This is a genomic window from Micromonospora sagamiensis, assembly GCF_014680085.1.
GTDB classification, from domain to species: domain Bacteria; phylum Actinomycetota; class Actinomycetes; order Mycobacteriales; family Micromonosporaceae; genus Micromonospora; species Micromonospora inyonensis.
This window is the reverse complement of record NZ_AP023438.1, coordinates 4,299,347-4,357,017: the sequence shown is the minus strand read 5'-3', so window position 1 is coordinate 4,357,017 and position 57,671 is coordinate 4,299,347. Positions and strand designations below refer to the sequence as shown.

Below are 57,671 nucleotides of genomic sequence, written 5' to 3'. Positions count from 1 at the left end.
TAGTGCATGTTGTGCAGGTGGCGGGTGGAGGAGGGGTTCGGGTGGGAGGCGTGGGCCGGGCCGGCGGGTGTCAGCAGCGCGGCGAAGAGGACGGCGGCCCACATCGCGGGCACCCAGGCCGGCAGCCGTTCCCCGGTGGTTCGATCGGACACGGGAGATCTCCTTTCCCTGATCGAGTGCCGCGAAGATTCCCAACCGTCGATCTATCTTTGGTATATGCGCCCCGGTACGCTGCGATGACATGGCTGGTCGACTGACCTTCGGGCTGCTCGGACCGGTGCAGATCCGGTCGGACGGCCAGCCGGTTCCGGCCGGGCCGCCCCGACAGCGGGCGGTGCTCGCCGCCCTGCTCCTGCACGTCAACCGGATCACCCCGGTCGACGACATCGTCGACCTGCTCTGGGGCGACGAGCCGCCGCGCACCGCCCGCAAGAACGTCCAGCTCCACGTGTGGCGGCTGCGGCAGCTGGTGGGTGACCGGTTGGCGTCCGACCCGCCCGGCTACCGCATCACCGTCGACCCGGACGACCTCGACGTGTCCCGGTTCGACATCCTGCTGGAGTCCGCCCGCGCGGCGGTCCGCGCCGGTCCGACCGGACGGGCCGCCACGCTCTACCGGTCCGCGCTCGACCTGTGGCGGGGCGCTCCCCTGGCCGACGTGGCCGGGCTGGGCGGCTTCGGTGGCAGCGTCGCCTGGCTGGACCGGCGGCGGCTGTCGGCGTACGAGGAGTACGTCGACGTCGAACTCGACCTGGGGCGGCACGACGAGATGCTGGCGGTGCTGGACCAACTCGTCGCCCGGTACCCGCTGCACGAACGCTTCGCCGAACAGCAGGTCATGACGCTGCACCACCTCGGTCGGCGCAGCGAGGCCGTCGACGCGTACCGGCGTTACCGGCGGGCGCTGGCCGACGAACTCACGATGGAACCCGGTCCGGTGCTGCGCCGGCTCGCCGAGCTGGCCCGCCAGCCGACACCGCCCGCCGCCGTCCCGGCCCGGCCCCCCGCGACTGCCGTCCGGGAACTACCCCACACCGCCCCGGTGCTCGTCGGACGCGACCGGCCCCTCGCCGCGCTGACCGCCGCGCTGACCACCGGGCCGCGCCACCGGATGCCGTTGTACGTGGTCACCGGCCCGGCCGGGGTCGGCAAGTCGGCGCTGGCCGTGCAGGCGGCGCACCGGGTGGCCACCGCCTTCCCGGACGGGCAGCTCTACGTCGACCTGCGGGGCGCGACGGCCGGCGTGTGCCCGCTGCCGCCGCACAGCGCGCTGGGCCGGTTCCTCCGGGTGCTCGGGGTGGCCGAAACGGCGATCCCCACCGACGTGGCCGAGGCGTCGGCCGCACTGCGTTCCCTGCTGGCCGGGCGGCGGGTGCTGCTGGTGCTCGACAACGCGCACGACGCCGGCCAGGTACGGCCGTTGATCCCGGCCGGTGACGGCTGCGCGGTCCTGGTGACCTCCCGGCGGAAGCTCACCGACGTGGACGGGGCCACCCACCTGGAACTCGACATCCTCGCCGAGGCCGACGCCGTCGACCTGCTCCGCCGGCTCGCCGGTGACGCGCGGGTGGACGCCGAGGCCGACACCGCGGCCCGGCTGGTCCGCCGCCTCGGCGGGTTGCCCCTGGCCGTCCGGATCGCCGGGGCCCGGCTGGCCGCCCGACCGGCCTGGAGCCTCGCGACGCTCGACGACCGCCTGCGCGACGAGCACCGCCGGCTGCACGAGCTGCGCCAGGGCGACATCGCGGTACGCACCAGCTTCCTGGTCAGCTACCAGCACCTGACGCATCCGCTGGCGCCCCGGCTGTTCCGGCTCGTCGGTGCCGTCGACAGCGTGGACGTCACCGGCGAGGTGGCCGCCGCGCTGCTCGACGTCGACCTGCCCCCGGCGCTCGACGCGCTCGACGAACTTGTCGACGCGCGCCTGCTCGACGAGACCACCGCCGGACGGTACGCCATGCACGACCTGATCCGGCTCTTCGCCCGCGAACGGGCCGCCGAGGAGCCGGAGCCGGTACCGACGGCGGCGGTGCACCGGATGCTCGCCCACCACCTGGAGCGGACCCGCCAGGCGTTGGGCCTGCTGCGTCCGGGCACCCGGGTGCCGACGGTCGCCGGCCCGTCCGCCTTCGACGACGCCCCGGCGGCCCTGGCCTGGTTGTCCGCCGAGCGACCGAACCTGGTGGCGGGGGTCGTCCAGGCCGCCCGGGCGGAGGCCACCGCGCGGGCCGGCGTCGACCTGGCCGACAGTCTCTTCCTCTTCTTCGAGATGCGTGGCCACGTGGACGACTGGATCACCGTGGACCGGGCCGGGGTGGCCGCCGCCGAGCGGCTCGGCGACCCGGTGGCGCAGGCCAGGCTGCTGCACGACCTGGCGGTGGCCCACTTCCACCGCAACCGCACAGACGAGGCGACGCACCTGCTCCGGCGCAGCCTGGACCTCAGCGACGCGGCCGGCGACGACGAGGGGCAGGCCCGCGCGCTCAACCAGCTCGGCGTCCTGCACGGCATGGCCGGCGCGTACGACGAGTCGGCCGCCTGCTTCAAGCGGAGCCTGCGGCTGCGTCGACGACTCGGCGACCTGCGCTCCTGCGCCGCGACGACCGGCAACATCGGCATGGCGTACCGGCTCGCCGGACGCTACGAGGAGTCGATCCGGTTCTGCCGTACGGCGGTCCGCCTGGCCCGCCGCAGCAACGCCCCGGAGATCGAGGCCAACGCGTTGGGCAACCTGGGTGAGGTGCAGTGCCTGCTCGGTCGCCACCACTCCGCGCTGCGCTACCTGCGACGCGGCCTGGCCGTCGCCGGGGTGCCGGTCAACGAACGCAACCGGGGCAGCATGATGGGCACCCTGGCCGACGCCTACCTCGGCGCCGGCCAGGTCGACTCGGCGATCCGCTACGCCGAGCTGGCCGTGGCGGCGATGCGCCAGGCCGAGTTCCGGCACGGGGAGGCGGTGGCACTGCGCCGGCTCGGCCTGATGCTCTGCCGACATGGTGACGTCGACCGTGGGGTACGGCAGTTGCGGCTGGCGCTGGCCGTCTTCACCGACGTGGGCAGCCCCGAGGCCGACGAGGTCCGCGCCGAACTCCGCTCCCGCTTCGGCCTCCGCAACGACGACGTCCCCACCCCGTCCCCCGGCGAACGAGTCAATCGTGGACCGACTCCGTCCTGACAGGACGGTTACTGTCCAAGATCTCGACAGGCCCACGGTCGGGCCCCGACCCTGACCACCGATCCGGGTTCCGAAAGTTTCAGATCAGTTGGCTCGGCTCTCCACTCCTTCGGTAACGACGGAAGGGCCGCTGCCCCCGACCAGGTTCCCGGACAGGACTGCCGACCAGGTCGAACGCTCCCTGCGAGAACCCCGAGGCCGCGAGCAAATTTCCGTAACATTTCCGGAAGTTGTTGACTGGCCACGGATCCAGCCAATAGCGTCGCCATCGACAGCGCTGAATCACTGTCGACGCCACCACCCGCGACCCACCCTCCGGTCCTGCGGGACGACCGGCACACCCCACCACCTGTTGGTAAGCCGAGTGTCCGGCTGCCCGTACCTGGTCACCGAGCCGGCCGGGTCGCACCGCGCCGCTGGCCTCCCGCCAGCTGTCACGAGGAGGGAAGACGTACATGAACCACAGTTCGATCACACCGAGGAGGCGCGGGCGTCTCCGGCTGCTCCTCGGCGCCCTGTGCGCCGCCGTGCTCGCCGTCACCGGCACGGTGGTGGCCGCCCCCCACGCGTTCGCCGAGGCCGACCGGTACCTCAGCTCGAACACCACCGGCACGCACAACGGCTACTACTTCTCGTTCTGGAAGGACAGTGGCAGCGCCAGCATGACGCTGCGCGAGAACGGCCGGTACACCAGCAGCTGGGACAGGAGCACCAACAACTGGGTCGGCGGCAAGGGCTGGGCCACCGGCACCCGCCGGACGGTCAGCTACTCGGGCACCTACAACCCGGGCAACAACAACACCTACCTCGCCCTGTACGGATGGACGCGGAACCCGCTCATCGAGTACTACGTCGTGGAGAACTTCGGCAGCTACAACCCGAGCAGCGGCGCCCAGCGGCTGGGCACGGTCACCACCGACGGCGGCACCTACGACATCCTCCGCAGCCAGCGGGTCAACGCGCCCTGCATCGACGGCAACAACTGCACGTTCTACCAGTACTGGAGCGTGCGCCAGCAGAAGCGGAGCAGCGGCACCATCACCACCGCCAACCACTTCGACGCCTGGGCCCGCGCCGGCCTGAATCTCGGCACCCACAGCTACCAGATCATGGCGACCGAGGGCTACCAGAGCAGCGGCAGCTCCGACATCACCGTCTGGGAGGGCGGCGGCACCCCCACCACCGGCCCGACCAGTCCGGGCGGCAACTGCACCGCGGTGCTGTCCGCCGGCGAGCGGTGGGGCGACCGGTTCAACCTGAACGTCGCGGTCAGCGGCACCAACAACTGGGTGGTCACCCTCAACCTGAACGGCGGCCAGTGGATCCAGAACAGTTGGAACGCCTCGGTCAGCGGCACCAGCGGAACCATCACCGCCACACCGAACGGCAACGGCAACAACTTCGGAATCACGATCATGGCGAACGGCAACTGGACCTGGCCGACGGTCAGCTGCCGAACAGCCTGACCCGACCAGCTCCGTAACGGTGGCGCGGCGGCTCCGGCCGCCGCGCCACCTTCGCCCTGCGCACGTCGCACGTCACGCGCGGCGGTTCGTCACGGACCGCTGCTCCTCGCGCCCGCCCGGGGGCCGCCGGCACGGAAACTCGTCCGGTACGCCTGGGGCGAGACGCCCAACTCCCGGCGGAAGCTGTGCCGCAGGTTGCCGGCCGAGCCCATCCCGGTGCGGACGGCGATCTGCGCGACCGGCTCGTCCCCGGACTCCAGCAGCCGCTGCGCCGCCAGGATCCGCTCCCGCAGCAGCCACTGGTGCGGGCTCATCCCGGTGAGCCGGTGGAACCGCCGGGACAGGGTGCGGGGGCTCATGTGCACCCGGGCGCCCAACGAGCCCAACGACCACCGCTGGTCCAGGTGCTGCCGCAGCCAGTCGAGCAGGTCCGGCAGCGGATCATCCGGTTCCGGGCCGAGCGGCGCGTCGACGAACTGCGCCTGGCCGCCGCTGCGATAGCCGGCCAGCACCAGCCGGCGGGCGAGCGCGGCGGCGGCGTCCGCACCGAAGTCCCCGCGTACGACGTGCAGCGCGAGGTCCATCCCGGCCGACATGCCGGCGGCGGTGAGGACGCGACGGTCGTCGACGAACAGGGCGCGCGGCTCCACGGTCGCGGCCGGGAAGAGCGAGGCGAGCAGCGGTGCCATCGCCCAGTGCGTGGTGACCCGACGGCCGTCGAGCAGGCCGGCGTGCCCGAGCACGAACGCGCCGGTGCAGATCGACATGATCCGGGCCCCACGCCGGTACGCGCCCCGCAGGGTGGCCAGCAGCTCCCGCGGCGGGACCTCGTGTTCCCTCGTCCACCCCGGCACCACCACCAGGTCGGCCCGCTCCGCCTCGTCGAGCCCGCACCCGGCCTGGACGATGACCCCGCCGTCCAGCTCGACCGGCCCCGGCGTCAGCCCGCACGCGCGCGTCCGGTACCAGGAGCCGAACCGGTGGGAGTAGTCCACGCCGAAGACCTCGTTGACGGTCACGTAGTCGAAGCTGCCCCCGCCGGGGTACGCCAGCATGGCGACATCGAGCGGCATCGGGGCCTCCCACACCTCACACCTCGGCCACCCGCCTGCCGGCGGGCGCGGACTCCCGGCACCCCATCCTAAGAAGCCGTGCGGGTGGGTCCGGCGGTGAAAGCCGGCCAGGTATCGACAGGATCAGGTCGACCGCCCGTCGCGGGGCGGCCCGCGTACCGGTACCGGCCCTAGCGTCGCTGCCGAGACGCCGGGTGGGTCGCCTCACCCGGCACCTGCGGACGAAAGGTGCCACCATGATGGACGATTCCGCCGAGTTCGGACGACGGACGTTCCTGCTCGCCGCCGCAGCCGTGACGGTCGCCGGGCCGGCGGGCGCAGCCGTCCCGGCGGGCGCGACCGGGCCGGGGAGGGGATCGCGGGCGTCGGGCGCGCGGTCGGTCGGCGCGTACGAGGTGATCCCGTTGCGGGACGCGACCGGGACGTTCTTCCTCGACCGTCAGGCGGCGTTCCCGGCGGCCACGTCGGACGACTGGGAGCTGGCCCGGGCCGTCGACCCCGGCGCGTTCGGCCCGGGGGACGCCTGGCAGCTCGACTTCCGGTGCTACGCCGTTCGCGGGCCGCGAGGTCGGCTGACGCTTGTCGACACCGGGGTGGGGCCGGACGGCAGCCCGGCCGAGGGCTGGGCGCCGACTCCGGGCCGACTGCCGGCCGAGCTGGACCGGGCCGGCATCGACCCGGCGGACGTCGACACGGTGGTGCTGACCCACCTGCACGAGGACCACTTCGGCTGGTCGGTCGGGTTGGACGGCACGCCGGCGTTCCCGAACGCCCGGTACGTCGTCCAGCGCCGCGAGGTGGCCACCCTGCCCGACGGTGACGCGGCCCGGACGTACGTGGTCGAGCCGCTACGGGCCACCGGCCAGCTGCACGAGGTGGACGGGGCCAGTCGGCTGCACTCCGCCCGGGGGCGCGGCGGCTGCGTCCGGGTCGTGCCCACTCCGGGGCACACCCCGGGCCACCAGTCGGTCGTCGTCGAGGACGGCCACGACCAGGTGATCGTCACCGGTGACGTCCTGGTCCACGCCGTCCAGCTGGTCGACCCCGCCGTGGGCTACCGGTACGAGGCCGACCCGGAGGCCGCCCGGGAGACCCGCCAGCGGCTGCTCGACGAGGCTCGGGCCCGCCGCGCCGTGCTGGCCACCGCGCACCTGAACCAGCCCTGGACCGCACTCGGGTGAACCGGCCCCGCCGGGCTCCCCACGCCCGGCGGGCCGCCACGACTCCCCTTCTTTTCGTCGCCGTAAATACCCGCGCCCTCTGCCCGAATCGCAGGTCAGCGGGGAGATTCGGCCACGGGAAACCGGAACGGCCCAGGCGCTGATGTCGCGCCACCGAACCGCCCTCGACAGGGTTCCTCATGCACACTATCAGGAATCGACGGAAGGCTTGACGGATCACCTTAACGAAGCCTAAGGTATTGATCGCTGTGATCACCTGACGGAGCCGCGTAAATACGGGGGAACGGGTGCCCAATCTTAGGTTGTGGAAGTCCAGCGTAGGTCTCCTCTTCGACCGTAGGGCCGAAGCGGGGAAGCCAATGATCTTCCGTCCCAACCGCCCGTTGGATATCGATCCATCAGGCCAGGCCGTCCTCGACATAGAGGCGATCGCCCAGTGCGTGCGGAAAACCGCAGGAGCGCTCAGTGCGGCAGGGGTCCGTCCCGGTGACCGATTCGCCGTCTACAAGGACAACCACTTCGACTGCCTTCTGCTCGCCGCCGCCGGCATCCGGATCGGCGCTATTCCGGTGATGCTCTCCGGTTTGCTGCCCACCGACTCGACGCGAGCACTACTCCAGCGCGTCGAACCACGGCTGCTGGTCAGCAACAGACAACTCCTGGAAAACAGAGGAAGCGACGGAAGCTCACTCACCTCGTTCGCGGAACGGACCCTGTGCCTGGACGAGGGCGTACCGGACACGCTGGCCTTCGCGGACCTCTACGGCAGCACCGACCCGTCCCCCGTGGCGCGGCGTGACGACGAGCTGATGATGCTCACCCACACCTCCGGCACCACCGGCATTCCGAAGCTCATCATGTACACCCCGGCCAAGCTCCAGGGCCAGATGGCCAGGCTGGAATGCCGTCACCTGCCACCGATCACCTTCCATCGGAACGACACCGTGGCGATGTTCACGCCGTACGTCCACGCTCGCGCCTTCACGTGGATCTACTCGGTGCTGACCCTGTCCCCCACCAAGGTTCTCGTGATGAGCGACAGCGATCCCGAGGTCGTCGGCCCGTTGTTCCAGCAGCACCGACCCACGGTGGTCGAGGCGCTGCCGATCGACTATTTCCGGATGGAGGGGCTCGCCCGGGACCCACGCAATGACGCCTTCTCCTCGGTACGCATGTTCATCAACAACTTCGACGCGGTGCGGTGGGCGACGATCCGGCCGTACCTGAACGCCTCCCGGCACCCGTTCCCGCTCTGGCGGGAGGGGTACGGGCAGTCCGAGACCGGCGGCATGGGCATGACATTCGTCACCCGGCGAACGGCGAACATACGGCGTGACCAGCGACCGGGTCCCCGCAAGGTGGGTCGGCCGATGCCGGGGTTCGTCCAGCTCAAGGTCGTGGACCCGAAGACGTTCGAGCCGGTGCCGGACGGTCAACCCGGACTGGTGTTGGCACGCACCAGGGCACGGTGCGCCGGGTACTACCAGGAACCGGAACGCTGGAACGAAAAGGCCGTGGGTGAGTGGTGGAACACCGGTGACATCGGTATCAAGACCAGGACCGGCGCCCTGAAGCTCATCGATCGTGAGGTCAACTACGCGCCGGGGTTGAACTGCCTCGAACAGGAAGATGTCATCGTCGACAATCTGCCGGCAGGGCATGACGTGGCGCTGCTGCCGGTGTCCGACGGACCGCCCGTGCCGATCGTCGCCACGCCCGATGGCCAACTGGACGGAGAGCAGTGGCGGAATGCGGTACGTAAACTGCCCGAGCTCGCCGAGCCGATCGTGATTGCTTTCAAGGACATGCCCCGCACCGGAACGGGGAAAATCATCCGGGAGGAACTTCGCCGACGGTATCTGAACGGCGCCGCGCACCCGGGAACCGGTCGGTGGACCTGATGACGACAGCCGAAGGCGCGACCAACCAGGACGGAAACACACCGATCCGGCAAGGGCTCTTCGTCGTCGAACCCTTCACCGACGACTGTCGTCTGATCTGGGAGCAGCGACAGCACGCGGTCCTCGGGGTCAGCCCCGGAAACAGTTACTTCAACGTCGCCCGGCTGACCGACCTCCTGGGCTGGCTCTGTGCCGAGTTCGCCCGCGTGGATGTCGTCATCCCGGACTCGGCCCTGAAGCACACGTACCTCGCGCTCGGCTACGAACCGGACCGTGCGGACAAGAAGGCGCGCGGCGAGACCAACGTCCTGCGCAACCGGGTCGTACGAGCCTGGGAAAGCAGTGGTGGACCACGGGCGACCGACGGCTTGAACCGTATGTCGGACCTGGTGTCGAACGAGGTCTACCGCAGGAAGCTCGCGGAGTGCGAACAAACCCTGAACGAGGACGGCATCCTGTGGGAGACCTGCGCGGAGATGAGCAGGGACGTCCTCGCCGCCCGGGGGTACGACGGGCCGCTCGACACGGAACGCATCGAACGTGCCATGCGGTATCTCGTCGCCGAACTTCCGTTCTTCCTGGCCTCGGCCGACATCTTCGACGCTTCCTCGTCGCTGAACTTCTATCACCAGCGGCTTCCGTTGGCAGAACTGATCTTCTCCGGTAAGTCCCTGCTCCAGGCCTCACCGCGGCAGGCGTACGCCACCATCCACCCCGTTCCGTGACGACGGAACACCCGAAGGCAGACACCGTGGACGGTGGAGCCCGGAATGCCGGTCCGAGGTGCGCGCCTCGGACCGGCCGTGCGGGACAGGTCAGTAGTGGACGCGGGCCCGGATCGCCCGGTGGTCGGAGTAGCTGCGGTCCTGCCGGTCGGAGCCGGTCACCGCGATGTCGGCCTGGTCGCCTTCGGCGAAGGTGACGGTGTGCTCGGCGCCGGTCATGGGCATGCTGCCGTCGCCCCGACGGGCGAAGAGGACGTCGATGCGGTTGTCGCCGCCGACGGTCCAGTGCTCGTCGCGCAGGCACTGACGCAGCGCCGTCCCGCCGTCGACCCGTTCCGAGCAGTCGTCGAAGGCGGCGTCCCGATAGTTGTGCCGCCCGCCCAGTTGTCCGTTGGTGGTGGCGTACCAGCTCCGCCAGTCACCGTTGGCCTGGTCGGAGACGTTGGCGTCGCCGCCCCAGACGCGCAGGGCCCCGCCGATGCTCTCGACCTTCTCCACCGTCCGGGCGGCGTTCTCCGGGGCACAGGCCGGGCCGTCGCTGTTGCCGGTCGGCCAGTGGATGCTGCCGGCGGAGACGTACCTCCCCGCGATCTTGTCGTAGAGGCGGGCGGCCACGTTGATGGTGCGGTCCTGGTGGTTGGGAGCACAGGTGCCGCTGGCGTCCTCGGCCAACGACTGCCAGGTGAGCTGCGAACCCGCGACCATGTCGAACCGACCGATCCGCCAGATGATCGCGTTCGTCTGGTGGTCCTTCTCCGCGCCGCAGGGCGACTGCATCTGCTCCGGGTCCGGCTCGGCGAGGATGCCGGCGAACTCCCCGGCCAGCAGGGTGTTCATGCGGTCGAGGAGGGTGTTCAGCTCACCCGGCCCGGCGAGCTGCTGCACGAGGAACAGGTCCGGGCTGGTCTCGTAGGTCTTCATGTAGTAGATGAGATCCTCCCAGTCGCCGGGGCAGTTCACCGCGTCGACCGTCTCGAGGTTCTCGATGTTGTTGACGTAGACCTGGATGAAGTCGGGGTCGTTGTTGAGCTGTGCCCAGGCCAGGGCCGGGGACGGAACGGCGACGACGCCGGCGGTCAGGGTCACGGCGAGGGCGGCGGCGAGACGGGCGCGGAGTTTCACGGTCCTCCTCGGGGACGTGTCGCCGGGCCGCCGATGACGAACCGGCGGACCCGGCGAATGACTTCGACAGAAGTCAATGATGCCGTCCCGAGGCGCAACAGGAGCCGATTCTCAGGGCTTGAGTCGGGGCAGCAGATCCGTGACATCCCGGTGCCAGCCGCGCAGCTCGGCCAGCGTCGGGGCCAACTCGTACGTGTGGTGGTGCATGGCACGGGAGAGCCCGTGCCAGGCGGTCCGGGCGATCAGCGCCGTCTCGTCGCCGGCGAAGGCCCGCAGGGCCAGGAGCTGACGGCTCATCCGGCAGCGCCCGACGTTGACGTCGATGGTGCTCCAGTAGTCGCGCATCCCCTGTTCGAGGGCGACCCGGGTGAGGCAGGCACTGCCGCGCTGCCAGCAGCGACGCATGCTCGGGCGGGGGTTGACCAGCAGGTCGGCGGCCTGGTCGAGAAGGTGTTGTGGGGTCACGGCCGGCTCAACCTTCCCGCCACCCGACGCCCGTCGGCGACGAGCGTGTGCAGGTTCGGTACGGCGTTGCCGTGGGCGCCCCGGTTGACCTCCCGCACCAGCCGAACCGCTGCGGAGTCGACCTTGCGCAGCTCCACGTCCACCTCGTCGGTGCGCCGGTGGTCGCCGAGCAGAGCCAGCGCGAGCAGGGGCCGCAGGCCATCGGACTGCGCCTCGGCGATGGTGTCCTCGATGTCGGCGAAGGGGGTGCCGGCGCGCAGGCCGGCGATCCGGATCCGCTCGTGGCAGACGTACTCCAGGGCGTCGCGGATCAGGTTGCAGGCCACGGTGATCCGGGTCTGCTCCGACATGTCCTCGTCGTCGGCGATGCCCTGGGCGTCCTTGAGGTAGCGCTCGGCGGGGTCCTTGCCGGTGTCGACGGTGACCTGGGAGTGGTCGCGCCGGCTCACGGTGAGGATCCGGGCGTCGAGGCGCAGGTGCCGCAGGGCGGCGGGCAGCCGGTCGTCGTGGGTGAAGACGACGACCTGCCGGGTCGCGGCGACCCGGTGGAGCACCTGGGCGAGCCCGTGGACCTTCGCCGGGTCCATGGACTGCACCGGGTCGTCGATGACCAGGAACCGGAAGGGGCTCTCCGCGGTGGTGGCGCGGGGCAGGAACAGCGCCAGCGCGAGGGAGTGCAGTTCACCCTGACTCATCACGCTGAGGGCGGCGTCGGGCACTCCGTCGACCCGTACGTCGAGGTCGACCCGGCGGGCGGGGCCGCTGCCGGCCAGCCTGATCGCGTCGAGTTCGACATTGCTGTCCTGGCGCAGGGTGTTCCAGATGGCGGTGGCCTCGGCCGCGATCGGCCGGAGGCGTTCGGCGCGGATCGTCGCACCGATGGTCTTCAGCGCCTCGATCGCCTTCCTCAGGTCGGGAAGCACGATGGCGGCCTGCCGGCTGGCGCGCTCGATGTCGATCCAGGCACGGATCCGGTCGGCGACGGGCTGCCAGTCCTGCCGGCGGCGTTGAAGGGCTTCCCGGGCGGCGGCCCGGACCGGGGCCAGCGCGGCGGCGAGGTCGTCGAAGGTGGTGGGTGCCAGTTCGACGAGCATGGCCGGGTCGGTGTCGGCGGTCAGGTCATGCCAACGCTGCCATGCCTTCCGCAGTTCGGTGAGGTCGATCCCGTCCGGTCCGGGGTCGACGGTGAGCACCGGCGGCCGGCTGGGCACGGCCTGGCGTAGGGCGTGCCGGGCTTCGTGTCCGGCGCGGTGGGCGGCGTCGAGCTGCTCCGCGCGCAGGGTCAGCTCCCGTACCTGCGTGCGGGCCTGCACGGCCCACGCCTCGTCCAGGGTGCGACCCCCGCACACCGGGCAGGGCTGGTCGGGGTGGTTGTCGTGGTGGGCCAGCGCGGCGCGGAGCAGCCCGGCGAGCGCCCGTGCCTGTTCGGCCGGGGTTCCGGCCAGTTCGCCGACGTGGCGCAGCGCGGCACGGAGCCGGTCGGCCCGGGCGGCGAGGTCGTCCCGGTTCGGCAGGTCGAGCACGGCGAGCTGACGCAGCGGTACGACGGTCGCGTCGTCGTCCGGAGCGCCGCTGGTGGCCACCTCGTCGAGCGTGTCGAGATCGGCGGTGCGGCCGGCGAGGGCCTCCTCGGCGCGGCGGGCGCGCGGGTCGGGGTGTTCGGTGAGCAGTGCACGCAGCGCGGGGAGTTCCTCGGCGGCCCGCCTGCGCCGCTGGTCGGTGTCCTTCCGGGCGGCCTTCAGCAGCTTCTCGATCTCGGCCACCCGCTTGAGGCCGAGGATGCCGTCGAGGGAGTCGTGCATCTCGCTGGGCTTGCCGTTGATCAGGCCGCCGAGTTCGGAGTAGGACAGGAACGGCCGGTACAGCTCCAGGTGCCGGCTCCAGCCGAGTTCGGCGACGGAGGTGCGCTGCTCGCCGAGGAACTGGAGCGAGTCCGTGTGGTCGCCGAGGTCCGCGCCGGCCGTCCAGCGGCATTCCACGGTCGCGGGCTTGCGGTGACCGTCGACGTTGAGCCGGACCCGGATGCACGACCCGCCCTCGGTGTGCAGGTTGCGCCAGCCTTTCTTCCACACCGTGCTCCGCTCGGACCAGCGCTTGTTGTCGCCGGTGAGGGCGAACTCGGCGGCCTCGGCGAAGCTGGACTTCCCGGAGCCGTTGCGGCCGGTGACGATGGTCAGCCCGGGGCGGGCGGTCAGGTTGAGGGTGGCGGTGGTGCCGATGCCCCGGAAGCCGGTGACCTCGATGTCGGCGAGGTAGGTGCCGACCGGCCCGGAGTCGTCGGGGTCGGTGGGCGTGGGTCGGGGCCGCTGCGGGGGTGCGGCCCCGCCGAGCTGGTCGGCCAGGTAGGACTCGCCGAGCAGGGCGGCGACGATCAGGTTCTCGGCGGTTTCGGGCAGCGCGGCGTCGGCCAGTTGGTCGAGGACGAGCTGCCCGACGATGTCGGGGTCGTGGACGGCGGGATCGGACACGGGGTCCTCCGGTGGGGATGACGGGCCCGTTCGACGGGCCGGTGGGGAGGGAGTGCACCGTCGGGCACCCTCGACCAACGGTGAAAGCGACACTAGCAAACCTCTGCACTGAAAGCACTGTCAAATCGTTTACGCGGATCGACTCGTGTACAGTGCCACCGTCCCCGTACCCGAGTCGACAGGACGCCGATGCCGCAGTCAGCCCTGGTGACCGCCGCCGAGATCTCCCGGCTGGCCGGCGTCACGCGCGCCACGGTGAGCAACTGGCGGCGGCGGCACCCGGACTTCCCCGCCCCCACCGGCGGCACCGAGGCCAGCCCGGCGTACGACCTGGCGGCCGTGCGGACCTGGCTGGCCAACCGGGGGCAACTGCCGGACAGCTCCCCCGCCGACGAACTACGTACCGCCCTGCGCGCCGCCGAGGCGGACCACGCCGCCCGGACCCGGCTACTTCCCCTGGTCCTCGCCGCCAGCCGGCTGCCCGAGGAGGCCCGCCGCACGCTGGCCGAGCTGCCCGACCACCGGCTCCCCGCCGGGGCACGCGAGGCCGCCCGGCCGTGCGCCGGGCAGCTCCCCGACATCGGCGAGCCGACCTACCGCGCCGACGAGGTGCCCCTGCTTCGGGCGCTGCTGCGCTGCGTCGCCCAGGCGGGTGCCCTGCCCACCCTGGACGTGCTCGCCGAGGGCACCGTCGACGACACCAGCACCAGCGGCGCGTACCTGACCCCGGCCCCGGTGGCGGAGCTGATGGCCGGCCTGCTCGCCGAGCCCGGTGAGGCGTATCCGGAGCAGGTGCTCGACCCGGCGTGCGGGGCCGGCGGCCTGCTCGCCGCCGCCGCCACGCGTGGCGCGCGGGAGCTGTCCGGGCAGGATCTCGCGCCGGCCCAGGCCGCCCAGGCAGCGGTACGCCTCCTCCTCCTGGCCGGGGACGCCACCGTCCGGGTACGCGTCGGCGACTCCCTCCGCGACGACGGGTACCCGTCCGTCACCGCCGACGCGGTGCTCTGCGCACCGCCGTACGGGCAGCGGGACTGGGGGCACGACGACCTGGCGTACGACTCCCGGTGGGTGTTCGGCCTGCCTCCGAAGGGCGAGTCGGAGCTGGCCTGGCTCCAGCACTGCCTGGCCCGGTTGGCTCCCGGTCGACGGGCCGTCCTGCTGCTGCCCCCGGCCACCGCCGAGCGCCCGTCCGGCCGACGGATCCGGGCGGAGATGCTGCGGCACGGGGCGCTGCGCGCCGTCGTCGCCCTGCCGGCGGGGGTGGCGCCACCACTGCACGTCGGCCTGCACGTATGGCTGCTGCAACGCCCGCACCCGCAGGCCGCCACACCGGGCCACGTGCTGTTCGTGGACACTGCCGCCCCACCGGAGCCGCACCGCGCCGGCGAGCCGGAGAGCCGCCGTCCCACGGTCTCGGACTGGTCGGCGGTGCGCGCCACCGCCCTGGCGGCGTGGGCCGATTTCGACCGGCATCCGGACGCCTTCGACCCGATCCCCGGCACGGCTCGGGCGGTCGCGGTCATCGACCTGCTCGACGAGGCGGTGGACCTGACCCCGGCCCGGCACGTCCGGACCCCGGTGCCGGTCCGCCCGGACGAGCTGGCCGAGGCCGCGTACGGACTGCGTCGCCGGCTGCGGCGGGCGGTGTCCGGCCTGTCGGCGCTCAGCGGCGGCGGGGACTGGCCGCCGGCCGGGGCGACCGCCCGCACCTGGCGTACCGCGACCGTGGCCGACCTGCTGCGCGGCGAGGCGCTGACGCTGCTCCGCGCGCCGGCCGCCACCCGCGGTCCCCAGCCGGCCGACCGAGACACCGCGACCCCGCGCACCCTGACCGCGCGGGACGTGCTCGCCCACCGTCCCGCCTCCGGGGCCGCCGACGACGACCCGGCCGGCGCGGAGGTCCCGATCGAGGTGGGGGACGTCGTCCTGCCCGAGTTGCTGCACCACGGCGGCGGCACCGCGCGGGTGGCGGACGCCCGGGACGCCGGTCTGTTCCTCGGCCGGCACCTCTATCTGCTGCGTCCCGACCCGGCCCGGCTGGATCCGTGGTTCCTGGCCGGTTTCCTCGCCGCGGAGGACAACCTGACCGCCGCGTCGTCGGGCACGTCGGTGATCCGGGTGGACCCTCGCCGGCTGCGGGTGCCGCTGCTGCCGCTGGCCGAGCAGCAGCGCTACGGCCGGGCGTTCCGGCAGCTCAACGCCGTACGCGTGGCGGCGGACCTGGCCAACCGACTTGCCGGCGAGACGGCCCGTACCCTGGCTGCGGGCCTCACCGGCGGCGCGCTTCTCCCCCCGGACTCCCCTGTGGAAGGAACCCGTTGAGCAGCACCAGCAAACACACCGAACTGGCCAACCACGCCTGGTCGGTCGCCGATCTCCTGCGCGGCGACTACAAGCAGTCCGACTACGGCAAGGTGATCCTGCCGTTCACGGTGCTGCGCCGCCTGGAGTGTGTCCTCGCGCCGACCCGGGAGCAGGTGCGCCAGACATACGAGAAGCACCGGGGCCAGGACGTCGACGTGAGCCGTTTCCTGCGCCGCGCCGCCGGGCACAGCTTCTACAACGTCAGCGGCTACACCCTGAAGTCGGTGGCGGCCGACCCGAGTCAGACCGCCAAGCACCTGCTCGCCTACATCGGCGCGTTCTCCGACAACGCGCAGGAGGTGCTGCACCGCTACGAGTTCCCCCAGCAGATCCGCCGCCTGGACGCCGCGAACCTGCTCTACCGGGTGGTCGCCCGCTTCGCGGACCTGGACCTGGACCCGGTCAGGCGCGACCCGCAGACCGGTGAGGTCAGGCTCGACGAGCGCGGCCAGCCGGTGGTCAACGTCTCCAACCACCAGATGGGGTACGTCTTCGAGGAGCTGATCCGGCGGTTCGCCGAGCAGTCCAACGAGACGGCCGGTGAGCACTTCACCCCGCGCGAGGTCATCGAGCTGATGGTGAACCTGCTGGTCGCCCCAGACCACGACACGCTGAGCGTCCCCGGCATGTCCCTGTCGGTCATGGACCCGGCCTGCGGCACGGGCGGCATGCTCAGCGCCGCCGAGGAGCACATCACCGCGCTCAACCCGAACGCGACGGTGACGGTCTTCGGGCAGGAGCTGAACCCGGAGTCCTGGGCGATCTGCCGGTCCGACATGCTGATCAAGGGCCAGGACCCGGAGAACATCAAGTTCGGCAACTCGTTCAGCGACGACGGCCACCGGGGCGCGCACTTCGACTACCTGCTGGCGAACCCGCCGTTCGGGGTGGAGTGGAAGAAGGTCAAAGACGAGGTCGAGGCCGAGCACGAGAAGCTCGGCGACAGCGGACGGTTCGGTGCCGGCCTGCCCCGGATCAACGACGGCTCGCTGCTCTTCCTCCAGCACATGATCTCGAAGATGAAGCCGGTCACCGCCAACGGCAGGGGCGGCAGCCGGGTCGCCATCGTCTTCAACGGCTCGCCGCTGTTCACCGGGGCCGCCGAGTCGGGCGAGTCCCGCATCCGCCAGTGGATCCTGGAGGCAGACCTGCTGGAAGGCATCGTCGCGCTGCCCGACCAGCTCTTCTACAACACCGGCATCTCCACGTACTTCTGGATCCTCACCAACCGCAAGCTGCCCGACCACAAGGGCAAGGTCATCCTGCTGGACGCCCGGGAGCACTTCGCCAAGATGCGCAAGTCCCTCGGCGACAAGCGCAAGTACCTCACCGAGGACCAGATCACCGATATCACCCAGCTCTACGGCGAGGCGCTGCACGTCGCCGCCGACCCGGAGCACCCGCTGCACGCCAAGGTGAAGGTCTTCGCCAACGAGGACTTCGGCTACCGCCGGATCACCGTCGAACGCCCGCTCAAGCTCCGCTTCGAGGTCACCGAGGAAACCCTGACCGCCGTACGCGAGTCGAAGCCGATCGGCAAGGCGCTGGACGTCACCGCCTTCGAGACGGCGTTGAAGCCGCTGGTGGGCCGCTCGTGGGACACCAAACGGGCCGCCTGGGACGCCGTCCGCACGGCGATGGCTGAGGCCGGCGTGCTCTGGCCCAGCGGCGCACCCTTCCAGAAGGCGCTCCGCGACGTCCTTGGCGTCCGCGACCCGGACGGCGAGGTGCAGAAGGTCAAGGGCGAACCCGAGCCGGACACCGACCTGCGCGACTACGAGAACGTGCCGCTGCACGAGGACGTCGAGGAATACCTACGCCGCGAGGTGCTCCCGCACGTCCCGGACGCCTGGATCGACCACACCAAAACCAAGATCGGGTACGAGATCCCCTTCACCCGCCACTTCTACGTCTACAAGCCCCCGAGGCCCCTGGCGGAAATCGACGCCGAACTCAAGGCCCTCGAAGCCGAGATCCAGGCACTGCTGGGCGAGGTGACGAAGTGAACCCCTCAAGCTCGATCCCTTTTCAACTCTTTCCGATCAGGCGATTCATACTCGAGATAGCAGATGGCCCATTCGGAAGCGCATTGACCAGTAGCCACTATTCGGACAGTGGCGCTCGCGTGGTCAGGCTCGGAAACATCGGCGCTGGGCACTTCAAGGACTCCGACTCAGCCTACATCCCGCACGAATATTTTCGAGAGCTGCAGCGACATGAGATAAAGACGGGAGATCTCCTGATAGCGGGCCTGGGTGACGAGCGGAACCCTGTCGGCCGAGCATGCATCGCACCAACAAACCTTGGTCCAGCAATCGTCAAGGCCGACTGCTTTCGAGCGCGTTTAGATCAAAGCCGAATGACGCATCGCTTTGCCGCTTGGGCACTTAGCTCCTCTTTCATCACGGATCAGGTTGCCACACTATCCCGTGGATCCACGCGCACCCGCATCAATCTCGACATAGCACGCCACATACAGATTCCAGTCCCCGATATAGAGGAGCAGCGGCGTATCGCCGACTTCCTCGATGCCGCAACCAGCCGACTCGACCGCTTGGCACGAAGAAGGGTCTACCAAGCCGCACTGTTGAGCGCATATCATCGAAGCTGGCTCTCAGAAGAATGGGAGAGCCTTGTCAAGGAATTCGGTAAAGCGCGACTTCGACATCTCGTGACTTCCCTCGAGCAAGGCTGGTCCCCCCAGTGCGAGGAACGAGTTGTCGAGGATGACGGGTGGGGCGTGGTCAAGGCTGGCTGCGTTAACACCGGCGTCTTTGATCCCAACCAGCACAAGGCACTACCAGCGAACATGGAGCCTCGGCGTGAATACAAACTTGAGGTCGGAGACTTGTTGGTATCGCGCGCGAGTGGGTCTCCCGACCTTATCGGAAGCACCGCAGTAGTCGATCAACTCACGGGAAAATTGCTACTATGCGACAAAATTTACCGTTTGAAAGTCGACAAGACGAAAGCTCTACCCTGGTTCGTCGCGTTCATGCTACGCAGCCAGGCTGCCCGAGAGCACATCAAAAGGGGGATATCAGGAGCAGAAGGAATGGCCAACAATCTTCCTACGTCCATCGTTAAGGACTGCCAGATCCCCAACGCCCCACTCCGCAAACAGGATCACGTAGTCCGGAAAGCCACAGAACATCGGGATAGCATCGAGAAGACTCGCTCAGCTCTTCAAGAGGCAAGTCGCCTGATTTCGGAGCGCCGGCAGGCGCTAATCACAGCAGCAGTGACCGGGCAGATCGACGTATCGACGGCGAGCGGGCAGGCAGAGTAGAGCCGGCCTTCTGCTTCGCTGTTCAGGCCCCGACGGCACCGGCCCGGACACCCTTGATGAACTCGATCCACTGGCCGGGGCCAAACACCAGCACCGGCCCCTGTCGGTCCTTGCTGTCCCGGACCTGGGTGGCGTGGTCGGCGTACCGGGCCTCCACGCACGCACCGTTGCCGCCGCTGCGGCTGCTGGTGCGCCACTGGCTGTCGAGCGCCTTCATGGAGTCTCCTCGTCCCGAATCCTCTTGATCATCGCAGTCGAGGCCGTAGGAGACAGGGCTGCGGCTCGAAGGCTGCTGAACACTCGCGTGCACCTGTCAACGTCCTCACCTTCAGCGTAGAGGTCGCCGGTCAGGCCCTCGCTGTACACCACCCCTGGCCCTTCACTGAAGCTGAGGATGTGGAAGCTCGACACCATCGAGGCGTAGGCCCCTTCTTTGAACGGGATGACCTGGATGCTGACGTTCCATCGCTTCTGGGCGTCGAGCAGCGCCGCCAGTTGATCCCGCATGACATCGGGTCCGCCGATCTGCCGGTGCAGAACCGCCTCGTCGATCACCGCGACGAGGCGTAGCTTCTCCTCGGTGAGCAGCTTCTGCCGTTCCAGGCGCACCGTGACCCGCTCGTCCGTCGCTTGCGGCGTGGGCTGGGATGCGTCGGCGCTGATGATCGCTCGGGCGTATTCGGCGGTCTGCAACAGGCCCGGCACAACCAGGGTTTCGAAGTTCTGGATCTCCGATGCCGCCGACTCAAGTCCGATGTACTGCCGGTAGGCGTTGGGCAGGTCGGCGTACTTCGCCCACCAGCCGCGCTGCTTGCCCGTCCGTGCCATCGATCGCAGCGTCTCCCGCAGCTCGCCATCGGTCACGCCGTACCGGTCAAGCAACGCGTTCAGCGCCGGCCCCTTCAAGCCCACCCGGCCCTGCTCAATCCTCCGCAAGGTGCTCGGCGACACCTCGATGAGTGTGGCCGCTTGCTCGGTGGTCACTCCGGCATCCTCACGTGCCCTCTTGAGCTGAGCACCGAGCTGGAACCGGACGAAGGTTGGGCTCTCCACGCTCGCATTCTCCATCCTCCCGCGCACCGACACGAACCACATGCGGTAGGCGCAACATGACCGCACGTCATTGACTCTAGCAATCTGCGCACGCAAAATGGGTGCGCAAGAACCTCCACACACACAGGAGCCCGCACGAGCGGGTCTTTGGCGAGCGAGCCGCAGTAACGCCGGCTCCGGTCTCGCCGGGAAGTGAGGTGATCGTGGTACTTGGCATCTCGATGATCGTGTTCGGCGGGCTGATGTTGAGCTTCCTGCTCGGGCTGAACGTCCAGGCCAGAGCCCGGCCGTGCCCGCGCTGCACGCGTCCCCGGTCGGACGTGAGAGCAGCCAACACGGGCCGTCACCGTCTCTCCGGTATCGGCGGGAGGTGAGGGTGCTCGTGGAGTCCGAGGTGTTGTTGAGTGTGCTCAGTGGCCTGACCGTGGGGTTCCTGGCCGGGCTGTTCGCGTTCAAGGTCAAGTCGCGGTGGTGTCCGCGCTGCGGCTCGTACACCGAACCCGTCCGGCCGACGGACCGCCGATGAGCACGCCACGCCAGCCCGACCGCCGGGAGGTGCCGATCGGCCGGCGGGTCGCGCAGCTACGCGTCCGCCGGGGTATGACCCAACAGGTCTTCGCCGACCGGATCGGCAAGTCCAAGAGCTGGGTCGACAAGGTCGAACGCGGCGTGCGTACCCTCGACCGCCTCCCCATGATCGAAACGGTGGCCGCCGCCCTCGGCGTCACCCCCGGCGTGCTGGTCGGCCGACAGCGCCAGCGGACCCCCACCACCGACGCCACCACCGCCGTCGAGCACGTCCGCAGGGCCCTCGCCACCTACCACAGCGCCTACCGCGACCCCACGCCGTCGATGATCGACCTCGACCACCAGATCCGGTACGCCCACACCGCCTACCAGCACGCCCATCACCTACAGGTCCTCAAGATGCTGCCCGACCTGCTCACCAGCACCCGTCAGGCGAACCATCCCACCGGCGGCCCCTCCACCGCCGGACTGCTGATCCGCGTCTACCGGCTCACCGCCCACGTACTCGTCAAACTCGGCGAACCGCACCTCGCCTGGCTCGCCGCCGATCGCGCCATGACCACCGCCGAGGGCGACCCGCACCGCACGGCCCTCGCCGCCGTACCCCTCGCCCAGGCCCTCCGCGCACTCCAGCGTGGCCGACTCGCCATGACCGCCGCCACCACCGCCGCGCAACCACTCGACCTGGCCCCGCACCGCGCGCTGTCGCCGGACGATCTCGCCCTGGTCGGGACACTGCTCACCGAAGCCGCCCTCGCCGCCGCGACCTGCGGTGACGCCACCGCCGCAGACGGCCTCCTCGACCGGGCTGCCCACCTTGCCACCACCCACGCCGAACGGCAGAACCACGACCACAGCTTCGGACCCGCCACCGTCGACCTGGCCCGCGCACTCGCCGCCGCCCACCTCGGCGACAACCACCTCGCCATCGCCATCCACCTGCGCGTCACCGGTGGCGACGCCTGGCACCGGCTACCCGCCGAACACCGCGCCGCCCACCTCCTCGACGCCGCCCGCTCCTACCTCGACATCGGTGACCCCCACAACGCCGCCCGCGCGCTGGTCACCGCCGACCACCTCGCCCCCACCGAGGTACGCCTCCGACCCGTCACCCGCACCACAGTGACCGCGATCCTCCGCACCGGCACCACCCCCGCCGACCTGACCACCCTCGCCACCGCCCTCGGCCTAACCCACCGCTGACCCGGTAGCCCGCAGCACCCACCACCGTCCCCGGCCTACCAATACGGCCCGTGACCGGGCTACTGGTTGGCAGGCCCTCCGTAGCTCTCGCCGTTCAGCGTTGCCCCGGCAAAGTTCGCCCCGCCGCTGAACATCACCCTGCCGAACCAGGCGTCACCCCTGAACGTCACCCCGCCGAACTGCGCGTCACCACCGAACATCGCCCCACTGAACCAGGCGCCACCGCAGAACATCGCCCTGTCGAACTGGGCGTCAGCAATGAACATTGCCCCCTCGAATCCTGCGCCTCCACTGAACATCACCCTGCCGAACCAGGTGCCACCAATGAACTTCACTCCGCCGAACCAGGCGTCACCGCCGAACATCGCCCCGCCGAACCGAGCGCCACCACTGAACGTCACCCTGTCGAAGCTGGCGGTACCACGGACCGTCACCCCACTGAACGAGGTTTCACCACGGAAAGTTGCCCTGCGGAACCGGGCGTCACCACTAAACGTTGTGCTGTGGAATCGGGCGGGCCCGACGAAGTGCGCTCCGGTGAAGGTCGCATCGTGTAGGTGGCAGTCGGAGAAGTCGACGTCCAGAAGAACCGCCTCGGTCAGGTCGAGTACTACCGCAGGTCCCCAGTACGACGGGTCGGGTTTCTTGTCGCGGGTCTCCGGTCGCAAATGGCGGGCGAGGATGCGTTGGGCGGCCAGGCGGACCTGGCGTTCCTCCCTGGGATCCACGGTCGGCTTCTCGCCGTCGCCCGAGCTGCCCTCGGCGGCCGGGGCCTGGTCGGCGGGCTCGGGGGTGGGCTTGGCTTCGGGTGGGGTGTAGGGCATGCGCAGGTAGGCGCAGATCACCTCCACGATGCTCTGCCGCTGGGCCGGGTTGTCCTGGGCGAGACGTTCCAGGGCGTACAGGCCGGCGAGCCGGACGGGGGCCTTGTCCGAGCCGAGCTGCTCGGCGGCCTTGACGTACAGCTCGGTGACCCGCTTCTCCCCCGCGTCGTACTCGGTGGCCTGCTGGGTGCGCTCGGCCAACTGCTGCCGCCGGAACGCCAGCAGCAGCGCGAACGCGGCCGTCACGCCGGCACCGATGGTCAGGCCGGTCCGGATGCCCTCCACCCGGAGCTGTGCCCGCTGCACCTGCGTGCCGGCCTCCGGCAAGGTGGCCTGCAACCCCCACACCGCCAACCAGGTGACCGCCGCGACCGCCACCGCGCCGGCCGGGATCACCCACGACGGCAGTGGCCGCAACGGCCGGTCCGGCGCGACCGGGGCCGCCGACGCCTCGGCCGCCCGCCGACGCCGGTCACCGCTGCGGTAGCGCAGGACCGCGCTGGCGGTCAACGCCGCCACGGTGGCCACCACCAGCAGCAGCACCGCCCAGTGCGCTGCCAGCGCGGCCCACCAGCCCGCCGGCACCCACACCGCCACCAGGGCCGCCACGCCCAGCCCGCCCAGCACCGCGAGCACCGTACTGATTCGCCTCGTCACGCTGCGCAATCGTGCCGTACCGCCGCCACCTCCGCCCACGGCCCCGCCTCCCTGCGACTTCGCCAGGCTTACGGTGCGCTGCGCTGGTGTCGGGTCGAGGAGTCCGGCCCGTCAGTGTCGTGGGCCGCCCCCGCCGAACGAGATGCCTCCGTGGACGTCGCGCGCCTGCACCACCGGCCCGCTGACGTCACCGGAGACCGAGTTCGCCACGCTGCCCGGACCTGCGGCGACGGCCGCGTCTGCCCGCTCCCATCGGGCCTGGAACTCGGTACGGAAAGCGGGGTCACGCAGTGCCTCACGGTCCAGCACTTCGGTGAGGCGACGGGCGGCGTCCGGTGACGGCTGCTGGAGCACGCCCTCGATGGCCTCGCGCGCCTCGGGCTCCCGCCGGAAGCGGTCCCGCAGGAAGTCGATCAGCGCCGAAACCGCCAGCCGGCCCCCCTGGGCCAGTTCGGTTGTCGTCCAGGCGGCGAGGGTCGTCGCCGCGGTGGCCATGAGTGGGTCCATCGTCGGTCTACCTCCAGGTGCCGGCCACTACGGATCAACGACAACAGCCTGTTCCACCACTACCGACAGTCCTATCATCATCACGGACGGCACTGAAGGGTCGTCCGCTCCGCTTTCAGAGGAGGCCGCGGTGAGGCTGACCAGGCTCTACAAGGACCCCGGTTCGGGTGCCAACGGCTGCCCCACGGTCTACCTCGGCGAGAGCGGCGAGTTGATCGTGCAGGGTTACCAGGTCGACGAGGACACTCTCGGCAAGCTCGAGAACGTCCTTCCCGGTGAGGGCGCGGTACGGATCTCTGCCGAGGTCCTGCTCGGCGCTGTCGAGCGCTACCGCGAGTCCGGGTCACGGTGATCGACGTTGACCCGATCGTTCACGTCTCTCGACGACGCCGAGTTCAACCGGATGTTCCGCGAGTTCCGCTACACGGCCTACCGGTTGGAGACCCTTCAGCGGTACGACGTGTCGTACGAGCAGGACGAGTTCGCCCGGTTCCTGGCAGGCCAGAGCCGTGGCGAGTTTCCCGGGATCGCTGACTGGTGCGACACCGTACGAGCGGCGGTGGTGGCCGGCAAACGCATGCACCGGGTCCACGTCGTCGTCGAACCGCTGTCGGACTACGTCCGGTTCGAGTGTGGCTGGGCCTACGAACACACCGTGGCGGCGGGCGAGGACGTCCGCCTCGTCACCGTGTCCGGCGACGACTGGCCGACCGGGTTACCGCACCACGACTACTGGTTGTTCGACTCCTCGCGGCTCGTCGCCATGTACTACGACGAGGCGGGACGCTTCGTCTCCGGGGAGCTGATCAGTGAACCGGAGAAGGTCGTCCAGGCCAACCTGTGGCGCGACGCGGCCGTGGCGGCGTCGGTTCCCTACCGGCGGTACGCCGATCACCTCCAGCCGAGCACCCCGTAGCCTGCCGTCCACCGTCGGGGGAGGAGACAGCGTGCACCCGGCGCGCAACGAGTCGTCCGGCGATGCCGGGGCTGTCGTGCAGGCCGGGACGGTGCACGGCGGCGTCAACCTGTTCGGCCGCGCGGAGCCCCCTCCACCGCCGCCCCGTCAGCTTCCTCTCGACGCCGCCCGGTTCGTCAACCGCGAACGGACGCTCACCCGCCTGGACGCGTCACTGCCAGCCGACCACGAGGCGACGGCGGGCAACCACGTGCCGGCGGGCCGCCCGTCGACGACCGTCGCGGCCATCACGGGCGCCCCCGGTGTCGGCAAGACAGCTCTGGCTGTGCACTGGGCCCACCGGGTCCGCAGGTGGTTCACGGACGGGGACCTCTACGTCGACATGCGCGGCTATGGTCCAGGACCGGCCCTCGACGTCGGGCAGGCACTGGACGCCTTCCTGCGCGCACTGCACGTGCCGGCCGAGCAGATCCCGACCGACACCGAGGGCCGCGCCGCCCTCTACCGGTCCATCCTGACCAGCAAGCGCGTACTGATCGTGGTGGACAACGTCTCCACGGCCAGCCAGGTCCGGCCGCTGCTGCCCGCCACCCCGGCCTGCGTGGCGATCATCACCAGCCGCAACCGGCTCTCCGGCCTCGTCGCACGGGAAGGAGCGGCACGGATGACCTTGGATGTCCTGTCCCCCGAGGAAGCGATCGCGGTGCTCAGCGACAGCATCGGCGGGGACCGCGTCCGCGCCGAACCACAGGCCGCGACGGAACTCGCCCGGCGCTGCGCCTACCTTCCGCTGGCCCTGCGGATCATCGGGGAACGGATCGCCAACTCCCCGCACGTCACCCTCGCGGAGTACGTGGCCGACCTGGCGCTGGTCGATCGTCAACTCGACGCCCTCGCGATCGACGACGACGAACTCTCCGACGTACGGGCGGTGTTCTCCTGGTCCTACCAGGCGCTGCCCGGGGAGGCCGCCCGGTTCTTCCGGTTGCTCGGGCTGCACGCCGGCTCCGACATCTCCGTCGCCGCAGCCGCAGCCCTCGCCGGCGTGAGCCTGCCCCGCGCCCGCGTCCTGCTCGACCAGCTCACCGCGGCGCACCTCGTGCAGAACCCGGCCCGTGACCGCTACCTGTTGCACGACCTCCTCCATGCCTACGCCCTCGAACGTGCGCAGGCCGAAGAGACGCCCGAACAGCAACGCCGGGCACGACGCCGCGCCTACACCTGGTATCTGTGGATGGCGGAGGAGGGCCGACGGATCATCCTCCCCTACTCCCATGCCGTCGCTCTTCCGGCAGCCGGACCCGACGTCCCGCTCGCTCCTCCCCACACCGTGGCCACGGCGATGGCCTGGTTCGAGCGGGAACGACTCAACCTCCTCGACAACCTCCGGCAGGCCGCCGAGTTGGGCGACCACGACATCGCCTGGCAGTTGCCCGTGGTCAGCGACGGCTTTTTCGAACTCAGGTCGTACTGGTCGGACTGGCGCGACATCCACCTCACCGGCCTGCGCGCCGCCCGGTCGGCCGCATCGCGCCTCGGCGAGGCGGCCAACCTCCGCTGCCTCGGCGACGCCTACTGGCGGATGGAGCAGCGCGAAACCGCCCTCGACTGCTACCGACAGGGCCTCGACGCGAGCCGCGACGTCGGCGACCACTGGGTGGAGGGATTCTGCCTCCGTGGTCTGGGCCTCATCCACGAGGAAGTCGGCCAGGTCGACGAGGCCGTGGAACGCTACGGCCAGGCACGCGAGGTCTTCCGGCAGCACGGCATCACCCGAGGCGAGGGCATGTCGCTGCTCAGCCTCGGCAACTGCCACCGCGCACGCGGCCATCTCGACACCGCCATCGCCCACTATCAGGAGGCAGTCGCCGTCCTCGCCAGCATCGACGACCAGTGGAGCGTCGCCTGGGCCTCCTACCCCCTCGGCCTGGCCCACCAGCAGGCAGGCCGACTCGACGAGGCCCGCAACCACCACGAGTACGCCCTGGCGCTCTTCCGCAGATTCGACGACCGGCGCAGCGAAGGACTGACCCTCGCCGCCCTCGGCGACACCTCCCACGCCGCCGGCCGGCACGACGACGCGCAGCGCTGTTGGGAGCAGGCACTACAGATCCTCGACCCGCTGGGTGACCCCCGCGCGGACACCGTCCGCCGACTCGTCACCTCGTCCGGAACCGCCGAAGGGTCGTAGCCGGACCGGCGCTCCTACATGGTCGTACGTGGACGGTCCTTATTTCACCTACTATCGTTAAGCCATGGCAGACGGACCCGTACGAGTAACCGGACCTCTCCTGGCCGTCCTGAACGCCCTCCTCGCCGCCGAGGACCACGAGCTGCACGGCTGGGCGATCATGAAGACCACCGGGAAGTCCGGCCCCACCATCTACAAGATCCTGGAGCGGCTCGCCGAGGCGAGATGGGTGACCTCGCGTTGGGACGAGCACACCGAGCCCGGCAAGCCGCGCCGCCGCTACTACCAGCTCACCGGCCACGGCGTCGCCAGCGCCCGCCAGTTGATCGCCCAACGACAGATGAAGACCACGCCCGCCGCACGCGCCCGCCTCGCGTTCGGATGGTGCCAGGCATGAACCGGTGGGAGATCATCCTGGGCATCGTGTTCGGGCTGATCGTCAACGAGATCACCGACGTCTCGCCCTGGCTTGCCCGGAGACTGGTCCGCTGGTCGGCGTACCGCTGGACGACCGACCCCGAACTGGCCGCCGGCTACGCCGAGGAGTGGGCGGCGGTCGTCGAGGAGCGACCAGGCAAGCTGTTCAAGCTGCTGACCGCCTCACGCTTCGCGATCGGCGCAATCAGCCGGGCCACCCCGAGGGCTTTTCGAACCGCTCGAACAAGCTTCGCACGCCTCGCACGCACCGGCATTTACCTAGCATTTGGGGACCCTTTCTTTCAAGCGCTGAAAGTGCTGACATCCAAGGATCTCAAGGAGCAACTGTTGCTGGAAGGGCCGGGACAATCTGAGGGACCGATAGCCAGAGCATTCGATCTAGTTCTCTTTAAAGCGTTCGTCAAACTAGTCGATCAGGACCTCTTCTATCGGCTGATTCAACGACCGCTGGCCAAGTTGCTCGAGCAGTACGACGGCTCTCACCTACCTGGTCACGGTGACGGCCCAGAAGGTCCGTAGTCGGGCAATACCGCATCCGGGTCGGATGATCCAGCGTGCCGCGCCGTCGCCGGAAGGTGACTGGGCGGCACGCGTGTCCGTCAGTACGCTCCAGCATGGATCCGGGTCGGGCACCCGGGTCCACCGTGGGGGAGGCGACGTGGCGGTGCATCACGAGTCGGTGTTCGGGGACGCGATCGTCGCCGCGCTGCTGCGCAACGGCTGGACGGCCGGTCACCCGGCCGACTACCGGCCCGAACTCGGCCTCGACACCGCGCAGCTCTTCGAGTTCGTCGGCGCGACTCAGGCGCAGGAGTGGGCGGACCTGGTCGCCTACTACGGGGGCGACCCCGACGAGGCGCAGCGCGGCTTCGCCAAGCGCCTCGACCAGGCGATCGCCACGGACGGGCTGCTCGACGTGCTCCGCAAGGGCGTCAAGGACCACGGGGTACGCATCCGGCTCGCGTACTTCCGGCCGTCGTACGTGGAGTCGGACGCGATCCTCGCCGACTACCGGGCCAACCGCCTGACCGTGGTCCGCGAGCTGGCGTACGCGACCAAGCAGGCCGACCGGGGCAACCGGCTCGACCTGACGCTCTTCGTCAACGGCATCCCGGTCGCCACCGCCGAACTGAAGAACCCGCTCACCGGCTCCGGCGTCGAACACGCCAAGGAGCAGTACCGGACCCAGCGCGACCCGACGGAGCTGATCTTCGCGCGCCGGGTGGTGGCGAACTTCGCCGTCGACCCGGAGCTGGTCTTCGTCACCACCCAACTCCGGGGTGAGAAGACCCGCTTCCTGCCGTTCAACACCGGCAGCGCCGGGCCGGGGCGCCCCGGCGGTCAGGGCAACCCGCCGGCCACCGAGCCCGGCAAATACCCCACCTCCTTCCTGTGGGACGAGATCTGGCAGCGGGACAACTGGCTCGACCTGCTGGAACGCTTCGTCCACCTGCGGCAGGAGAAGGGCCCGGACGGGCGCACCCGGAAGACTGTGATCTTTCCGCGCTACCACCAGTGGCACGCGGTGCGGCAGCTCACCGCGCACGCCGCCCGGCACGGGGTCGGGCACCACTACCTGGTGATGGCCTCGGCCGGCTCCGGCAAGTCCAACACCATCGCCTGGCTCGCCCACCGGCTGTCGTCCCTGCACACCCACCACGACCCGGCGGCGCTCGCCCCTGGCGTGCCGCCCGGCGTCCCGGTCTTCGACAAGGTCGTCATCATCACCGACCGGCGGAACCTCGACGGCCAGCTCCGGGAGACCGTCGGCAGCTTCGAGCAGACCGCCGGCCTGGTCGTGAAGATCGACGAGCGGCACGGCGCGAAGTCGGAGCAGCTCGCGCGGGCGCTCTCCCGGGAGAGCGGCAAGATCGTCACGGTCACCCTGCACACCTTCCCGGCCCTGGTCGACTACCTGAAGGAGAACCCCACCGAGATCCGGGGCAGCCGGTTCGCGGTGGTGCTGGACGAGGCGCACTCGTCGCAGACCGGCGAGGCGGCCGTCACGGTACGGCAGGTGCTGCGGGACCTCGGCCTCGACGCCGACTCCGACGACACGGGCGCGACCAGCGCCGCCGCGCCGCGTACCACCGAGGAGAAGTTGACGGCGAGCGCCCGGCTGCGGCAACGCGCCCGCAACCTGTCCTACTTCGCGTTCACCGCCACGCCGAAGGCCAAGACGCTGGAGCTGTTCGGCACGCTCGGCGACGACGGGAAGTACCACCCGTTCCACACGTACTCGATGCGGCAGGCGATCGAGGAGGGCTTCATCCTCGACCCGCTGCGCAGCTACGTCACGTACGACACGTACTGGAAGCTGGTCAACGCCAACCCGGACGAACGCGAGGTCGACTCGGCCAAGGCCAACAAGGAACTCGCCCGGTACGCGCTCACCCACGACTCCACGGTGGCCCAGCACGCGCAGATCATCGTGGAGCACTTCCGGGCGCACACCGCCGGTCGGCTCGGCGGCCGGGCCAAGGCGATGGTGGTCACCTCGTCCCGGCAGAGCGCGGTGCAGATGTCCCGCACGATCAAGAGCTACCTCGCCGACCGGGGCTACCCGGACTACGGGGTGCTGGTGGCGTTCTCCGGCACCCTCACCTACGACGGCGAGGAGGTCACCGAGGTCAGGGAGAACGGCGGGCTGGCCGAGTCGGCGCTGCCGAAGGCGTTCGGCTACACCCGGGCCGACGACCGCAGCGCCCGCGCCGGCACCGCCGCCGGGCAGCGCGAGTACCGGATCCTGGTGGTCGCCGAGAAGTACCAGACCGGATTCGACGAGCCGCTGCTCACCACCATGTACGTCAACAAGAAGCTCGCCGGTATCTCGGCCGTGCAGACCCTGTCCCGGCTCAACCGGACCGCCGAACGCAAGAGCCAGGCCGACCTGGCGGTGCTGGACTTCGTCAACGAGGCCGAGGAGACCAGGGAGGCGTTCCGGCCGTACTTCGAGGAGGCCGAGACGCTGCCGTCGGACCCGAACCTGCTCTACACCGCGCAGAGCCGGGTGATGGCCCCGCCGCTGCTGGTCGAGGCGGAGATGCAGGAGTTCGTGGCGGCGTACCTGGCGGCCGAGGAGCAGGCCGCCGGGGACACGGTGGCCTGGGAGCGGCTGCACGCCGAGCTGTACCGGCACCTCTCCCCTGCTGTGGCGCGCTTCGCGGCGCTGCTGCACGGCGAGGACGACGAGGACCGGGAGACCGCCGAGACGTTCCGGTCCGACCTCACCGACTACGTCCGCAAGTACGGTTTCCTCGCCCAGATCGTGCCCTACACCGACGCCGAGCTGGAACGGCTCTACCTCTACGGCCGGCACCTGCTCGTCAAACTGCCCCGGCGCGGTCACGGTGGCGTCGACATCGGCGAGGTCGACCTCAGTCACCTGCGGGTGCAGAAGACCGGCGAGCACGACGTCAGCCTGGGCCCGGCGGGCGCGGCCGAGATGAAGGGCTTCGGCGACGGGTCGGCCCACCCGAGGGAGCCGGAGAAGTCGCTGCTGTCGGAGCTGGTCGCCAAGTTCAACGCCCGGTACGGCACCAGCTTCACCGACGAGGACGTGGTCAAGCCGCTCGACGAGGCGATGGCCGACCCGAAGGTGCGCGCCGCCGCGGTGGTCAACGACGAGGAGAACTTCGGGTACGTCTTCGAGCCGGTGTTCGAGGAGAAGATGCTCGACCACTTCGACTCCGTCGCCGACCTGAGCCGCCGGTACTTCGGCCCGGACCGGGACTTCCGCAGCTCGCTCAACCGCAGTGCCCGCAGCGCCGCGTGGCGGATCATCCGGGAACAGGAGGGCGTGGTCGACGACGCCGCCTGAACGTCGCCTGAACGCCGCCTCCACGCCGCCGGTGGACGACGGCGGCGGCGATGGACGAGAGCCACTCGCGGCGGGCACACTCGTCCACATCGGACGGACGCGAGGAGTCGAGGTGGCAGCGCGGCAGGACCCGATCGCCGGCCGGTACGAGCTGGTCGAGCCGATCGGCCCCGGCGGGATGGGACAGGTCTGGCGCGGCTACGACGCGGTGCTCGACCGTGAGGTCGCCGTCAAGCTGATCCGCACCGACGTGATCTCCTCCGCCGACGAGGCCGAGGAGTTCGCCCGGCGGTTCCGCCGCGAGGCCCGGATCACCGCGCGCATCCAGCACCACGGCGTCCCGCAGGTGTACGACGCGGTGCTCGACCAGTCGTACGACCGGGTGTACCTGGTGATGGAGTACGTACGCGGCACCTCCCTGCGGGCGTACGTCGACCCGGCCCGGCCGATCCCGGTCACCTGGGCCGCCGCGATCGCCGCCCAGATCTGCGCGGTACTCTCCCACGCGCACGCGATCCCCGTCGTGCACCGCGACCTCAAGCCGGACAACGTCCTGGTCACCGACACCGGCACGGTCAAGGTGCTCGACTTCGGGATCGCGGCCGTCCTGCGTACCGACGTCACCCGGCTGACCGCCACCGGCCAGGCCGTCGGCACCCACCGCTACATGCCGCCCGAGCAGGTCCAGGGCGGCCAGGTCGTGCCGCAGAGCGACCTGTACGCGCTCGGCTGCGTGCTGCACGAACTGCTCGCCGGCCGGCCGCTCTTCGACGGCCCCCACGAGTTCGCGCTCATGCGGCAGCACGTCCACGACGAGCCGACGCCGCTGCGCACGCTCCGGCCGGACGTGCCGGAGGCGGTGGAACGGCTGGTGCTCGACCTGACCGCCAAGGTCCCCGAGCAGCGGCCCGCCGACGCGTACGAGGTGTACGAACGGCTGCTGCCGTACCTGCCGCTGCCCGGTGCCGCGCCGCCGGCCGCGCACCCGCCCAACACCGGGATGCCGGACCCGACGGCGCTGTACCGCCGGCCCAACTCGCCCCGGCCCCGCGTCGACCCCCCGGCCCGGTCCGCCCCCGGAGCCGCCGTCGACACCCGGCCGCCGGACGCCGCCCCCGGTACCGGCCTGCGCGACGTCATCAACGTCGCGTTGGCGCACTCGAACGACCTGCTCGCCGAGGAGCGGTACGGCCAAGCCGCCGCGGCCCTGCACGAGGTGGTCGAACGCGTCGCCACGGTGCTCGGCACGGAACACCCGCGCGTCCTCGCGCTCCGGCAACGCCGGGCGGCGATCCTCGTCGTCGGCGGTGACTTCCGCACCGCGCTGCCGGAGTTCGACACGCTCGCCTCGGCGTTCGCGCGGACCCAGGGGCCGACCGGCGACGCGGCGATGGCCTGCCTCCGACAGGCCGCTCACTGCCGGGCCGGACTGGGTCAGGTCACCACGGCGCTGCGTCAGTTCCGCCAGGTCCTCACCCACGTACGGGCTGCCGAGGGCGACGTCTCCACGACCGCTCTGGAACTGCGCCGCGACATCGGCCTGCTCCTGCTCGCCGAAGGGGACGTCGAGGCGGCGAAGGCCGAGTTCGTGTCGCTGTACGAGGACCTCGGTGTGGTCTACGGGCCGGACCACGAGGAGAGCCAGGAGGTCGGCGACCTCCTGACCCGACTGCGGTTCTCCGGGGAGAGACAACCGCCCGCGAGGTTCGACGACGGGTCAGCCCGCTCACACCAGACGGGTGGTCCGGTGACCAGAAGGAGTGGATGAGGCTGTTCGGAGGACGTGGGACGACGGGACCGAAGACTGACAGCCGCACCCCGGCCCGGTTCGATCGCCGGGCCGCGCGTGAGTGCTGCCGGCGCGGGCGACGACTCGCCGAACGGCTGGGCGCCCTGGAGCCGCTGCGGGCCGGCGCGGGGCAGGAGGCGGCGAGGCAGTACCGGCAGGCGCATCAGGCCCTGGTCGTCGAGCGGTTGCGGACGATGCCGCTCCAGGAACTTCGGTCCGCTGCCGTGCAGGGCCTCCGGCTCGTCCCCAGCGTGGAACGAGCCGGCTACCGCGACGTCCTGAGCGTCCTGAATGCGTCGCCGGCCGACCTCCTGCGGCTACCGGGTGTCGGCGAGCGGACGGCGGCGGCCATGCGGCAGGCGGCCACGAACCTGTACCGGCACGTCGACCAGGACACCGTCGTACGGCTCGACGCCGACCGGCGGCCGGCGGCGCTGGAGCCGCTTCTCCGCGCGTTACGGGTGCTACACGCGCTGAACCGGCTGATGAGAGACAACCGGAGCATCGTCGGCCCGCTACTGGCCGACCTCACCGATGCGCTGCGACGCGCGGAACCCGCGACCCGATGGTGGGCACAACTGCTGGCCGGGGCCGACGCGAAGGCGACCGCCCGGGCGGCTGTCGGCGACGTGCAGCGACTGCTCACCGATTCGCGGGCACAGGCAGCGGGCGAACTCCTCACCAACGTCGAGCGTGCCATCGCTGACGCGGCGACGGTCGACCACCGTGAACTGTGGGCCGACTACGTCCGGCACGCGGCGGCATACCACACGCTGCTGGCGCAGGTGGGTGGTCCGACCACGGACGATGCTCCGGCCCATGGGTACCTGCCCCGGCCCGTCCAGGACCGGGCCGACCAGATCGTCCTGGACCAGTCGCGGCTACGCGTCACCCTCCGCGGCTACCAGGCCTTCGGCGCCCGGTACGCGCTCGCGCAGCGGCGCTGCATCCTCGGTGACGAGATGGGACTGGGCAAGACCATCGAGGCCATCGCGGTCTGCGCCCACCTCGCCGCCAATGGCGAGCGGCACTTCCTCGTCATCTGCCCGGCGAGTGTCGTGGTCAACTGGCTGGGTGAGGTCGCGCTGCACAGCACGCTGACCGCCCATCGGCTGCACGGACCGGAACGGGACCAGGCCATCGCGCACTGGTACTCCTCCGGGGGCGTGGGTGTCACCACGTACGAGACCCTGAGTCGGCTTGCCCTGCCCGCCGACCTGAGGCCGGGCCTCGTGGTCGTCGACGAGGCGCAGTACGTCAAGAACCCCAGAGCCCTTCGTTCCCAGGCCGTCGCTGCCTGGATCGCGGTCGCGCCACGCGTGGTCTTCCTGACCGGCACGCCCATGATCAACCGCGTCGACGAGTTCCGGCAGTTGATCGGATACCTGAACCCGTCCCTCGCCGCGAGCATCACGGTCACGGACGGACTGGCCGGGGCCCCCGCCTTCCGGCGCAAGGTCGCCGACGTGTACCTGCGTCGCAACCAGAAGGACGTCCTCACCGAGCTTCCAGAGCTCATCGAGGTAGAGGACTGGGTGGAGATGGAGCGCGCCGAAGCCGAGACGTACCGGCGGGCGGTGGAGACGCGCAACTTCCCCGGCATGCGCCGGGCGACCGTGGTGCCGGACGGTCCCGTCCGGTCGGCGAAGCTGGATCGACTGCGGGAGATCGTCCAGGAGTCCGCCGACAATGGTGGGAAGGTGCTCATCTTCTCGTACTTCCTGGAAACCCTCGACCGGGTGCACCAATCCCTCGACCGGTCACCGAGGTTCCTGCTCACCGGGAAGGTCCCGCCGGCTGCCCGGCAACAACTCGTCGACGAGTTCTCCGCCGCCGAGGGCCATGCCGTCCTGATCAGTCAGATCCAGGTGGGAGGGGTGGGCCTGAACGTACCGGCCGCGTCGGTCGTGGTGCTCACCGAGCCCCAGCTGACACCGACGGCCGAGGAACAGGCCATCGCGCGGTGCCACCGGATGGGCCAGACCCGACGCGTACGGGTCCACCGTCTGCTCGCGAAGGACACCGTCGACCAGCGTCTCCTGGAGATCCTGGGGCACAAGACGGCGTTGATCAGGGCCTACGCGAAAGAGAGCGTGGCCAAGGCGGCCCACCCGCTGGCCACCGACAGCCGATACATCGACCAGTCCCTGCTCCACGACTCGGCGATACCAATCGACCAGCGGATCATCATGGTCGAACGCCAGCGGCTCGGCATCGACGGGCGGCGGTCTGACCGGCGATGACGCCGAGCCGCCGTCCAGCCGACGCGGGTCTGGTGGTTGGCGTGAGCGCTCCCCCCGATCACCTCGGGCGTCATCCGGAAAACAGCCACCGGGCACCCACCCGAAAGGCCCGATACGACAGTTCAAGGCATGAGACAGGAGCATTCTTCCGAACCCGGTCGTACGCTGGGCCGGTCCTCCACATAGGACGGATCAGGAAGGCGAGGAGACACTGATGAGCGAGCTGGGCCCTGCCCGGGACGCCACCCACAAGGACCTGGTGGACCGCGCCAAGCGGCTCTTCCGGTACCTCGCCCACGCCCAGCAGCTCAGGGACCGGCCGCCGCAGACCGTCGACTCGTACCCGACGGTGCTGTGGCTCGCGGACCTGCCTCACCACCCGGCCGTGGCGACGGCCCACCGCGCCGGCGACCCGGAGCCGGAAAGCCCGATTCTCTCCATCGGCCGGGTCGCCCGTGCCGCTCCCCCCGATGTCGGGGAACTGCTCGCACGGTGGTTGAACGGACCGCTGGACGACCCACGTCGCCCCCCCGTGCTGCGGACCGGCATCACCCTACTCGAGGAGGCCACCGCCGACGACGACCCGGACGCGCCCGTCCCATCGCGCTCGCTCGCCCTCGACGACCACCCGGAGGTGACCGAGGCATACGACGGCTGGCTCGTCGGGTGGGAGACGTGGGCCGAGCAGGAGCAACGCGACCGCCCGGTACGCGACCTCTACGGACAGTTGTTCAAGGCGTACACGGTGGCGACCGGGAATCCGGAGGAGTACGAGCTGGTCCTCGGTGCTGGCTGCCTGAGCTGGCGGCCGGACGGGCACCCCCCGGTCAGACGGCACCTGCTCACCGCCCCGGTGGTCGTCAGCCTCGACGAGAACAGCGGCCGACTGACGGTCGCCCAGCGGGATCCGGCGGATGGCGTCAAGATCGAGCTGGACATGCTGGGACCCTCGCTGACCGGATCTCCGCTGCTCCCGGAGGTGAAGAGCACGGCGCAGGCGTACGAGGCTCACCCGTTGCACCGCGACGAGGTGGGATCGATCGTCCGACGCCTGGTGCACATCCTCGATGCCGACGGCGAGTACCGGGACGTCGACCGGGCATCGGCGCCGTCCGTCGACGCGGTGGCCACCTTCGCTCCGGCCCTCTTGCTGCGTCGCCGTTCCCAACAGGGTCTGGTGGAGATCTACCAGAACCTCGTCGAGCAGATCGCGCTGGCCGGTGAGGTACCCGACGGTCTGCTTCCATTGATCGACCCGGACCACGCACCGGCGGTGACCGCCGAGCGCACCGATGGTGCGGTGGTCACCGTCGACGACGATCCCTTCCTTCCTCTTCCCGTCAACGACGTGCAGCTACGCATCATCCGCCAGGTCGACACCCGCGCGCAGACGCTCGTCCAGGGACCCCCGGGTACCGGGAAGACGCACACCGCCGCAGCGCTCCTGGCACACCTGTTGGCGCAGGGGAAACGGGTGCTGGTCACGGCGCACACGGACCGCGCGCTCAAGGAGGTCCGCGACAAGCTGCCCGCCGCGATCCGGCCGCTGTCCGTGTCGGTCGTGGGCAGTTCCCGAGAGGACATGTCCGAACTGAAGGTGGCGGTGGAGCGGATCGCCGCCGCAGCGGCGGAACGGGACCGACGCCGAACCGACGCCACGGTGGCGGCCTGCTACCAGAGCATCGACCGCCTCCGCCGTCGCCGTTCCGAGATTCACCAGCGGCTCGTCGACGTCCGGGGGCAGGAGGTGCGGGAGCATCACCGGAGCGGCTACCACGGCACCCTGGCCACCGTGGCGACGCAACACCAGACCCAGGCCGAGGCACACGAGTGGTTGACGGAGCACGTCAGTGTTCCCGCCGAAGGGCAGTCGCCGCTCGACCCGGCCGAGATCCTCCAGTGGCTGGGATACCTCCGCGACAGAACGCTCGTGGCGGACGAACCCGAGACGCACCAGGCCCTACCCGACCTCCAGGCTCTACCTGAGCCGAAGATCTTCGCCGACCTGGTGGCCAAGGAGCGGGAGGCGGTCGCCGCCGAAGAACGACACGCGCCCGCCCGATCCCACCCCGCCTTCGGGCCGGTCAGCCGGTTGAAGCGGGAAGACCGTAGGGAACTCCGTCGCCGGCTCCTCCGACTCGCCGAGACGGCAGGAACCCTGGCCCGGCGCCCTGAGGCGTGGATGGCGACCGCCCTGGCCGACGTCCATACCGGTAGAGCCGGCATCTGGCAGGGCCGCGCCACCCACGTCTCCTCGTTGATCGCCAAGGTCGAGGCAGTCGTCCAGGATCTCGATCCCCTCGTCGACGTGGTCGTCACCGGCGACGGTCACGCGCCGCTCATCACGCAGGCGTCGGAACTCGTCCGGTACCTCGAGGCCGGTCACCGACTCAAGGTGGGAGCGGACGGCACACCGAAGGTCGGCCCCTTCACCGCCAGGGTGGTCAAGCAGGCCCAGGAACTCTTCACCCGGGTCCGGGTCGACGGGCTGCCACCCACCACTGCCGAGGCGTTGCGACTCTTCGTCACCTGGGCCGACGCCGTCCGGAAACTGGACGCCCTGGATCGGGCCTGGCCGCGCGACCTGCGTATCCCCGTCGAGGACACGGTGCACGAGCGGTTGCGTTGGCACATCGCGGAGGTCGAACAGCTCCGTCGGGTGCTCGACCACGCGAACGCCGTCACAGCTGAAGAACAGACGTTCGTCGCCTGGCATCTTCCCGCCGTCGACTGGCAGGACCTGGACGCGGTCCGTGGGTACGCGGCGCTCACCGACGCCGTGGACGCCAGCGAGGCGGCGACCGAGGCCAACGTCCCCCTTCATGGCCTTGAGGAGAGCGTCGCCGACATCGCCCGGCGCTCCGACGCGGCGGCCGTCGTCCACCGTTTGCTGCTGGCCGTTCGACAGCGGGACGAGCGGGAGTACGACGCTGCGTACCAGCGGATAGGGCGGCTGGCCGAGGTCGGTCGCGCCGCTCAGCATCGGAACGCCCTCGGTCGACGTCTCGACACCGCTGCGCCAGCACTCAGACGTGCCGTCGAGGACTCGTGTCACGACGACGTCTGGGACGGACGGCTGTCGGCCTTCGGTACAGCCTGGGATTGGGCTGCCACCGCCACCTGGCTGCGTCAGCGGGAGAACGTCGACGTCAACGCCCTCCAAGCGGAGATCAACCAGATCGAGGAGCGGATCCGTCACGAGGTGGAGAAGTTGGCGGCCGCCAGGGCGTGGGGACACGCCGTCGCGGAGGAGCGGCTCACCGGCACCGCGCGCGCGAATCTCGAGCAGTACGCCTACCTGGTACGGCGCCACGGGAAGGGCACCGGAAAGTACGCCGCCCAACAGCGCGCCGAGATCCGTCAGGCAATGGACCGCTGCCGGTCGGCTGTGCCCGTCTGGATCATGCCGGTCTACCGCATTGCCGAACAGTTGCGCATCGCACCGAACATGTTCGACGTGGTCGTGGTGGACGAGGCGTCCCAGGCCGGGCTCGAGGCGACGTTCCTGCAATACCTCGCACCGAAGATCGTGGTGATCGGGGACGACAAGCAGGTGTCACCGAGTGCCGTCGGCGTTGACCAGCAGCAACTTCGCGACCTCGCCCAGCAGTACCTGGCCGACGACCCGTACCGGGCCTCCTGGCAGGATCCGAAACGCAGCCTCTTCGACGAGGCGAAAATGCGCTTCCGGGGGCTGCTGACGCTGGTCGAACACCGTCGGTGCGTACCCGAGATCATCGGTTTCTCCAACCAGATCGCCTACGAACCCGACGGCGTCCGGCTCATCCCGGTCCGCCAGTACGGCAGCGATCGCCTCGACCCGGTCAGGCCGGTCTTCGTCCCTGACGGTTACGTCCGCGGCACGACCAACAAGATCAATCCGAGCGAGGCCGACGCCGTCGTCGAGCAGATCGAGAAGTGCATCGTCGACCCCAGGTACGAGGGGCTCACCTTCGGGGTGATCTCGCTGCTCGGCAAGGCTCAGGCCCAGGCCATCGAGAAGAAGCTGCTCGAACGGATTCCGGCGGCGGAGTGGGCGAGCCGGGACCTGCGCTGCGGTGATTCGGCCGACTTCCAGGGTTCGGAGCGGGATGTCGTCTTCCTCTCGATGGTGGCAGCCCCAGAGCCCGGGCAGACCCTTCGGGCGCTGACCGGGGAGGCGTACGTACAGCGTTACAACGTCGCCGCCTCCCGGGCGAAGGACCAGATGTGGCTCTTCCACTCCGTGCCTCTGGCGGATCTGGGCAACCCGGAGGACCTGCGATTCCGCCTGCTGGACTACTGCTACGCCGTGGCCGGTCGGGCCCAGGGACCGACTGGCACCGCCGCAGTGCCCGGGACTTCTGCCGGCCGGGTGCCAGAGGACCGTCGGGTGGAGCCCTTCGACTCGCTCTTCGAGCAGCGCGTCTACAACCGCCTGTACGACCGCGGCTACACCGTATTCCCGCAGTATCCGGTCGAGCAGTACCGGATCGATCTCGTCGTCATCGGACCGGAGACGCGGCTGGCGATCGAGTGTGACGGAGACGCCTGGCACGGCCCTGAGGCGTACGAGCGCGACCTGGCTCGTCAGCGGGAACTCGAGCGGTGCGGCTGGCGGTTCTTCCGGATCCGCGAGTCGGCCTTCTACATCGACGAGTCGGCAGTGCTGCACGACCTCTGGGACACGTTGGCGAAGGTGGGGATCCACCCCTCGGGGTCGGTCCTCCGCCCAACGCTGGTCGCACCCACACCGACCGACGAGGTCACGGCACGGCCAGGCCCGGCGCTCCCGACACCGCCAACGGCGGAGATCGAAACTTCTGCCCCGCCCCATGCTCCGGAGCCGACGGTAGAGCCGATGCCGTCGGTGGAGACGCCCCTGGCTGAGGAGACCCACGTGCCCACGCCGGGACCAGCGCCCCGGGTCGGCAACGACTCCGACCAGCCGGACAGCAACCCGTCCGCCGTCGGCAAGACGCACCCCTCCGGCGTCCCACTGGAGCAGTACGAGGAGTTCTCCGGCGCCCTACCGTCCGTCCTGGAGTCGTCACACCAGCAGATCATCGACGGTCTTCGGCTGATCGTCGGCGTCGAGGGGCCCGTGCTCGGTGCCAGGTTGCACACCGCCTTCGTCAAGGCGGCCGGGGGACAGCGGGTCGGCAAGACGATTGCCAAGGCCCTGAACTCGGCCATCACCGTCGCCGTCCGTCGAGGCGTACTCATCGCCGACAACCCACTCGGTGAGGTCGGCGTCAAGCCGCAGACGTACCGACTTCCCGATCAGCCGCCGGTCCGTCCGCGACGACTGGGAATACGGGAGTTGGAGGACGTGCCACCCCGCGAACTGGCGGCGCTGCTCGATGACATCGAGCGGACGCGTGACGACCTGACGGAGGAGGCCCTGTACCGCGCTGCGCTTGAACGGCTGGGCCTCAAGCGGCTCACCCCCAACGTGGCCAACCGTCTACGGAAGGTCCGCATGTCGCTGACGGTCCGGGGCACCGATGGCTGACCAGGGACCATCCGCTTTCCACGAGCCGGACGTACCCGCTCCCAGGTGGATCACCCGGTCGCTGTACCCGAACGAGGGCCGAGACCCGCTGGGTCTGCAGACCACCACCCAGGACCGGCTGATGCCGGCCCTGCTGCCGGGGATCCTGGAGCTGTCCCGCCGGGCACGGTACCTCTCGTTCCACGCATTTCTGCTCGACGAGTACCAGCGTCGGCGCATGCCGGCCGACCCCGGGTCGCTGTCGCTGTTCGTCCGGCGGCGTGAGTGGGAACTGGGGCTGGCCGTGCAGCGGTGCCCCGCCGCATGCGGGTCCAGCCCGGTCGGCGCACGGAAATTGGGAGCCTTCGCAGGCCAGTCCGGCCCCTTCCCGCGCGGAGAATCCGTGGAGAGCAACCTCGGCGGGTACGGGTTGTACTACCGCACCCCGATGGCGGAGGTGGGTGTGGTCGCCCGAGCCGGCACGATGCTCGGCGACCAGCCGATCTCGATCGACGTCCTACGGAACACCGATCGGGCGAAGCGGTTGGCGGAGGAGTTCCGGTCGTCGGTCGGCCACACCAGGTACTACCAGCGGGCGATGTGGACCAACGACAGTCTGCCGGCGAAGCTGATCGACGAGTACGCGGAGGTGGCCTGCCTGTGCCGGCTACGCGACCGGGTGTCCGAGCAGCAGGCCGTACACGAGGCGCTGTTCGGCAGTGACCCTGCCGACGAGGCCGACGGTTCGGATCACCTGTCCGCCGAGGATGCGCCCCTCGTACAGCGCCGTCGAAGCGTGGCCCACTACCTCGCCCTCGTCGCAGGTGACCCGATGGTGCCCTGGTCCCACACGGCCTACCGGGAAGCGCTGTGGTCACCGCCGCCACCGCGCAGCGAGGCGCACGCCGCGGTGGCGGGCCAGTGGGCCGGGCTCGTCGCGAAGGACGTCTGGCAGGATGCCCTCTGCTCGGTATGGTCGCAGTTCTGCCGGGATGGGCTGGCCTACACCCGAAAGCAGGGACACGACCTCACGCCGGGGGAACTCCGGCAGATCGTCTCCGACATGGTGACCGGACCGCCCGCCCTCGCCGCCGACCATCCCACCGCCGACGTCGCCGAAGCGTTGCTCACCGGCGCCCTGGGCCTGCCGGACGAGGACGGCAACGAGGTTGTCGTCGCCGATGCCTCGCTCGAGGACCTCCGGTGGCGCAACGTCCGGTTGGACAGCGCGACGTCCGGGTTGGTCCTGCTTCTGGAACTCCACCGCCGTACGGCCGGACGCACCGACCCCGGCTGGATGCAGGCGGCCGGGATGCGATCGGCGTGGCAGCCGTCGCTCCGGAAGGTGCTGGCCGATCTGGACGCTCACCTCGAGCGTGGCCCGACCGTCGCGGAGACACTGTGGTGGCTGGTGTCGCACTTCGTGGTGCCGGTACACGAACGCATCGCCTACTCCAAGTTGCCGGAGTTCACGTTTCGGTTCCGCTGGGAGGAAGGGCTGTTGCGCTTCTACGACAAGGGCATGGGTAGGTTTCCCCTGGCTGCCATCCGCGACGCGCCGCTCGCCTGGCTCACCTGGGATCTCGGCCTGTGGACGGGAGACGAGCCGGAGCAGACCGGGTTGACCGCCCGAGGAGCCGCCTTCGTCGACGAGGTCCTGGCATGACCGGCACGGAGCAGAAGGCACCAGCGCACAGCCGACCGGTGGTCGAGCTCTTCACCGGTGCGGCCACCGCGCTGTGGGCGACCACCTACAGCGTGGACCTGGCGCTGTTCAACGAGTTCCTTCTGCCCCGCCTGGGTGAACCACCGCTGAACGTCGTCGTCCTGGCCGACCACCGGCGTCTCGCCACGGCCCTGGACCGGCTCGACGCCGGCACGGTGGACACCGTCGCGGCGGTGAACCGACGGTGGCTGCTGCGCGGGGTACGCCCCGGCGGCCAGCGTTTCCACCCCAAGACCTATCTCGCCGTGACCAGGACCCGGGCGACCCTGCTCGTCGGCTCCGGAAACCTATCCGTGGACGGCCTCAGCGCCGGTCGGGAAGTCTTCACCACCTTCCACTCGGGCACCCCGGCCGGTGACGCGGCCATCGGCGCGTGGCGTGGATGGATCCGACGGGTGGCGGGGCTGGTGGGTGATATGCAACTCGCCGACCGTTTCCACGACCTGGAGGCACGACTGCCCGCCGTCACGGTGACGGCCACGACGGAGATTCCGCTGCTGCACAACCTGGACCAGTCGATAGCCGCGCAGTTCGTCGACCGGGTGACCGGGCAGGCAACCTCTGCCGGCATCGACGAGCTGATCCTGACGGCCCCGTACTACGACAGGGACGCGGCAGCCGTCGGGCAGTTGCTGGCCAGTCTGCGGCCTCGGCGCGTACGGGTCCTCCTGACCAGTACGACCAAGGTCGATGGGTCCCGGCTCGCTGCGCGGCTGACCGCGAGTGGTGCGGCGGTCGAGGTCGCGTACTACGCCCCGGACCAGTTCGTCCACGCCAAGCTGGTCGGTGCGATCACCGGCGGACGCGGTTGGCTGCTGTCCGGATCGGCGAACCTGTCCCGGGCCGGGTTGCTGCACACCGCCAACGACCATGGCAACGTCGAGATGGCGGTGCTGACCTCGCTGGCCGCAGACGAGGTTCGGGCGAGGTTCACGCCGCCGGACACGACGATCGAGCCGGCCGACCTCACCCGCCTCGGGGCACTGTCCTTCCGGGTCGACCCGGAGTCGACCCTGCCGTCCGTACGGCTGGTCTCGGCCACCGTCGCAGCGGACGGCACGGTCGAGGTGACGAGTGAGCCGATTCCCCAGCCGGGCTGGCAGCTCGACGACCTGGTCAGCCCGCGAGCACTGGTCCCGCAACCGTCCGGCAGCGCCGTCACCGTCGGGCCGGTGAGCGGGCGGCTCGTCCGGCTGGTCGACGCCGACGGCTGTCCCCTGTCGAACCGGGTGGTGGTGGACGATGTCGCGGCACTCGCCGCCGCGCTGACCGCACCCACCGCCCGGTCGAGGTCCGACCGGCCCGCCGAGCTGGCCGACATCGACGTCGACTCACCCCTCGTACGCGCGCTCGTCCAGCTGAACCGGACCTTCGTCATGGAGGTCACCGAGCGCACCTCCGCCGCATCCGACACCGCGGCTGCCGGAACCGAGGACGGCCAGGGTGACGACGACCTCTGGGCACGCCTGGAACGCGAACGCCTTGCGCGCGATCCGCGTGCCGCTCGCTATCGAGCCGGTTGGGACGGTACTGGCCTGGGCGGCTCGGCCCAGGTCCTCGAACTGCTCGACCTCCTGCGCTCCCGCGCTCCCGGCGAGCCCGCCCCGACCGACCTGGGCCGGAAACTCCTCGCCCGGCTGCTGGATCAGGCCACCGAGGCGGACAGCCGCGAGAAGGGGTCCACCCGCCGCCGGTGGCAGCTGGCCGCCAGGGTACGGATACGGGCGCGGAACCTGCTGCGACGCTGGGCCGCCGCCCAGACCGACCCTCGTCTCGCCTGGATCGACCCCCTGGTGCCCGCCGACAACTTCGCCGTGATCACGGCCATCCTCGCGAACCTTCGTCTCCACCAAGCCGAGGAAATCTCGCCGGTCGAGCTGACCGCCGACGACCTCGACGACCTGTGGTCGCGCTGGCTGACCGGCTTCGTCGGCACCGGAGCCGGTGACGGTTGGCTCCACCAACTCGACCAGGACACCTACCGAGCCGCCCGCCAACGGCAGCCGGACGACCTGCCCGAGACCGTGGCCGCGCTGTGCTGGCTGTTGATCCGGCCGGGCCAGCACGCCCGGAAACGCATCGTGGCCGCCCAGCCGGCCATCGTCGCCGCCGTCAACCACGACCTGATCGGTCCCACCAACCACACCGCTCGCTATCTCAGCCGGGTCGTCGGGCGGCGAGTCACCCGGGCGCAGGTGGAGCAGGACATCCTGCACGCCGCTACCTTCGTCGACGATGCGCTCTGGTGCAACCGTACCGCCGATGACCTCGCGCTCGGCGGTCTCAGGCTGAAGGCCCCGCCGGGGGGCGCGGCGGACATCCAGGTCCGGCTGGACGTACGCGGTGTCGATGATCCCCTGCTCGACCCGCGCGTGCCCCGGCTCGTCGTCGCTGTCCGGCACTATCGCCGCTGCCAGGGCGTCGCGGTCTTCGCGGCCGACGCCGACTGGCGGCTCTCCCTGTACCCGGGAGAGACGATCGCCTTCCTGCCCGGTCAGGGACGACGCACCATCGAGTCCGCCGGGCCCGTGACCAAGGGCGACCTCGACCAGTTGGCGGTCTCCGTGGGTGTGCTGGCCGACTTGTTCCCGCCCACCGACGCGGCCGAGTCGTAGGTCCACCCGCAGCAGCCCGCCGGAGCCCGTCGTCTCGTGGCTGTCAGTCGTCGGTCCCCACCGGTAGAACACCATTGCCACCGAGTCCTCCGGCGGCACGCCCGCCCGCGATCAGTCAGGCAGGGCACCGTCGGTGGACCACTAGTCGGCCAGCCAGGTCCGCAACGCCCACCACCAGCGCAGGGTGACCAGCACCGGCCACCGTCCGCCCGGCTCGGCCAGCGTCGGCGGCATCCCGACGAGATCCTGCAACCGGCGCAACCGGTACCGGACCGTGTTGGGGTGCAGGTGCAGGGTGGCCGCCGTGTGGTCCAGCCGCTGCCCGTGGTCCAGGTAGGTCAACGCGGTCGAGGCCAACTGTCGGTGGAACACGTCGGCCGGGTCGAGGGCCGCCAGCAGGGTCGTGCTGAGCAGTTCGGCCAGAGCCGGTTGGGCGGCCAGCGCGGTCTCGCCGGCCAGGTCGACCAGCCGGTGCCGGCCCTGGAGCCCGGCACCGGCCGCGACGCGCAGCGCGGCGGAACAGAGCGTGTACATGGCGGGCAGCTGGTCCAGCGGCCGGGGCGGTGCCACCACCACGAGGGTCGGCGCGTCGAACCCGTCCGCCGGCAGCTGACGCGGGACGAGGCCGGTGAGCCGGTCGTCGACCGTACCGAACACGCCGCCGCAGCGGGAGAGCCGGCGCTCGGCCGCGCGGATCCGGGCCGGGTCGGTCAGGTCGGTGACCACGCAGTGGTACCGCCCGTCCGGCCGTAACCCGAAACGGACCAGGTCCTCCCGGCAGCCGACGGTCGACCCGTCGACGAGCAACCGCCGCAGCAACCGGTTACGGGCGTCCTGCGCGGTCCGGGCCAGCTCGCGTTCGGCGGCGTGGTAGCCGTCGACCAGGGCCCGTTCCAGCGCGCCCGCGTACCGGTCGAGGTCGAGCAGCCCCTCCAGGAGCGCGGTGTCCGGGATGCCGGCCGCCCGGCCCCGGTCCAGGGCGGCCTCCACCACCACCCGCCGTCCGGCCTGGACACCCCGGAGCAGGCCGGTCACCGACACACCCTGCGCGGCCCGGGCGGCGCCCAGCCGTCGAACCTCGACGAAGTCGCGTTCGGTCGGGTCGGCCAGCAGCTCGAAGGAGGCCAGTCCGGCCGCGAGCAGGGCCGCCACGTGCCGGCGGTTCTCCGCCCAGGGCAGTCGGGCGACCTCGGACGAGCTGGCCCGCGCCGCCTCGACCATCTCGTCCACGATCCGCTGGTCGGCGGCGATGTCGCGCAGCAGCGCCCCGAGGGACACCAGCCGCTCCGGCAGCGCCATCAGCCCCGCTCCCCTCGACGGCCGGTGTGGCCGGCGCACAACGGTTCGTCCGGGTGTTGGACCTCGGCACCTACCGAGAGTCCAGGTTCGACTGATTTCCTTCCGTTACCGCAAAGTAACACCGTGTCGCGTCGAGCGGAACGCCGGCACGGGTACCCATCGGTCAGGAGCGGTCCATGACAGCAGCAGCACTCCCGCCCCCGCGCGCCCGTGGTCGCCGTCCCCGCTGGTACGGCGCAACCGCCGCCGCCCTCGCCCTCGTCGTCGCCGTCGCACCCGGCCCGGCCGGTGCCGCCGTCCGAGCGGGTACCACCGGACCGGTCGGCGGCAGCCTCCAGGAGGTGATGTTCGTCGGCAACAACTGGGAGGGCACGGTCGACGTCATCCGCGCCCGGGGCGACTACGCCAAGCTCGGCCGGATCAACGTCGTCCCGGACATCACCGAACGGCTCTGGGAGATCTACCTGAACCCGATCAAGCTCGCCTTCTATCTCGGCGTCCGGGAAGGGCCAGGTGAGGGGCACGACCAGCTGGTCGACGACATGTACAGCACACCGGACGGGACGGCCCTGGTCGCCTCCCGGCCCAGCTTCGCCGACGTGGTCTCGATCGACGTGGCCACCGGTGCCGTCCGCTGGCGGTTCCCGGTCTCCGGGTACCGCTCGGACCACATGGCGGTCTCTCCCGACGGCAGCAGGGTGGCGGTCTCGGCCTCCCTGTCCAACCGGGTGCACGTGCTCGACATCAACACCGGCCGGGAACTCGGTTCGTTCAAGACCGGGGACAAGCCGCACGAGAACATCTACACCGACGGCGGCCGTTACATCTGGAACATGTCCATCGGTGACGTCACCACCTCGTTCGACGATCCCGACCAGGACTGGACCAAGGGCGACCGGAAGATCACCATCGCCGATGCCAACACCTTCGCCACCGTACGGACCATCGACATGCGCCCCCGACTCGACGCTGCCGGCCGCAGTGACCTCTCCGACGCCGTCCGCCCGGCGGTCTTCACGCCCGACGAGACGAAGCTCTACTTCCAGGTGTCGTTCTTCAACGGCGTCCTCGAGTACGACGTGGCGTCCGACGCGATCACCCGGGTCGCCACGCTGCCCAAGAACCCGAACACCAACGAGGACCGGACCACCTGGGTGAACGACTCCCGGCACCACGGTCTGTCGATGAGCCCGGACGGGTCGAAGCTCTGCGTGGCCGGCACCATGGACGACTACGCCACCGTCGTCGACCGGGCCACGCTGCGGCCCGGCCCGCTGGTGACGGCGGGCAAACCGTACTGGGCGACGGTGAGCGGTGACGGCCAGGACTGCGTGATCTCCGAGTCGGACACCGACCGGGTCACCGCGATCAACTTCGCCACCGGCCAGAAGGTGACCAGCGTCGCCGTCGGGGACCACCCGCAGCGGGTCCGGGTCGGGGGTCTGCCCACCGGCTGGACCCCACCGCCCGCCGGCTGACCCGGCAACCGTCGTTCCACCGGGGCCCGCGCTCCCCGCCGCTGCCCGGCGGGGAGCGCACCGGGCCACGGTGAGAGCCGCGCACCGCCGGTGCCTCAGGGTCCTTCGAGTCGCCGGGCGATCCGTTCGATGGCGGCGAGATCGTCCGCCGTGAGGCGGTCGACGAAGTGGTGTCGAACCGACTCGACGTGGACCGGCGCGGCGTTGTCCAGGGCGTCCAGACCCTGCTCGGTGAGTACGAGGAGACAACCGCGGCCGTCGGCCGGATCGGGTGCGCGCCGCAGGAGACCACGCGCTTCCATCCGCATGGCATGGCGGGACAGTCGACTACGCGACCATCCCATCTTGTCGGCCTGTTCGCCCAGGGTGCTGGTGTGGTCAGGCCGCTCCGACAGCGTGCTGAGCACCTCGTAGTCGGGCTCCGAGAGGCCAACCGTGCCAAGGTCGCGCGCCGTGCCCCGCTGGACGGCGACCACCACCCGCAGGAACGCCCGCCACGCGCGCTCCTCGTCCGGGCTCAACCAGCGCACAGCCGGAGCCCGCCGCTTCGTTGACATGTAATCAACTTAGCATCTAGGGTTCGTTTCCATGTCAATGAAATTGACCCGTGTCCTGGTGCTGGTATGCACCACCCGTCCCGGCGCTCTCGGCCCTGCGGTCGCGCAGTGGCTGATCGAGGCGGTCGCCCCTCGCGCCACCGAACTCGGTGTCGAGCTCATACCGGTGGCCCTCGGCGACCTGAACCTGCCGTTCCTGGACGAGGAGGAGCATCCGTCGTCCGGCGTCTACCGGCACGAACACACACGCCGGTGGAGCGCGATCGTCGACGCGGCCGACGGGTTCGTCGCGGTCACACCGGAGTACAACTTCGGGATGCCGGCGCCGCTGAAGAACGCGCTCGACTACCTCAGTCGCGAGTGGGCGTGGAAGCCGATCGGCTTTGTCAGCTACGGCCACACCTCGGCGGGCACCCGGTCGGTCCAGCACGCCAAGCAGGTGACCACCACGCTACGACTGGTCCCGCTGGGCGCCACGGTCGCGATCCGCATCGCCGACGCGGTCGAGAACGGGCGTCTGCGGCCCGACCCGGCCCGCGACGCAGCCGGCGTCGGCCTGCTGGACGAACTGGTCCGGGTCGCCCACGCCCTACGGCCACTGCGCGAACGCGTACGGCCCGGAACGCTGCCCGGTCCCCTACCGGGCTCGTATACGAGACAGCTCACGCCCAACGACGCGCCCGAGGTCACCGTGCTGCAGCGGTGCTGCTGGGTGGACGAGGCCATCGCGAACGACAGCCTTGCGATACCAGCCCTGCACGAATCGCTGGACGAGGTTCGCGAGTGGCTGGAAATCTGGGACACCACGGGCATCTGGCGGGACGGCCGGCTCCTGGGCCTGGTGCGGACGCGACGCGTCGGGACCGACTGGCACGTGGGCCGGTTGGCCGTCGCGCCCGACCTGCGGGGCCGGGGACTGGGCCGGTGGCTGCTCCGTACCGCCGAAGTCGCCGCCGACCCGGAGTGCCACCGCATTCTGCTGTCGACCGGCGCGAAGAACACCCGGAACATCGACCTCTATCACAGTCAGGGCTACCGGTCCGTGCCGCCTGCCGCGCCTGACGTCGCCACCCTTGTCAAGGACGTGCGAAGAGGCCATTGATACGAGGTGAAAAGGGTCAGTGTCCCCGTCGGCGGATCCTGATGTTGTCGAGGTCGGTCGATACCGACCTGAGGTCGCGGTAGTCCGCACCGATCTGCCGGACGGCGGCCACGGCGAGCGCTTCCGCCCTGCCGATCACGACTGCGTCGTCGTCCTCCTCGGTGGCCGGGACCACGCAACGGAAGGTGAACGCGAGCAGGGACCGCTCGTAGGTCACGGTGCCTTCCTCGGTGAACTTCGCCCGGAGCAGGTCGTGTTCGTCAGCCTTGGCGAGCAGAGCGGCCCGCTGCTCGTCGTCGAGTGGCGCGAACCTGCCGCGCACGATGACCTGGTAGGACTTGCGGGCCATAGGCAGGGGCCTCCGGATCTGGCCGAGCGTCACGACATCGTCGGTCGGCGGGCTGGTGCGGCAGGACCGGACGGCGGGCAGATCACCGTCGCCATGCCGCTGACGGACTGGTACAGCGCTGTTCGACCGTACGGGGAGAACCTCGGAACGCCGGGGCATTTTCCGCGAACATCCCTGCCCCCGTGAGGGGAATCCGACTGGGACACTGGCTTCGGTTGACGGAACCGGCCGGGGACGGTGGGCGGACCGCCGTGCTGGAGCCAGCCGATCGAGGAGTTTCGGGTCGTGCGGAGGCCACAGCCTGCAGGGCCGCCGGCAGACCGACGCGCTCGTGTCCGAAGGAGACGCATGGCAAAGCTCATCTACTCGATGATCACCTCGCTCGACGGCTACGCCGAGGCGGCGGAGGGCGACCTCGGCACCGGGGCCGACGACCAGGAGGTGCATACCTTCGTCAACGACCTCTTCCGCCCCGTCGGCACGTACCTCTACGGCCGACGGATGTACGAGACGATGGTCTACTGAGAGACCGCGCACACCAAGCCCGACCAGCCGCCGCACATCCTGCAGTACGCCCGCGACTGGCAGGCCGCGGAGAAGATCGTGTACTCCACGACGCTGGAGTCGGTGTCCAGCGCGAAGACCAGGATCGAGCGGGCCTTCGACCCGGACGCGGTGCGCAGGCTCAAGGCCGAGGCTGATCACGACCTCACCGTCGACGGCCCGAACCTGGCGGCCCAAGCGATCGCGGCCGGCCTGGTGGACGAGTACCACCTGTTCATCACCACGAGCGTGGTCGGCGGCGGCAAGCGGTTCTTCCCCGACGGCGTGCGCCTCGATCTCGAGCTCGTCGAGGAGCGTGCCTTCGACAGCGGACTGATCTACGCGCGCTACCGGACCCGCTGAGCCGTCCCCGGTTGGCGGCGCTGCCGGTGGCCGAGCCGGGCAGGTGAGGCCGAGGCGCCGCAGCGTTAACCTGCTGGCATGGCGAACGCCGAACTGGATGAGTTGATCGTCGCGGACGCCGACGCGCTGCGCGCGTGGTTGTCGGCCCACCACGCCACGTCGCCCGGCGTCTGGCTCGCCCTGACCAGGAAGGGCGGCACCGTCACCACGCTGACCTGGCAGCAGGCGGTCGACGAGGCCCTGTGCTTCGGCTGGATCGACGGGCAGGCCCGTAAACGGGATCAGGAGACCTCCTGGATCCGGTTCACCCCTCGCAGACCCCGCAGTTCCTGGTCACAACGCAACGTCGCCCACGTTGCCCGGCTGGAGGAGCAGGGGCGTATGCAGCCTTCAGGCCGCGCCGCTGTGGAAGCCGCCAAGGCGGACGGACGCTGGGCAGCCGCGTACGCCCCACCATCGGAAGCCGAGGTGCCGGCCGACCTCCTCGCCGCCATCGCCGCAGACCCCGCCGCCCAGGCCATGTTCGACGTACTCACCAAGACCAACCGGTTTGCTCTCATCCACCGCCTCAACGCCGTCAAACGAGCCCAGACCCGCGAACGAAAGATCATCGAGTTCGTCGCCATGCTCGCCCGCCACGAGACGCCCTACCCGCAGAAGGCCAAGCCGCCGACCTCGCCGTCGTCGACATCTACATGATCAAGCGCACCCACCTGCCACGATCCGGCCGCAGGGGCTGGCGGCTTCGGTTGACACGGCGGTGGCTCGTAGGGTGAATCGGGTGGAGGAACCGTCGACGTTCGGCGCACAGTTGATGCGACTGGTCGAGCTGCGTGGCATCGACGTCGGCGCGTTGGCCCGCCGGACATCCGTCTCCCAAGCCGAGATCACGTCGGTACTCAAGGGGGACGAGCCTGCGCCGTCACTGGTGCGCCGGCTTGCGCTAGCCCTGGACCTGCATGCCAGCGACCTGTTCGTTGTCGCTGGCATGCAGGTACCCGACGACCTCGCCCCACTGGACCCGACCGCCGCCAGCGCCGTCGGTTGGCTGTCCTGGGAGCTGACGTACCTGCCACGCGCTGCCCCGGATCTGCATGAACTCATCCGGGCGATGCCGCAGCAGCCCCGTCCGCCGGGGCCGCCGCCGTCGACCCCGCCGTACCGGCGGTACCCGAACGGCGCCGGCAGCCTGGTGCTACGCCTGCTGCACAACCGCAACCTCAACTGGCTGGGTGCCGCCAAGTACCTGTTCGGCATAGGCCGCCGCGACATGCTGTCGGCGTCGACAATCGGCATGATCGGACACGGCAGGAAGACTCTGACACCCGAGCTGTTGGCCGGGTTCGCCGCCTTCCTCGACATCTCGCCACACGACCTCCACGCGCTGACCGGCATCGACCTGGCGAGTGCCGGTCGGCCGGTCCATCCGGACGCGGCCGAGGTCGCCGCGTTGATCTGGAACGCCCGCCGCTTGACCGCCGACCAACTGCGGCAGCTCCAGGACCGGGCACGCGCCATGCGGCATGAACGCGCCGACGAACTCGAACCGCACCTACGATGCGGCTGCCCCGGACATACCTGAGGTCAGGTCACCGAGTGCCAGGAACGTCGTGCTGAGAAGCCCGAGTGCGTACGGCGCGGGGGACATGCCACGCGTCGTGTACTGCGAGCGTCACGGGTCGCCCGGAACTCCTACGTGTCGCGGACTGCCGCCGGTCAGGGGTACGGTCCGGCAGTGCTTGCCGGCGTCCCGCCACCGTTGGTCTTTGTCGACATCGACGGCGTGCTCATCCCATTCCGGGCCCGTTCGAGGGGCACGGGCAGCCGTGCCAGCGCCGGCGCGGGAGACGTTCCCGACCGCTCGGGCAATCCGCTGTTGGAGCGGCTCGACCCCGGTGACGGGCGGCGTCTGCCCGCTCTGCCTGGCGAGTTGGTCTGGGCGAGCACGTGGATGGCGGAGGCGTCTGCACTCGGCGCGCCGTCTGACCAGCACTCCACTGAACTCTTCAACGGCGACTCCTTATCAAGGACTGCTGCGTTGCGGAGCCCTGACGAGGGGCAGCTGTCTCTTTAATGCGCGAATCACACTCACCTGAAGCCAGGCGTTCTTGGAGCCTGCTGTGTCGAAACTGGTAGAACCCTCCGACTTGGCGGAGGACCCCATGCCGGTGAGCGTCCTCAAGAAATCGGAACAATCGCCACGGCGCTTTCCCTCTACATGCAAGCCACACCCTGACCAGCAGGAACGGCCCCCAAGCCGAACGTGCCAGAAAGTCCACCACAAGGAAGACCGGGAAGGTGAGAACAAATACGGCCAGAGCAGAAAACGATCCGAGACCATATAGGGCAACGACTGCGCTAAGAACTGTGACGGTGAGCGCACTTATAAGCGCGACAGCACGGTCCGCGCGCAGCAGGCTTCGAGGGCTTGTGGCGTCGCTTGTCGCGGCAGGTTCGGTGGCGCCTTGTGTCAATATTCCACACATCAGACCAGTTGATCCGGCCAGAATGCCCCCAAACGGCCCAACTTGCACTCCCACCAGCATCGCAGAACCCAGACCCATGGCGAGAGTCATCGCAAACGGGCCGCCACGTAACCTTTCGATCCATTGAGCCGGAGACCACAATCTCGTCAGCCGCTTCGGGCCTCGATCAAACGGCGGACCGAGCATAAGACGGGCTCCCAGCCCGATGGTTATACCCCCTTGGAGCGCCGAAAAGACCACGGAGGCCGCCGCATCGGGGCGTGCGTAGAGGTGCTCGTCGGTCTTGGTGATTAATAGGGCCCAAAGAGGGATAGCCACAACGGCCTGAGCTGCTCCAGCTAAAAATGCAAGCCGCCCCGGCGATACAACTCGCCAGATCTCCCACCACGCCAGCTCATTTGCGTTCCGGCGATACAGATAGCAAGCGAAGAATACCGACCACTTTTTTGCGCGCTCGGGGTTCCAGCGCAAGAATGACGGGCGGTTGGCGCGAGGCATGTTGCCGAGCGCAAAGGCAGCCGAAACGAAAGCGTCAAGCAGATGATCCTCTATCGCCCTTCTGCTCGGAAAGCGGTCGGAATCGGCAAGTTCGACGGGATCAGATCGGGTGCCGCTGTATACCACTCGAGCCAGCGAAGCCATGAGGGGCGTATTTAGGGCGCGGGCAAGCAAGCCGTTTCGGTCATCGGCGATTGCATCGAGGACTGGTCGCCATCGGCCGGCCGCCCGCCTAGGAGTCAGAAATTTGACAATATCATCAATGCCCAGCGGCTCAATCCTGATTGCGAAAACTGCTTGTAATACATCCGTTGATGCCAGCCGCTTGTAGGCGTTCGTTCGACACGTGATGACCATAGGAGTCGTCGACGGAATTTGTCTATTAAGCGCCGCGATTGCGGCCTTCTGAAGCTCGAGAGAAAGCTCGTCAAGTCCATCGAGCACGGGAAGTACACGGCCTGATGTCAGTAGCCGTTTGGCGGCATCGAGGCCGTAGGCATTAACGTTTCCTAATCCGGGATATTCCTCGGTCAATCGCCGGGCAAGCCAAACATAAAGATGATCTTCTGTCGGCCTCCATGCGCCGCGCGTCGATGACAGCGAAATCAGCATAGGCACCGGCTCGCGCTGCGAACGCGCCTCTAACAGCCCGAGCACCAGCAACGTTACCCAGCCAGTCTTGCCCCCACCTTGTTCACCGAGAACCAGCAGGCGACCGGATGAAACCTGACGATATGCCGTGACAAATTCTGCCGGGCAACTCCCGCATCCCGGATCCATCGTCGCGCCCGCCGCGCGGTCTACGAGCCGCTTGCTCGCCGGCACCCACCTCAAGGTCAATGCGGGCGATTCAAGCAGACCTCGTGCGGCCGCCTCTAGTCGCCAATACTCCAGAGCCTTATCAGCCAGATATTGGCGCGCCTCGTCGAGTTGTTCGACTGTGGCTTCCGTCAACCGTCGAGGCCGCCACAGCAGCTGCAACCCGCTGACCGCCAAGGCAAGAATGGCGGCGAGCCAGCTTGCCTCCTCCAGCCCTCGGACAAACGCGAGGGTTGCTACTGAAGTTGCGCCGGCCGCAAGCCCCAACAAGACGATCTTGCTTCGCCACCCAATCACTTGAGCATCATGCCTCAGATGGCTAGCGCGCTGGGGGCACCGCGAGAAGATCATGAATTCGACGATCACCCGTGCGTGTGTTGAGGTCGCTTTCATTTGGTATACCAAGCCTGGGCGAGGGCACGCGGGCGCCGCAACCACCCGTCGCCGTGCAGGATGCGGATAGTGCCGGCGAAGCTGTCCCCGCATTGTTGAGCACCGCTCCGGCCCTACGCACGGTCCACCCCATGGCACCCCGAAGTGACGTGTTACCAACATGGCCCGTACCAAAATCCGTTCTTCGCCTGAAGCTACTCACATGCCGCCGATCGGGCGTGGCGGTGAGGCTCGCGCGATCACACGACGTGGTACGCGTGCCGCACGGGTACCTTCCCGCTCACCTGGCCGGCTTACGTGTGGTGGTTCGGGGTGTCGAGGATCAGCAGGAATCGAGCCTTGCGTCGGTGTCGGCGAGCATGTGCGCTTCACCAAGGGCCGCTCGTGTAGCCATCTTTGGTGGTGCGGGCGGGCGGCGGTGCTCCCAGCCCGAGACCGTCACGGCGGCTGCCGCGAGGTGACGGGCGAAGTCGTGGACGGTCATCCGGAGCGCCTCGCGCAACGCGCGGGTCTCCCGACCGTCCACCGGCCGACGACCACCGTCCCACACGAGCAGCCACCCGCCGCCGCGTCAGTGGCGAGAGTGGCGGGCCGGCCAGCGCGTCGCTGGCGTTTCTCGTCCCGCGCCGCGCCAGCTGGGTGTGGAAGTCCCTGTTCCGGTTTGCCCAGTCGGCGGGTGCGAGCACTACCGCCCCCAACCTGACATCGCCGACCTTGCTGAAGCCGGCGACATTCCTGTACGGCCGAGACGGCTTGCTGCGTCCCTGGGGTTATCTTCGCTGCACCGTGAGGTTGAGCTCGGTGACGGCCAGGTGGGTGATGTCGGGTAGCTGGTCCTCGTTGAGGGTGATCCCGTGCAGGTTGCCGAGGCTGGTCTTCAGGTCGTGCAGCGAATTGCCCCGGAGGTCTGCGCCGTGGAGCTGGCAGGAGTCGAGTTCAAGTCGAGCGAGTTGGCAGGACCTGAGAACTATGTCGGGGAGTCGGCAGGAGGACCAGGTGGCGTCGGTGAGGACGCAGTCGACGAAGGCCACGGCTCCGGCGGCGGTGATCCGGGTGAGGGTGGCGTAGTCAAAGCGACATCCCTCAAACAGGACGTCCTTGACGCGGATGTCGGTGAGTCTGGTGCCCGTGAACCGCGAGCCGGTGACAGCGCAACGCTCAATGGTGACGCCGGACAGGGTGGCTCCGGAGAAGTCGGTGCGGGTAATTTCGCAACCGAAGAGGGTTCCCGGCTCCCAGGTGCTCTCGCTGAGGTCCGCTCCGGTGATCCGGCTGCTGCGGATCCTGACACCCTCGAGCTCAGCGCCGCGACAGGAGGCGTTCTCCACGGTGGCGTCGCTGAGGTCGTCGGTCACTTCGCTGGTGCTGTCCAGGTCGTCGGGGTCGAGATCCGGGAGCAGGATCCGCAGGTCGCCGACTGTGGTGGTTCGCATATGTCCTCTACCTGTTTCTGGCGCGACGCGGGGCGGGCCAACCGCCCCGCGCACCGAGTGTCGGGTCCGCTGTCAGCGGATCACTTCTTCTTGTTCCAGGTGTCCCAGCCCGGGCGGCTGTCGAAGCTGCCCCGGTTGTCCCAGGTGGGCCGATTGTCGAACGTCGCGGCGTCGACCGACGCTACCGCTCCGAATGGCTCGACACCGAGACGGTCAAGGTGCTGCGGCGCGGCGTTGATCAGTGCGGCGAGGGCGTTGGTCATGCTGTTCCTCCAGTCGGAGTGAGGTGGTCCGCGGTGGCGCGGACGAGGGCCTGCCGGGTCCGGCAGAAGCTGGTCTCACGGGTGGAAGGTGCGGTGCTCGGAGTAGCGGTTGCCGGCAGGGGCGGGCCGCCGGCGGACCGGGCGCGGCCGGTCTTCCTTCGGCAACGGGCTATGCGCCAAGGGCGAGCCCGTAGGGTCGGTCGCGTGGCCGAGACGCAGACCGAACCTGACATCTCCTACATCGCCAGCGTGACGCGGCTCCGCGCGGCGGCCGGCATGATCTTCCGGGATAAGGACGGGCGGGTGCTGGTGGTCCACCCGACGTACAAGGACGTGTGGGAAGTTCCCGGCGGAACGGTGGAGCCGGACGAGTCTCCGGCGGGCGCCTGCACGCGCGAGATCCGGGAAGAGCTGGGCCTGTCGGTGCCCGCAGGAGCGCTGCTGTGCGTCGACTGGGTGCCGGCGAGCCCGCCGTGGGACGGCGGGCTCATGTTCGTGTTCGACGGCGGGGTGCTGACAGCGGACCAGATCGCGACGATGCGACTGTGCCCGGACGAGCTCGACCGATTCGAGTTCGTCGAGCCGGAGCGCTTGGGCGAGATGTTGATCCCTCGGTTGGCTCGGCGGGTTGTCGCGGCGCTCGCCGCAATCGGGCGTGGTGGTGTCTACCTTGAGGATGGAGTCGCGACCTCAGATCGACAGTCGGGCTGAGGGTGTGGACGCGGTGTGCGTAGCAGGTCAGGCGTGGCGGAGCTATCGGTTGCCGCCGAGGCCAGGACGGCCTCGGCGGCGGCGATGGTCACGGCGGCCTGCCGCACGACCTCTCGGCCGAGGACGGCATCGCGGAGGACTTCGTGCTCGCTCAGCAAGCCTGTC

Annotated in this window: 41 protein-coding genes and 1 pseudogene (1 of these 42 cut by a window edge); 27 read left to right on the top strand and 15 right to left on the bottom strand. The window is 69.7% G+C overall.

The window, feature by feature from the left end; genetic code table 11:
• Positions 1–152 carry the 5' portion of a hypothetical protein gene (locus IGA62_RS19105; protein WP_145819488.1) on the bottom strand. 574 nt of this gene lie to the left of the window's left edge, so only the first 152 of its 726 coding nucleotides appear in the window; the start codon lies at positions 150–152; the stop codon falls past the left edge of the window.
• A gap of 89 nt (positions 153–241) precedes the next feature.
• Here IGA62_RS19105 and IGA62_RS19100 point away from each other — a divergent pair, with 89 nt between their 5' ends.
• Both IGA62_RS19100 and IGA62_RS19095 read left to right on the top strand, forming a co-directional pair.
• Entirely contained in the window at positions 242–3,175 is a 2,934-nt protein-coding gene (locus IGA62_RS19100; protein WP_145819489.1) for an AfsR/SARP family transcriptional regulator, read from the top strand.
• A gap of 455 nt (positions 3,176–3,630) precedes the next feature.
• Positions 3,631–4,641 (top strand): glycoside hydrolase family 11 protein, encoded by a 1,011-nt coding sequence (locus IGA62_RS19095; RefSeq protein ID WP_145819490.1) that lies wholly within the window; start codon positions 3,631–3,633, stop codon positions 4,639–4,641.
• Between the two features lie 89 nt (positions 4,642–4,730).
• On the opposite strand, the gene IGA62_RS19090 is transcribed toward IGA62_RS19095, so the two are convergent.
• Positions 4,731–5,714 (bottom strand): GlxA family transcriptional regulator, encoded by a 984-nt coding sequence (locus tag IGA62_RS19090; protein WP_145819491.1) that lies wholly within the window; start codon positions 5,712–5,714, stop codon positions 4,731–4,733.
• 236 nt (positions 5,715–5,950) lie between these two features.
• Between IGA62_RS19090 and IGA62_RS19085 the strand changes: the two genes are divergently transcribed.
• From IGA62_RS19085 to IGA62_RS19075, 3 genes are all read left to right on the top strand, one after another.
• Entirely contained in the window at positions 5,951–6,895 is a 945-nt protein-coding gene (locus IGA62_RS19085; RefSeq protein WP_145819492.1) for an MBL fold metallo-hydrolase, read from the top strand.
• A 359-nt stretch (positions 6,896–7,254) separates the two neighbouring features.
• Positions 7,255–8,796, top strand: coding sequence for a class I adenylate-forming enzyme family protein (locus tag IGA62_RS19080; RefSeq protein ID WP_145819493.1), 1,542 nt, complete (start codon positions 7,255–7,257; stop codon positions 8,794–8,796).
• The gene (locus IGA62_RS19075; RefSeq protein WP_145822131.1) at positions 8,796–9,521 is read left to right on the top strand and encodes a tRNA-dependent cyclodipeptide synthase; all 726 of its coding nucleotides are present in this window, start codon (positions 8,796–8,798) and stop codon (positions 9,519–9,521) included. Before IGA62_RS19080 ends, IGA62_RS19075 begins: the two co-directional genes overlap by 1 nt.
• Positions 9,522–9,611: 90 nt before the next feature.
• On the opposite strand, the gene IGA62_RS19070 is transcribed toward IGA62_RS19075, so the two are convergent.
• The 3 genes from IGA62_RS19070 to IGA62_RS19060 form a co-directional block, all read right to left on the bottom strand.
• Entirely contained in the window at positions 9,612–10,643 is a 1,032-nt protein-coding gene (locus IGA62_RS19070; protein ID WP_145819494.1) for a hypothetical protein, read from the bottom strand.
• Positions 10,644–10,754: 111 nt separating this feature from the next.
• Positions 10,755–11,108, bottom strand: a complete 354-nt coding sequence (locus tag IGA62_RS19065; RefSeq protein WP_145819495.1) for a hypothetical protein — start codon at positions 11,106–11,108, stop codon at positions 10,755–10,757.
• Positions 11,105–13,576 (bottom strand): AAA family ATPase, encoded by a 2,472-nt coding sequence (locus tag IGA62_RS19060; protein ID WP_186499999.1) that lies wholly within the window; start codon positions 13,574–13,576, stop codon positions 11,105–11,107. Before IGA62_RS19060 ends, IGA62_RS19065 begins: the two co-directional genes overlap by 4 nt.
• A gap of 189 nt (positions 13,577–13,765) precedes the next feature.
• Between IGA62_RS19060 and IGA62_RS19055 the strand changes: the two genes are divergently transcribed.
• From IGA62_RS19055 to IGA62_RS19045, 3 genes are all read left to right on the top strand, one after another.
• Positions 13,766–15,898 (top strand): N-6 DNA methylase, encoded by a 2,133-nt coding sequence (locus tag IGA62_RS19055; protein WP_186500004.1) that lies wholly within the window; start codon positions 13,766–13,768, stop codon positions 15,896–15,898.
• A complete protein-coding gene (locus IGA62_RS19050; RefSeq protein ID WP_145819497.1) occupies positions 15,895–17,946 on the top strand; it encodes a type I restriction-modification system subunit M in 2,052 nt (683 codons plus the stop codon). The genes IGA62_RS19055 and IGA62_RS19050 overlap by 4 nt, the downstream gene beginning before the upstream one ends.
• A gap of 119 nt (positions 17,947–18,065) precedes the next feature.
• Complete coding sequence (locus IGA62_RS19045; protein WP_186500006.1) at positions 18,066–19,229, top strand: restriction endonuclease subunit S; 1,164 nt, start codon at positions 18,066–18,068, stop codon at positions 19,227–19,229.
• A 22-nt stretch (positions 19,230–19,251) separates the two neighbouring features.
• Here IGA62_RS19045 and IGA62_RS19040 read toward each other — a convergent pair whose 3' ends face one another.
• Both IGA62_RS19040 and IGA62_RS19035 read right to left on the bottom strand, forming a co-directional pair.
• Positions 19,252–19,446, bottom strand: a complete 195-nt coding sequence (locus tag IGA62_RS19040) for a DUF397 domain-containing protein (RefSeq protein ID WP_145819499.1) — start codon at positions 19,444–19,446, stop codon at positions 19,252–19,254.
• Entirely contained in the window at positions 19,443–20,297 is an 855-nt protein-coding gene (locus IGA62_RS19035; protein WP_280526177.1) for a helix-turn-helix domain-containing protein, read from the bottom strand. Before IGA62_RS19035 ends, IGA62_RS19040 begins: the two co-directional genes overlap by 4 nt.
• Before the next feature lie 361 nt (positions 20,298–20,658).
• Between IGA62_RS19035 and IGA62_RS19030 the strand changes: the two genes are divergently transcribed.
• Complete coding sequence (locus IGA62_RS19030; protein WP_186500382.1) at positions 20,659–20,808, top strand: hypothetical protein; 150 nt, start codon at positions 20,659–20,661, stop codon at positions 20,806–20,808.
• Positions 20,805–22,013 (top strand): helix-turn-helix domain-containing protein, encoded by a 1,209-nt coding sequence (locus tag IGA62_RS30605; RefSeq protein WP_145819501.1) that lies wholly within the window; start codon positions 20,805–20,807, stop codon positions 22,011–22,013. Before IGA62_RS19030 ends, IGA62_RS30605 begins: the two co-directional genes overlap by 4 nt.
• 59 nt (positions 22,014–22,072) lie before the next feature.
• Here the strand turns inward: IGA62_RS30605 and IGA62_RS19020 are convergent, their stop codons facing one another.
• Positions 22,073–23,494 (bottom strand): pentapeptide repeat-containing protein, encoded by a 1,422-nt coding sequence (locus tag IGA62_RS19020; protein WP_232624704.1) that lies wholly within the window; start codon positions 23,492–23,494, stop codon positions 22,073–22,075.
• 111 nt (positions 23,495–23,605) lie between these two features.
• Positions 23,606–24,001 carry a hypothetical protein gene (locus IGA62_RS19015; RefSeq protein ID WP_145819502.1) on the bottom strand — a complete coding sequence of 132 codons (396 nt, stop codon included), beginning with the start codon at positions 23,999–24,001 and terminating at the stop codon, positions 23,606–23,608.
• A gap of 130 nt (positions 24,002–24,131) precedes the next feature.
• Between IGA62_RS19015 and IGA62_RS19010 the strand changes: the two genes are divergently transcribed.
• The 11 genes from IGA62_RS19010 to IGA62_RS18960 all read left to right on the top strand — a co-directional run bounded on the left by IGA62_RS19010 (position 24,132) and on the right by IGA62_RS18960 (position 45,212).
• Positions 24,132–24,353 (top strand): hypothetical protein, encoded by a 222-nt coding sequence (locus IGA62_RS19010; RefSeq protein ID WP_145819503.1) that lies wholly within the window; start codon positions 24,132–24,134, stop codon positions 24,351–24,353.
• A 6-nt stretch (positions 24,354–24,359) separates the two neighbouring features.
• Entirely contained in the window at positions 24,360–24,917 is a 558-nt protein-coding gene (locus tag IGA62_RS19005; protein WP_145819504.1) for a DUF6879 family protein, read from the top strand.
• 31 nt (positions 24,918–24,948) lie between these two features.
• Entirely contained in the window at positions 24,949–27,108 is a 2,160-nt protein-coding gene (locus IGA62_RS19000; RefSeq protein ID WP_145819505.1) for a tetratricopeptide repeat protein, read from the top strand.
• 64 nt (positions 27,109–27,172) lie between these two features.
• Complete coding sequence (locus IGA62_RS18995) at positions 27,173–27,505, top strand: PadR family transcriptional regulator (protein WP_145819506.1); 333 nt, start codon at positions 27,173–27,175, stop codon at positions 27,503–27,505.
• Positions 27,502–28,065, top strand: coding sequence for a hypothetical protein (locus IGA62_RS18990; protein WP_145819507.1), 564 nt, complete (start codon positions 27,502–27,504; stop codon positions 28,063–28,065). The genes IGA62_RS18995 and IGA62_RS18990 overlap by 4 nt, the downstream gene beginning before the upstream one ends.
• A 139-nt stretch (positions 28,066–28,204) precedes the next feature.
• Positions 28,205–31,366: a type I restriction endonuclease subunit R gene (locus IGA62_RS18985; RefSeq protein WP_232624703.1), complete on the top strand. Its 3,162-nt coding sequence runs from the start codon at positions 28,205–28,207 to the stop codon at positions 31,364–31,366.
• 112 nt (positions 31,367–31,478) lie between these two features.
• Complete coding sequence (locus IGA62_RS18980) at positions 31,479–33,134, top strand: serine/threonine-protein kinase (protein ID WP_232624702.1); 1,656 nt, start codon at positions 31,479–31,481, stop codon at positions 33,132–33,134.
• Positions 33,131–35,398, top strand: a complete 2,268-nt coding sequence (locus IGA62_RS18975) for a DEAD/DEAH box helicase (protein ID WP_232624701.1) — start codon at positions 33,131–33,133, stop codon at positions 35,396–35,398. Before IGA62_RS18980 ends, IGA62_RS18975 begins: the two co-directional genes overlap by 4 nt.
• 214 nt (positions 35,399–35,612) lie before the next feature.
• The gene (locus tag IGA62_RS18970; protein ID WP_145819509.1) at positions 35,613–40,892 is read left to right on the top strand and encodes an AAA domain-containing protein; all 5,280 of its coding nucleotides are present in this window, start codon (positions 35,613–35,615) and stop codon (positions 40,890–40,892) included.
• Positions 40,885–42,537: a hypothetical protein gene (locus IGA62_RS18965; protein ID WP_145819510.1), complete on the top strand. Its 1,653-nt coding sequence runs from the start codon at positions 40,885–40,887 to the stop codon at positions 42,535–42,537. Before IGA62_RS18970 ends, IGA62_RS18965 begins: the two co-directional genes overlap by 8 nt.
• The gene (locus IGA62_RS18960) at positions 42,534–45,212 is read left to right on the top strand and encodes a phospholipase D-like domain-containing protein (RefSeq protein ID WP_145819511.1); all 2,679 of its coding nucleotides are present in this window, start codon (positions 42,534–42,536) and stop codon (positions 45,210–45,212) included. Before IGA62_RS18965 ends, IGA62_RS18960 begins: the two co-directional genes overlap by 4 nt.
• Before the next feature lie 141 nt (positions 45,213–45,353).
• Here IGA62_RS18960 and IGA62_RS18955 read toward each other — a convergent pair whose 3' ends face one another.
• Positions 45,354–46,511 (bottom strand): helix-turn-helix domain-containing protein, encoded by a 1,158-nt coding sequence (locus IGA62_RS18955; RefSeq protein ID WP_145819512.1) that lies wholly within the window; start codon positions 46,509–46,511, stop codon positions 45,354–45,356.
• Positions 46,512–46,687: 176 nt separating this feature from the next.
• On the opposite strand from IGA62_RS18955, the gene IGA62_RS18950 reads away from it, so the two are divergent.
• Positions 46,688–47,989 carry a YncE family protein gene (locus tag IGA62_RS18950; protein WP_145819513.1) on the top strand — a complete coding sequence of 434 codons (1,302 nt, stop codon included), beginning with the start codon at positions 46,688–46,690 and terminating at the stop codon, positions 47,987–47,989.
• Positions 47,990–48,084: 95 nt separating this feature from the next.
• On the opposite strand, the gene IGA62_RS18945 is transcribed toward IGA62_RS18950, so the two are convergent.
• Positions 48,085–48,546 carry a MarR family winged helix-turn-helix transcriptional regulator gene (locus IGA62_RS18945; RefSeq protein WP_145819514.1) on the bottom strand — a complete coding sequence of 154 codons (462 nt, stop codon included), beginning with the start codon at positions 48,544–48,546 and terminating at the stop codon, positions 48,085–48,087.
• Positions 48,547–48,577: 31 nt separating this feature from the next.
• Here IGA62_RS18945 and IGA62_RS18940 point away from each other — a divergent pair, with 31 nt between their 5' ends.
• A complete protein-coding gene (locus IGA62_RS18940) occupies positions 48,578–49,648 on the top strand; it encodes a bifunctional NAD(P)H-dependent oxidoreductase/GNAT family N-acetyltransferase (RefSeq protein ID WP_145819515.1) in 1,071 nt (356 codons plus the stop codon).
• A gap of 16 nt (positions 49,649–49,664) precedes the next feature.
• On the opposite strand, the gene IGA62_RS18935 is transcribed toward IGA62_RS18940, so the two are convergent.
• On the bottom strand, positions 49,665–49,997 hold the full coding sequence (locus IGA62_RS18935; RefSeq protein ID WP_145819516.1) for a DUF6204 family protein: 333 nt from the start codon (positions 49,995–49,997) through the stop codon (positions 49,665–49,667).
• Positions 49,998–50,345: 348 nt separating this feature from the next.
• On the opposite strand from IGA62_RS18935, the pseudogene IGA62_RS18930 reads away from it, so the two are divergent.
• The 3 genes and pseudogenes from IGA62_RS18930 to IGA62_RS18920 all read left to right on the top strand — a co-directional run bounded on the left by IGA62_RS18930 (position 50,346) and on the right by IGA62_RS18920 (position 52,485).
• Positions 50,346–50,903 (top strand): annotated as a pseudogene (locus tag IGA62_RS18930) (dihydrofolate reductase family protein).
• A gap of 78 nt (positions 50,904–50,981) precedes the next feature.
• Positions 50,982–51,602, top strand: coding sequence for a YdeI/OmpD-associated family protein (locus IGA62_RS18925; protein ID WP_145819517.1), 621 nt, complete (start codon positions 50,982–50,984; stop codon positions 51,600–51,602).
• A gap of 115 nt (positions 51,603–51,717) precedes the next feature.
• Positions 51,718–52,485, top strand: a complete 768-nt coding sequence (locus tag IGA62_RS18920; RefSeq protein ID WP_145819518.1) for a helix-turn-helix domain-containing protein — start codon at positions 51,718–51,720, stop codon at positions 52,483–52,485.
• A gap of 424 nt (positions 52,486–52,909) precedes the next feature.
• Here IGA62_RS18920 and IGA62_RS18915 read toward each other — a convergent pair whose 3' ends face one another.
• The 3 genes from IGA62_RS18915 to amcA all read right to left on the bottom strand — a co-directional run bounded on the left by IGA62_RS18915 (position 52,910) and on the right by amcA (position 56,795).
• A complete protein-coding gene (locus IGA62_RS18915) occupies positions 52,910–55,072 on the bottom strand; it encodes an NACHT domain-containing protein (RefSeq protein WP_186500010.1) in 2,163 nt (720 codons plus the stop codon).
• 797 nt (positions 55,073–55,869) lie between these two features.
• The gene (locus tag IGA62_RS18910) at positions 55,870–56,532 is read right to left on the bottom strand and encodes a pentapeptide repeat-containing protein (RefSeq protein WP_145819520.1); all 663 of its coding nucleotides are present in this window, start codon (positions 56,530–56,532) and stop codon (positions 55,870–55,872) included.
• An 80-nt stretch (positions 56,533–56,612) separates the two neighbouring features.
• Positions 56,613–56,795, bottom strand: coding sequence for a multiple cyclophane-containing RiPP AmcA (gene amcA, locus IGA62_RS18905; protein ID WP_145819521.1), 183 nt, complete (start codon positions 56,793–56,795; stop codon positions 56,613–56,615).
• A gap of 204 nt (positions 56,796–56,999) precedes the next feature.
• On the opposite strand from amcA, the gene IGA62_RS18900 reads away from it, so the two are divergent.
• Positions 57,000–57,506 carry an NUDIX domain-containing protein gene (locus IGA62_RS18900; protein WP_232624700.1) on the top strand — a complete coding sequence of 169 codons (507 nt, stop codon included), beginning with the start codon at positions 57,000–57,002 and terminating at the stop codon, positions 57,504–57,506.
• Positions 57,507–57,671: the final 165 nt, after the last annotated feature.

What these genes read in the sequence shown, in the direction of transcription:
- IGA62_RS19100 (WP_145819489.1), top strand. Translation starts at nt 242, where the DNA reads ATGGCTGGTCGACTGACCTTCGGGCTGCTCGGACCGGTGCAGATCCGG.
- IGA62_RS19095 (WP_145819490.1), top strand. Translation starts at nt 3,631, where the DNA reads ATGAACCACAGTTCGATCACACCGAGGAGGCGCGGGCGTCTCCGGCTG.
- IGA62_RS19090 (WP_145819491.1), bottom strand. Translation starts at nt 5,714, where the DNA reads ATGCCGCTCGATGTCGCCATGCTGGCGTACCCCGGCGGGGGCAGCTTC.
- IGA62_RS19085 (WP_145819492.1), top strand. Translation starts at nt 5,951, where the DNA reads ATGATGGACGATTCCGCCGAGTTCGGACGACGGACGTTCCTGCTCGCC.
- IGA62_RS19080 (WP_145819493.1), top strand. Translation starts at nt 7,255, where the DNA reads ATGATCTTCCGTCCCAACCGCCCGTTGGATATCGATCCATCAGGCCAG.
- IGA62_RS19075 (WP_145822131.1), top strand. Translation starts at nt 8,796, where the DNA reads ATGACGACAGCCGAAGGCGCGACCAACCAGGACGGAAACACACCGATC.
- IGA62_RS19055 (WP_186500004.1), top strand. Translation starts at nt 13,766, where the DNA reads ATGCCGCAGTCAGCCCTGGTGACCGCCGCCGAGATCTCCCGGCTGGCC.
- IGA62_RS19040 (WP_145819499.1), bottom strand. Translation starts at nt 19,446, where the DNA reads ATGAAGGCGCTCGACAGCCAGTGGCGCACCAGCAGCCGCAGCGGCGGC.
- IGA62_RS19035 (WP_280526177.1), bottom strand. Translation starts at nt 20,297, where the DNA reads ATGGAGAATGCGAGCGTGGAGAGCCCAACCTTCGTCCGGTTCCAGCTC.
- IGA62_RS30605 (WP_145819501.1), top strand. Translation starts at nt 20,805, where the DNA reads ATGAGCACGCCACGCCAGCCCGACCGCCGGGAGGTGCCGATCGGCCGG.
- IGA62_RS19015 (WP_145819502.1), bottom strand. Translation starts at nt 24,001, where the DNA reads ATGGACCCACTCATGGCCACCGCGGCGACGACCCTCGCCGCCTGGACG.
- IGA62_RS18995 (WP_145819506.1), top strand. Translation starts at nt 27,173, where the DNA reads ATGGCAGACGGACCCGTACGAGTAACCGGACCTCTCCTGGCCGTCCTG.
- IGA62_RS18990 (WP_145819507.1), top strand. Translation starts at nt 27,502, where the DNA reads ATGAACCGGTGGGAGATCATCCTGGGCATCGTGTTCGGGCTGATCGTC.
- IGA62_RS18975 (WP_232624701.1), top strand. Translation starts at nt 33,131, where the DNA reads ATGAGGCTGTTCGGAGGACGTGGGACGACGGGACCGAAGACTGACAGC.
- IGA62_RS18970 (WP_145819509.1), top strand. Translation starts at nt 35,613, where the DNA reads ATGAGCGAGCTGGGCCCTGCCCGGGACGCCACCCACAAGGACCTGGTG.
- IGA62_RS18965 (WP_145819510.1), top strand. Translation starts at nt 40,885, where the DNA reads ATGGCTGACCAGGGACCATCCGCTTTCCACGAGCCGGACGTACCCGCT.
- IGA62_RS18960 (WP_145819511.1), top strand. Translation starts at nt 42,534, where the DNA reads ATGACCGGCACGGAGCAGAAGGCACCAGCGCACAGCCGACCGGTGGTC.
- IGA62_RS18955 (WP_145819512.1), bottom strand. Translation starts at nt 46,511, where the DNA reads ATGGCGCTGCCGGAGCGGCTGGTGTCCCTCGGGGCGCTGCTGCGCGAC.
- IGA62_RS18950 (WP_145819513.1), top strand. Translation starts at nt 46,688, where the DNA reads ATGACAGCAGCAGCACTCCCGCCCCCGCGCGCCCGTGGTCGCCGTCCC.
- IGA62_RS18945 (WP_145819514.1), bottom strand. Translation starts at nt 48,546, where the DNA reads ATGTCAACGAAGCGGCGGGCTCCGGCTGTGCGCTGGTTGAGCCCGGAC.
- IGA62_RS18940 (WP_145819515.1), top strand. Translation starts at nt 48,578, where the DNA reads ATGTCAATGAAATTGACCCGTGTCCTGGTGCTGGTATGCACCACCCGT.
- IGA62_RS18935 (WP_145819516.1), bottom strand. Translation starts at nt 49,997, where the DNA reads ATGGCCCGCAAGTCCTACCAGGTCATCGTGCGCGGCAGGTTCGCGCCA.
- IGA62_RS18925 (WP_145819517.1), top strand. Translation starts at nt 50,982, where the DNA reads ATGGCGAACGCCGAACTGGATGAGTTGATCGTCGCGGACGCCGACGCG.
- IGA62_RS18920 (WP_145819518.1), top strand. Translation starts at nt 51,718, where the DNA reads ATGCGACTGGTCGAGCTGCGTGGCATCGACGTCGGCGCGTTGGCCCGC.
- IGA62_RS18910 (WP_145819520.1), bottom strand. Translation starts at nt 56,532, where the DNA reads ATGCGAACCACCACAGTCGGCGACCTGCGGATCCTGCTCCCGGATCTC.
- amcA (WP_145819521.1), bottom strand. Translation starts at nt 56,795, where the DNA reads ATGACCAACGCCCTCGCCGCACTGATCAACGCCGCGCCGCAGCACCTT.